Source organism: Burkholderia sp. SIMBA_062 (genome assembly GCF_046534765.1).
In the GTDB taxonomy this organism is placed as follows: Bacteria; Pseudomonadota; Gammaproteobacteria; order Burkholderiales; family Burkholderiaceae; genus Burkholderia; species Burkholderia ambifaria.
The window spans coordinates 57,198-110,343 of the sequence record NZ_JAWRYD010000023.1 but is presented as its reverse complement, the minus strand read 5'-3'; the positions used below and the strand labels follow the sequence as shown (position 1 = coordinate 110,343).

Below are 53,146 nucleotides of genomic sequence, written 5' to 3'. Positions count from 1 at the left end.
GCGAAGCTCCAGCCGTTCGGCAGATGCGCGGACGCCGCACCCAGCATGAACGGCAGCAGCACGAGCGCGGCGAGGCGCACGCGGAAACCCGCCAGCAGCGCGAGGCCGCCGGCCAGTTCGACGAACGTCGTCACGTAGGCGAGCCAGCCCGGCAGGCCGATCGACGTGAAGAACTGCGCTGTGCCGGGCAGCGTGAAGACGAACACCTTCTGCGCAACGTGCGCGAGATACAGCACGCCGAGTGCGACACGCAGCAGCGTTGCGCCGAGATCGTTCAGGCGATTGGGGTTCATGGCGAATTCCTTCGTGAGCGGCTGAGAATGGATTGCACTCTATTCGAATCGATTCGGCCGATAAACACGCACCAACGCTTTAATTGATTCCTCTAGAGAATGAATCGGGATGTAAAAAAGGGCATGACCGATCATGCCCTGACGTCCTGCCTCGGTTACGCCTGTCAGCCGCCGCTCTTGCCTTGTGCGGCATCGCCCGAGCCGGCCGGACCGCCGCCCGGTGCGTACGAGTCGCACGCGTGCGCAAGCGCCGACGCGCCCAGCAGCGCCGCGAACAGCACGCTCAACCACCATCGAGCCTTCATCGTCGCGCTCCTTCGGGCGGACCTCCGCCCACCTGAGTTGTACGCGATCCTGCGCAAAATGCCAGGCCGGCCGCGCCGTGCGTCAGCGGAACTCGGCGTACAGCGCGCGCAGGTCGAGATGCTCGGCGAACGAATCGGCCAGCCGCTCCAGCGACGCTTCGCGCAGCGCCGGATAGTCGATGCGTTCCGCGCCGTCGAGCCCGGCCCACGCGAGCAGCGCCGCGCACGCGTCAGGCGCGTCGAACAGCCCGTGCACGTAGGTCGCGAGAATCTGCCCGTCGGCCGACACCGCGCCGTCCGTGCGCACGCCGCCCGGCGCGTCGCCCGCCGCCAGCGCCAGCGCGGGTGCCGCGAGCGCCGGCCCGCGCGTGTCGCCCATGTGGATCTCGTAGCCGTGCACGGCGGCCGCGCCGGGCAGCGCGAGATGCCCGGTCACGTTCTTCAGCGTCTTGTCCGGGTGCAGCGTCGTGTCGAAGTCGAGCAGCCCGAGCCCCGGCACGCTGCCGGGCGCGCCCTCGAGGCCCAGCGGATCGTCGAGCGTGCGGCCGAGCATCTGCATCCCGCCGCAGATGCCGATCACCTTGCCGCCATAGCGCAGGTGCCGGCGGATCACCGCGTCCCAGCCCGCGTCGCGCAGCCACGCGAGATCGCGCTGCACGCTCTTGGAGCCGGGCAGGATCAGCAGGTCGGCATCCGGCACGGGGCCGCTCTTCCAGTACGTGAACTCGACCTGCGGATGCGCGCGCAGCGGATCGAAATCGGTGTGGTTGCTGATCCGCGGCAACGCGGGCACCACGACGCGCAGCACGCCGGCGTCGCCGCACGCGGCGGCGCTGCGCGCCTGCGACGGCAGCATGTCCTCGGCGTCGAGCAGCAGCCCGTGCAGGTACGGCAGCACGCCGAACACCGGCTTGCCCGTCTGCGCGCGCAGCCAGTCGAGGCCCGGTTCGAGCAGCTTGATGTCGCCGCGAAAGCGGTTGATGACGAAACCGCGCACGCGCGCACGCTCGCTGTCCGACAGGCACGCGAGCGTCCCGACCAGGTGCGCGAATACGCCGCCGCGATCGATGTCGGCCACCAGCACGACCGGGCAGTCGACGCGTTCGGCGAAACCCATGTTCGCGATGTCGCCTTCGCGCAGGTTGATCTCGGCCGGGCTGCCCGCGCCTTCGACGAGCACCGTGTCGTAGCCGGCGCGCAGCCGCGCGTACGATTCGAGCACCGCGTCGAACGCGACCGGCTTGTAGTCGTGGTACGCACGCGCATCGAGGTTCATGCGCGCCTTGCCGTGAATGATCACCTGCGCGCCGCGATCGCTCGTCGGCTTCAGCAGCACCGGGTTGAAATCGGTATGGGGCGCGACGCCCGCGGCGAGCGCCTGCAGCGCCTGCGCGCGGCCGATCTCGCCGCCGTCGGCCGTGACCGCGCTGTTCAGCGCCATGTTCTGCGGCTTGAACGGCGCGACGCGCGCGCCCGCGCGGCGCGCGAGGCGGCACAGGCCCGCGACGAGCGTGCTCTTGCCCGCGTCGGACGTCGTGCCCTGGATCATCAACGTGCCGCGCGGCGGCGCTTCGGGTGCGTTCATCGTGTGCAAGGTCGTGGCGAAGCAAAGGCCGCATTATCGCCCGCGCCGCCGCGCGCGCGCCGTTACAATCACGCGATGATTCCGCACGACCTCACCTTCGTCCTCGGCGGCGCGCGCTCGGGCAAAAGCGCGCACGCCGAGCGGCTCGCCGCCGACAGCGGCCGCTCCGTCACCTATATCGCGACCGCAACCGCGAGCGCCGCCGATGCCGAGTTCGAACGGCGCATCGCGCATCACCGCGCGCGCCGGCCGGCCGACTGGGGCTTCGCCGACGCGCCCGTCGACCTCGCCGGCACGCTCGCACGGCTCGACGATCCACGCGCGTGCCTGCTCGTCGACTGCCTGACGCTGTGGCTCACGAACCTGCTGTGCCCGCTCGACGGCGAAGCGCTCGACGACGCGCAGTATGCGGCGCAGGTCGAGCGGCTCGAACACGCGCTGCGCAATGCGCGCGCGAAGGTGATCGTCGTCAGCAATGAAATCGGGCTCGGCGTCGTGCCGCTCGGGTCGGTCACGCGCCGCTACGTCGACGCGCTCGGGCGCCTGAACCAGCGCATCGCCGCGCTCGCGACCCGCGTAACGCTGCTGGTGGCAGGGCTGCCGCTCGAGCTGAAGCCCGCAGCGCCGTCATGCTGATGCTGTCGCTGCCCGTCGTCGCGATGCTCGCGGTCGCGGCCGCGATCGTCGATCGCATCGTCGGCGAACCGGCCGGCTGGCATCCGCTCGTCGCGTTCGGCCGGCTCGCCGGCCGCATCGAAGCCGCGCTGAATACGGGCCGGCGCGGCCGCGTGGTCGGCGTCATCGCATGGGTCGCGGCCGTGGTGCCGCCGGTGGCCGTCGCCGCGTGGCTCGCGGCTGTGCTGCCCTGGCCGCTCGCGGCCGCGCTGCATGTCGCGCTGCTGTGGTTCGCGCTCGGCGCGAAGAGCCTCGCCGACCACGTCGCACCGATCGCCGCCGCGCTGCTGCGGCACGATCTCGACGCCGCACGCGCGCTGACCGCGCGCATCGTGTCGCGCGACACGAGCGAAGCCGACGAAGGCGCGCTGTCGCGCGCGGCCGTCGAATCGGCGCTCGAGAACGGCAACGACGCGATCTTCGGCGCGCTGTTCTGGTTCGTGGTCGCGGGCGGCCCCGGCGCGCTGCTGTTCCGGCTCGCGAACACGCTCGACGCGATGTGGGGATACCGCACGCCGCGCTTCCTGACCTTCGGCTGGGCCGCCGCGCGCCTCGACGACGCGCTCAACTGGATTCCCGCCCGCCTCACCGCCGCGAGCTACGCGCTGCTCGGCGACACGGCCGCCGCGTGGCGCTGCTGGCGCACGCAGGCACGCCACTGGGACAGCCCGAACGCGGGCCCCGTGATGGCCGCCGGCGCCGGCAGCCTGAACGTGCAGCTCGGCGGCCCGGCCGTCTATCACGGCGAAATCGAAGACCGTCCCGCGCTCGGCACCGGCGCGCCCGCGACGGCCGTGCACGTGGTCGCCGCGCTGTCGCTCGTCACACGCACGCTCGCGCTGTGGCTCGCGCTGCTCGTCGCGAGCGGCGCACTCATCCTCGCTACCCATCATGTCTGACGCACGCATCCCGCACGGCGGCAACCTGCACGAAGCCGCGCGCCGCCACGGCATTCCTCACGACGACTGGCTCGACCTGTCGACCGGCATCAATCCGGTCGGCTATCCGGTGCCGCCGGTCCCGGCCGACGCATGGCGCCGGCTGCCCGACGACGGCGATGCGCTCGCCCCGTGCGCGGCCGGCTACTATCATGCGCTCGATGCCGCGCACGTGCTGCCGGTCGCCGGCAGCCAGGCCGCGATCCGCGCATTGCCCGCGCTGCTGCCGACCGGCGACGCCGGCGTCGCGGCACTCGCGTATGGCGAATACGCGCCTGCCTTCGCGCGCCACGGCCATCGCGTCGTACCGCTCGACATCGACGCGAACGTGTTGCCTGCGACGGTGCGTCACGTCATCGTCGGGAATCCGAATAATCCGACCGCCGAATGCGTGCCGGTCGAACGGCTGCTCGGCTGGCATGCGCAACTGTCGGCACGCGGCGGCACGCTGATCGTCGACGAGGCCTTCGCGGATACGGGCACTACGCCCTCGCTCGCGCAGTACACCGATCGCCAGGGTCTCGTCGTGCTGCGCTCGGTCGGCAAGTTCTTCGGGCTCGCCGGCATTCGCGCGGGCTTCGTGCTCGCGCATCCCGGCCTGATTGCCGCGCTGCGCGACGTGCTCGGCGCATGGACCGTCAGCGGCCCCGCGCGTCACGCGGTCACCGCCGCGTTCGCCGATCGCGCATGGCAGGCGGCCGCGCGCGAACGGCTCGCGGCCGACGGCGAACGACTCGCCACGCTGTTGCGCACGCACGGCTTCGCGGTGCACGCGACACCGCTCTTCAGCTGGACCGAGGACCCGCGCGCCAGCGCGCTGCATGCGGCGCTCGCCGCGCGCGGCATCTGGACGCGGTACTTCGCGCAACCGTCGAGCGTGCGCGTCGGCCTGCCGGGCTGCGAAGCCGAATGGCGACGGGTCGCCGACGCGCTGGCGGAATGCGTTCCCATGCTGCAACAGGCATCCGCATGAACGCTCGCCTGTTGCGCCTGTTGCGCCGGATGCCGCCGCTCGCGACGGTGGTCGCACTCGCGCATGCGCCCATCGCTCACGCCGACGTCACGGCCCGCGACGATGCCGGCAATACCGTCACGCTGCCCGCCCCGGCGCAACGCGTGATCAGTCTCGCGCCGCATGCGACCGAACTGGTCTACGCGGCCGGCGGCGGCGCGAAGCTGGTCGGCACGGTCACGTACAGCGACTATCCGCCCGCCGCGCAGGCCGTGCCGCGCGTCGGCGACAACAAGGCGCTCGACCTCGAGCGGATCGCCGCGCTGAAGCCGGACCTGATCGTCGTCTGGCGGCACGGCAATGCCGAACGGCAGACCGATGCGCTGCGGGCGCTGCACATCCCGCTATTCTTCAGCGAACCGAAGCATCTCGACGACGTGGCGATGTCCCTGCGCCAGCTCGGTACGCTGCTCGGCACGGCGCCGGTCGCCGACGCGGCCGCGGCATCGTTCTCGCGCGACATCGCGGCACTGCGCGCACGCTACGCGGCGCGCGCCCCCGTCACGATGTTCTTCCAGGTATGGGACCGGCCGCTGACGACGCTCAACGGCGCGCACCTGTTCAACGAAGTCATTGCGCTGTGCGGCGGCCGCAACGTGTTCGCGGCGCTGAAGCCGCTCGCGCCGAGCGTCACCGACGAGGCCGTGCTCGCGGCCGATCCGGAAGCGATCGTGACGACGAGCGCCGGCGCGACGCGCTCGGACGCACCGCTGCCGAGCCTCGCGCGCTGGCGTGCATGGCCCGCGCTGACGGCCGTGGCGCGCAACAACCTGTTCGCGATCGACGGCGATCTGCTGACCCGGCCGTCACCGCGGATCGTGCAAGGCGCGGCCGCGCTGTGCGAGGATCTCGACGCCGCGCGGGCGCGGCGCCCGGCGCGCTGATTTCGGGCTTCGAAGCGCTTCCACGCTTGCTCGGTTCAGGCGAGCATACGCTTCGCCTACGCGTCCCAGTGGACGACTTCCCACGTGCGCGCGGCATCATCCATACGCAACCACACGACGCCGGCCGTCGGCACCGGCCGCGACAGCAGCGTATCGAGCGGCACGCGCAACGCGTGCGCTGCGAGTGCGCGAATCACGCCTGCATGCGTGATTACCCATTGCGGCGCGTCGGCCTGCGCGAGCGCGTACGCGGTCCGAGCGACACGCGCGGCGAACCGCGCAACGCTTTCGCCGCCATGCGCGCACGCATGCATCAGGTCGGCCGCCCACGCATCGAGCGCGGCGCGGTCGATATCGTCCCAGCGCTGCAACTCCCACGCGCCGAAGTCCATTTCCTGCCAGCCCGCATCGCGCCGCAGCGGCACGCCGAACGCGTGCGCGAGCCGTTCGGCGACCGACGCACAGCGTATCAGCGGGCTCGTCCAGACTTGCTCGGGCAACGGCGCGCCGAGCGCCGCCAGACGCTCGCGCACGGCCCGCGCGCCCGCGTCGGCCGACGCGGCGAGCGGCACGTCGCTGCGTCCGTAGCAAACGCCCGGCTCGACGTCGACGGCCGGATGGCGAATCAGGACGAGATCCATCCGAGCACCACCAGATAGATCGCCAGTTCACCCAGTTGCTGCGCGAAGCCGAGACAGTCGCCGGTATAACCGCCGATCCGCTTCACGAAATAGCGGGCCGCCCATGCACGCACGAGCATAAGCGCGACGATGGCCGCGACGCCCGCGCGCCAGTCCGGCCACAACAGCCACGGCAGCCCGAATGCGGCCGCGACCCAGGCCGCGCGCGCGCCCATGCGCTGCGCGACCGGCTTCGCCTTGCCCTCCGGCCGAACGTAGTCGAGCGACATCAGCAGACTCACGGCCGCCGCCCGGCTCGCCGCATGCGCGGCGACCATCGTCCATGCGGCGCGCAGCGGCGGCATGGCCGCGAGCGCCTGCCATTTCAGGCCGAGCGTGATCACGAGCGCGGCCGCGCCGAACGTGCCGATGCGCGAGTCGTGCATGATCCGCAGCACGTCTTCGCGCGTATAGCCGCCGCCGAACGCATCGCAGCTGTCGGCCAGGCCATCCTCATGGAACGCGCCGGTCGCGAGCAGCGTCGCGGCCATCGACAGGCCGACCGCGATCGACGCGGGCAGCACGCGCAGCGCCGCGAGATAGACGAGCGCGCCCCACGCGCCGACGCATGCGCCGACCAGCGGGAAGTAACGCGCGGCCTGGTCCAGATCGCCGGCCGCGTAGCCGATCGCGCGCGGCACCGGCACGCGCGTGAAATAGCCGAGCGCGACGAAGAAGTAGCGCAGTTCGGCGCGTACGCCGCGCGCGCGCTCAGGCGTCACGATTGTCGACGCCCGCGGATTCGAAGCTCGCCATCTCGGTGAGGAACGCGGCCGCCGCGCGCACCAGCGGCAGCGCGAGCGCGGCGCCCGTGCCTTCGCCGAGCCGCAGGTCGAGCGCGAGCAGCGGCTTCGCGCCGAAATGCTCGAGCATGCGCCGGTGGCCGGCCTCGTGTGACGTATGCGAGAACACGCAGTAATCGCGCACGTCGGGCGCGATGCGCTCGGCGACGAGCAGCGCGGCCGTCGCGATGAAGCCGTCGACGAGGATCGTCATGCGCTCGCTCGCGGCCGCGAGATACGCGCCCGTCATCATCGCGATCTCGAAGCCGCCGAACGTCGCGAGCACGTCGAGCGGCGCGATCGCGTGCGAATGCCGGACGAGCGCGCGGCCGAGCACCGCGCGCTTGTGCGCGAGCCCCTGGTCGTCGAGGCCCGTGCCGCGCCCCACGCACGCGTCGATCGGCACGTCGAGCAGGCGGCTCATCAGGCACGCGGCCGACGACGTGTTCGCGATCCCCATTTCGCCGAAGCCGATCACGTTCGTGCCGAGCGAAGCGTGCAGGCGCACGCGCGCGGCGCCGGCCGCGAGCGCCGCCGTCGCTTCGTCGCGCGTCATCGCGGGTTCGGCCGCGAAGTTGCGCGTGCCGCGCGCAACCGGCAGCGACACGAGCCGGTCGGATACCGGCAGCGGCGACGCGACGCCCGCATCGACTATCTCGAGCACGCACTGCGCGACACCCGAGAACGCATTGATCGCCGCGCCGCCGGCCAGGAAGTTCGCAACCATCTGCGCGGTGACCGCCTGCGGATACGGGCTCACGCCCTCGGCCGCGATCCCGTGGTCGCCGGCGAACACGATCGTCACGGGACGCTGCACGTGCGGCCGCTCGGTGCGCTGGATCAGGCCGATCTGCAACGCGATCGCCTCGAGCTGGCCGAGGCTGCCGGGCGGCTTGGTCTTGTGATCGATCACATGCTGCAGGCGCTTGCGCAGCGCGTCGTCGAGCGGCGCGATCGCGGGCGGGAAGTCGGTCGGATTCATCATCGGAAGGTTGCCTCGTTGGCGCGGCCGGTGCCGCGCATCGAAAGAAGGAAGTTCATCGTCGCTCGGGCCACGCGGGCAGCAGCGCGTCGCGACCGTTCTCGCGGATCAGCACGAGCGGGTAGCCGAACGCGTCGCTCGCGCGCGCCGGCGTCAGCACGTCGTGCACGGGGCCCGCCCACGCATGGCCGCGGCCGTCGAGCAACAGCGCGTGCGTCGCGAAACGCCGCGCGAGATTCAGGTCGTGACACGAGAACAGCACCGTGCGCGGGCCCGCGTCGAGCCATCTGCACAGCGCGGTGAGGCCATCGATCTGGTGATGCAGGTCGAGATGGGCGAGCGGCTCATCGAGCAGCATCAGCGGCGCGTCCTGGCACAGCGTCGCGGCCAGCGCGACGCGCTGCCGCTCGCCGCCCGACAGCGACAGCACGTCGCGCGACGCGAGCGCGCTCAGCCCGAACGTCGCGAGCGCATCGCGCGCCGCCGCGCGGTCGCCGTCGCGCTCCCAGCCCCAGCCGCCGAGATACGGAAAGCGGTTGAGCAGCACCGTGTCGAATACCGTCGCGCTGAACGCGTCGTGCAGTTGCTGCGGCATCAGCGCGCGGCGCCGTGCGAGCCGTTCGGGCGGCCACGCGGCGAGGGGCAGGCAATCGATCTCGACGTGGCCGCCGGCCGGCTGCCGCAGGCCCGCGAGCGTCGCGAGCAGCGTCGTCTTGCCTGCGCCGTTCGGCCCCGCGACGCACCAGATCTCGCCGGGCCGGAATGCCTGCGTGAAGCCGTCGAGCAGCGTCCGGTCGCCGGCCTTCAGCGTCATGTCGACCGCCGCGCAGGTCATGTCGCCGATGGTGTGCGGTACGGCGTGCGTCATCGCATCGGTCTCCTCAGCAACATCCACAGGAACACCGGCACGCCGATCAACGCGGTCATCACGCCGACCGGCAATTGCGCGGGTGCGATCGCGGTGCGCGCGAGCAGGTCGGCCGCCATCACGCCGCCGCCGCCCGCGAGCATCGCGGCGGGCAGCAGCATGCGCTGGTCGTTGCCGAATGCGAGCCGCAGCGCGTGCGGCACGACGAGGCCGACGAAACCGATCGTGCCGGCCGTCGTCACCGCGGCCGCGGCGGCCAGCGACGCGACGAGGTAGATCCGCATGCGCAGCCGCGCGACCGGCACGCCGAGCGCGATCGCGGTCGCGTCGCCGCGCAGCAGCACGTTGAGTTGCGGCGCGGCCGGCAGCGCGACGCATGCGGCCAGCAGCAGCGCGCCCCATGCGAACCAGGGCGCCGTCACGCCGTTCAGGTCGCCCGTCAGCCAGAAGATGATCCCGCGCAGCCGCGCATCGGGCGCGAGCGACAGCAGCAGCGTGACGAGCGCGCCCCACCCGGCCGCGATCACGACACCCGTGAGCAGCAGCCGCGGCGACGCATCGCGCGAATCGCCGCGCCCCAGTTCGCGGCGGGCAAGCCCGAGCACGAGCGCGACCGACACGAGCGCGCCGGCGAACGCGGACGCATCGACGAGCCACCACGCGGCGCCCGCGATCATCGCGACGAGCGCGAAACCGGCCGCCCCGCCGGATACGCCGAGCACGTACGGCTCCGCGAGCGGATTGCGCAGCAGCACCTGCAGCAGCGCACCGGCCAGCGCGAGCAGCGCGCCGCATGCGAAGCCCGCGAGTGCGCGCGGCAGCCGCAGCGTGCGCACGATGTCGGCGAACAGCGCATCGCCGCCGTGCGGCACGAGCGACGCGAGCGCCTGCCACGGCGACATCGGCACGCTGCCGATCGACAGTGACGCGACGAACAGCAGCGCGACGACGGCCGCGAGCGCGGCCCAGATCGACGCGGCACGCGCGGCGCTCATGCGGTGCACGACATCGTGCACGACGCACGACGCCTTCGCTTGTCGCCGTTGCCGGCCGTGCGCGGCGCGGGCGTCGCGCCGCGGCGTGTTGTAGGCATACGCAAGCTCGTCATCCTTGTTGAGCAGGTTGTTGATGCGGCACGGACGACCGCCGATCCGGCGATGTCATCGCGCGCGGCACGATTGACGACACCGTCGTCGCCACACTGCGTGCCGCCAGAATCATTGTGCGCACGGCCCAGGCGCCATGCGCAGCCGAACGCGCGATTCGCCGCCATCGACACACGATACCGCGTGCGGGGATCGGCCCCCTCGATTCCGCGTTTCGCCGCGCGCGACGCGCACCGGGCGCCGGGCGAACGATTGGGGTCAGCATCGAAGACAAGTCCCGTGAAGCACTGCGCGCCCCGCTTCCCCGCAGGCCGCGCGTCATGAAGCCAGCAGGCTCCTCGCCTCGGCCGGTATCCGGGGCTGGCGGCGTACCGGCTCGCCTTCCCGCGCATTTTCACGCGCAGTGGCCCGCGCCCGCGTGCGACCTGCACGCGAAACGCGCCCGAGCCGGCCTGCGTCATGCGACGCGGCCGCTTACCGTTGCGGGGGCAGCGCAGGTTGGCGATCTCCGTGCGGAGCACGCGCCCTGCTTCCCGTTTAACCGCGCGACGCACGCGCGAGCACCGAGGCGGCGCCAGTTTAGGAGCGGGCCGCACGAGCGTCAAGAAAGCGCCCGGACGCATGCAGGGAGCGCGTCGGACGCGCATATTCGCGGCAAGAAGCCGGGGTGTTACGACTGGAAACGTTACAGATGTCGGAATGCGCGTTATTCCGCGCTAAAATGCTGGGTCTTTAGAGGACGCAGCAGATGCTCAACGAACTCGAAACCTTATCTCAAAATATTGGCCGTCTGATCTCGCTGAACAAGCGCTATCACTCGGAACGGCTCGCGCTCGAGGAGCAGGTCGCGCAAATGCGCGCGGAAGCGGACGCCGTCCGCGCGGAACTCGCGCAGTTGCGCGACGAACGCAATGCACTCGCGGCCGAGCGCGACACGCTGTCGGCAAAGATCGACGACGCTCAGGTCAAACTGAACGCGATTCTCGAAAAGCTGCCGCGCACGAAGAGCGCCGAGCAAGCCGACAACCAGCTCGATCTGCTGGATGCGCAGGCGCGCCCGGATAGCGACGACGCGGCCAGCCACGGAGAACATGCATGAGCACCAAGCAGATCGAAGTCTCGATTCTCGGTCAGCCCTATCGGCTCGCCTGCTCGGCCGAGACCGAAGCGGCGCTGCTCGAGGCCGTCGCGCGCGTCGATGCCGAAATGTCGAAAATCCGCTCGAACAGCTCGGTGCGCGGCACCGATCGCATCGCGGTGATGGCGGCCCTGTCGCTCGCATCCGAATTGCTGCGACTGCAAACGAGCGTGCGGCACGGTGAAGCATTTCCGGCGGAAGAAATCCGTCGTACAATGCACCAGATGAACGAACAGCTCGGCGCGGTGCTCGCACAGCACGAGACGCAGTAACGTTTGATCGATGCGTCGATTCCCCTTGATCTCGGCGATCAACGGTGGTCAAATTGGCGCAACGAAACACAGTTCAGTCAGCTTCCCTGCCTGGTTCGCCAAGGTCATATATTCCTTGAACCAATGCCATGTGCACGGTTGCGGAAATTTGTAGCACGGGCGCGCGCGTCACTCTGTCTGATGTACCCGAAGTGCTGCTAACTGCGACCAACTCTGAACCTCAGGTTCAGGATGCCGGCCTAGCGGCCAAGGCGGGGGCCTATTCAACGGCATCGGGGCATCCCGATGCCGTTTCCTTTTCAGGGTCTGTCTGCATGCCGAACGCGTACGCAGACAGGCCGTCACGCCCTTTCTGCATCGATCACGATCCATGCAATACTGGCTGATGAAGTCCGAACCGGACGAAGCAAGCATCGACGATCTCGCCCACGCGCCGCAGCACTCGCTGCCCTGGACCGGCGTGCGCAACTATCAGGCGCGCAATTTCATGCGCGACACGATGAAGATCGGCGACGGCGTGCTGTTCTATCACTCGAGCTGCCCCGAGCCGGGCATCGCGGGCCTTGCCGAAGTCTCGTCGACGCCCTACCCCGATCCCACCCAGTTCGATCCGAAAAGCCCGTATTACGATCCGAAGTCGACGCAGGAAGCACCGCGCTGGCTGCTCGTCGACGTGCGCTTCGTGAAAAAGTCGGCGCTCGTGCCGCTCGCCGCGCTGCGCGAACACGACGAACTCGCCGACATGCGCGTGCTCGCACGCGGCAACCGGCTGTCGATCACGCCGGTCACGCGCGCCGAATGGCGCTTCATCACCGAAAAGCTGATGAAGTAGGCGCACGCAGTAGGCGCGCGCAGCAGGCACGCGCAGCAGGCGCACACAAGCCAAAGGTCAAATCCGGTCAACACGCGCCACCGCCACGGAACTCGCGGCGCGTTCGCGCGGCCTAAGCAACCGCTGTCGCCCGCTCGGGCCGACGGCCGTTTTTTCGTCGCGCGGCACGCCCGCGTCGCGCACGCGTGATCCGCGTGCGCGCCCTCGCACAAGGAGTCCAACAATGACCAAGAAAACCGCACTCGCGCTGTCGCTCGCCCTCGCCGCCGCCGTGCCCGTCGCGCTGACGCTCGCGTCGCCGGCCGCGCATGCGCAGACCGCGAACCCGCACTTTCCGGAGCCGGCGGGCGTGCTGTCGCTGTCGTCGCAGGCCAGCGCCGACGTGCCGCAGGACATCATCCACATCACGCTGTTCTACGAACAGCAGGCGAAGGACCCGGGCAGCCTCACGTCCGCGCTGAACCAGCGCGCCGATGCCGCGCTCGCGCAGGCGAAGGGCGTGTCGGGCGTGACCGCGCACACCGGTGCGTTCTCCGTGTATCCGAGCACCGATCGCGACGGCAAGATCTCCGCATGGCGCGGCCGGACCGAAGTCGTGCTCGAATCGCGCGATTTCGCAGCGGCGTCGAAGCTCGCGGGCCAGTTGTCGAACCAGATGCAGATCGCGAACGTCGAGTTCTCGCTGTCGCCCGAAGCGCAGCGCGCGGCCGAGCAGAAGCTCACGACCGAAGCGATCAAGTCGTTCCGCGCACGCGCGGACGAAGCCGCGAAGGCGTTCGGCTACGGCAGCTACTCGATCCGCGACGTGAACGTCGGCGGCGGGCGCAACGTGCAGCCGTATCCGCGCATGATGGCGATGGCCGCGGCGCCGATGGACAACGCGAAGATGAGCGCACCGATCGCGGTCGAAGGCGGCAAGGCGACCGTGTCGGTCACGGTCAACGGCTCGGTGCAGATGAAGTAACGCACATCGCGCCACACTCGGCGGATGCAAAAACGCCGGCCCTCGGGCCGGCGTTTTTCGTTTGCGCTCCTGCGATCGATGCGATGCCGATCGTGCGCATCGGCATCGCATCACGCGTCACACTGCACGCCCATCACGCAACCTCATCACGCAGCCTCATCACGCAGCCGCATTCACGGGGCGTCGGCGGTAGCCCCACACCAACAGCGCGATGCCCGCGAGGATCATCGGCAGCGACAGCCACTGCCCCATCGACAGGCCGAGCGCGAGCAGGCCGAGGAAGTCGTCCGGTTCTCGCGCGAATTCGACCGTGAAGCGCGCGAGCCCGTAGCCGATCAGGAACAGCGCGGACACCGCACCCAACGGTCGCGGCTTGCGCGAGAAGAAGAACAGCACGAAGAACAGCGCAATGCCTTCGAGCGCGATTTCGTAGAGCTGCGAAGGATGGCGCGGCAGCATCTGGTACTGCATGAACACGTCGGCAAGATGCCACTTCTCGACGAGCGCCGGATGCTTCGGCAGCCATGCCGCGTCGTCGCGCATCGCGCCCGGGAACAGCATCGCCCACGGCGAATTCGGATCGGTCACGCGGCCCCACAGCTCGCCGTTGATGAAGTTGCCGAGCCGCCCGGCCGCGAGCCCCGCCGGCACCATCGGCGCGACGAAATCGGTGACCTGCAGCCAGTGGCGCTTGCGCTGCCACGCGAACAGCACCATCGCGAGCGTCACGCCGAGGAAGCCGCCGTGGAACGACATCCCGCCCTCCCACACCTTGAACACGTCGAGCGGATGCGAGAAGTAGAAGTCGGCCTTGTAGAACAGCACGTAGCCGAGCCGGCCGCCGAGCACGGTGCCGAGCACGCCGTAGAACATCATGTCGTCGATGTCCTTCGCGGTCCAGCCCTGCGCCGCGACATGCGGCAGCTTCAGGCGGATCCGGCCGACGACGATCGCCGCGATGAACGCGACGAGATACATGAGGCCGTACCAGCGCACGGCCAGCGGCCCGAGATGGATCGCTACGGGGTCGAAATTCGGGTGAATGATCATGGGTTAGCGATGAAGTTTTCGAATGCGGTACGGCGCTCGCACCGGCGCCGCACCGCGCATTGGACGGCGCCGGCGCGCCATCGTTCGCGTCACGTGGCGAGACCGTGTGCGCGCACGACGTCGATGAAGCCGGCGAGCACGGGACTGACATCGCCCGTGCGCCACACGAGGCCCGTCTCGACGACCGGCGCGTCGCCGGCGAGCGGCCGGTAGACCACGCCGGTGCGCCGCAGGTTACGCAGCGATTGCGGCACCAGTGCGACGCCCATGCCGGCCGACACGAGGCTGACGATCGTCTGCATCTGGATCGCCTCCTGGCCGATGTGCGGGGTTTCCCCCGCCGCGCCGTAGCAGCCCGTAATGATGTCATAAAAGCCGGGCGCCAAACGACGCGGGAAGATCACGAGCGGCAGCGCGGCCAGGTCGGCCAGATGCACGGGCTCGTCCTCGGGCACGCCGGGCGCCGCGGCCGCCGGCATCGCGACCACCAGCGGCTCGCGCACGACCGGCAGGTACGACAGCCCGGCTGCGTGGCGCGGCGGCACGGGGGGAATCACGAGCCCCGCGTCGATACGTCCCGCGACGAGTTCGTCGATCTGCACGTCGCTCGTCGCCTCCGCGAGTTGCAGCCGCACCTGCGGATGGCGCGCGCCGAACGCGCGCAGCAGTGACGGCAGCAGCCCGTAATCGGCGGTCGACACGAACGCGAGCGACAGCGAGCCGGCTTCGCCGCGCGCGAGCGGCGGCAGCGCGTCGGCCGATGCGAGCAGCCGGCGCACGTCGGGCAGCAGCGCCGCGCCGACGGCCGTCAGCGCGACCGAGCGCTTGGTACGCACGAACAGCGCGACGCCAAGCGCATCCTCGAGCGCCCGGATCGCCTGCGACAGCGGCGGCTGCGTCATCGACAGGCGCTCGGCCGCGCGGCCGAAATGACGCTCGTCGGCCACGGTCACGAAATAGCGCCACTGGCGCAGGTCGGGCGTCGGATCGGCCATGCTTCACTCATTCGCAAAACGACTTAATAAGCGACAAATAATATATTGGACATCCCAAACCGGAAACTCCATTCTTGATTGATCCAAACCGGCGCGCCGTTCGCGAGCGCAGCCAACACAACGATGGAGTCACCCATGCCGTACAACCGTCGCTCGAAGCACATCACGCAAGGCGTGGCCCGTTCGCCGAACCGCTCGATGTATTACGCCCTCGGCTACCAGAAGGACGATTTCGACAAACCGATGATCGGCATCGCGAACGGCCACTCGACGATCACGCCGTGCAACTCGGGCCTGCAGCGGCTGTCGGACGCGGCCGTCGCGGCGATCAAGGCGGCCGACGCGAACCCGCAGATCTTCGGCACGCCGACGATCTCCGACGGCATGTCGATGGGCACCGAGGGGATGAAGTACTCGCTGGTGTCGCGCGAAGTGATCGCCGACTGCATCGAGACCTGCGTACAGGGCCAGTGGATGGACGGCGTGGTGGTGGTCGGCGGCTGCGACAAGAACATGCCGGGCGGGATGATCGCGCTCGCGCGCCTGAACGTGCCCGGCATCTACGTGTACGGCGGCACGATCCGCCCCGGCCACTGGAAGGGCCGCGACCTGACGATCGTGTCGTCGTTCGAGGCGGTCGGCGAGTTCACCGCCGGCCGGATGTCGCAGGAGGATTTCGAAGGGGTCGAGAAGAACGCCTGCCCCACGTCGGGGTCGTGCGGCGGGATGTATACGGCGAACACGATGAGCTCGTCGTTCGAGGCGCTCGGCATGTCGCTGATGTACTCGTCGACGATGGCGAACCCCGACCAGGAGAAGGTCGATTCGGCCGCCGAATCGGCGCGCGTGCTGGTCGAGGCCGTGAAGCGCGACCTGAAGCCGCGCGACATAATCACGAAGGCATCGATCGAGAACGCGGTGTCGCTGATCATGGCGACCGGCGGCTCGACCAACGCGGTGCTGCACTATCTCGCGATCGCGCACGCGGCCGAGATCGACTGGACGATGGACGACTTCGAGCGCATCCGCAAACGCGTGCCGGTGCTCTGCGACCTGAAGCCGTCGGGCCAGTACGTCGCGACCGATCTTCACCGGGCAGGCGGCATCCCGCAGGTGCTGCGCATCCTGCTCGATGCGGGGCTGCTGCACGGCGACTGCATGACGATCACCGGCCGCACGATCGCCGAGGAACTCAAGGATGTGCCGGGCGTGCCGCGCGCGGACCAGCAGGTGATCTTCCCGATCGATCGCGCGCTGTACAAGGAAGGGCATCTGGCGATCCTGAAGGGCAACCTCGCGGAACACGGCGCGGTCGCGAAGATCACGGGCCTGAAGAACCCGGTGATCACGGGCCCGGCGCGCGTGTTCGACGACGAGCAAAGCGCGATGGACGCGATCCTCGGCGACAGGATCCGCCCGGGCGACGTGCTGGTGCTGCGCTATCTCGGCCCGCAGGGCGGCCCCGGCATGCCGGAAATGCTCGCGCCGACATCGGCGATCATCGGCAAGGGGCTCGGCGAATCGGTCGGCTTCATCACGGACGGCCGCTTCTCGGGCGGCACCTGGGGGATGGTGGTCGGTCACGTCGCGCCGGAGGCGTTCGTCGGCGGCACGATCGCGCTCGTGCAGGAAGGCGATTCGATCACGATCGATGCGCACCGGCTGGTGTTGCAGCTGAACGTCGACGACGCGGAACTCGCGCGCCGCCGCGCCGCGTGGAAGCAGCCGGCGCCGCGCTACACGCGCGGCGTGCTCGCCAAGTATGCGGCCCTCGCGCGCCCGGCGAACCAGGGCGCCGTCACCGGCTGATGCGCCGCGCGGGGCATGCGACCCCATTTCAAGCGACCGCCCGGGAAACGCGCAAAACGCGTTTCCCCTTTGCTTTTATAATGCGCGGACCGTGAAGCCGGCCGTCCCCGCCGGCGGAGAACCGCATGAAACAGACGATATTGCGCGCGCTGCTCGCGGCGCTGCTGACCGGCAGCGCGGCGGCCGCGCACGCCGACCTGGCCGGCGACGGGCTCGCGCTCGCGCAGCGCAAGAACTGCGTGGCCTGCCATGCGGTCAGCAAGCCGTTGATGGGCCCGCCGTTCCACGACATCGCCGGCAAGTACGCGGCGCGCGCCGATGCGGTCGATTACCTCGCGCAATCGATCGTAAAGGGCAGTATCGGGGTGTGGGGCAGCGTGCCGATGCCCGCCAATACGCAGCTGACGAGCGCCGAAGCGCACACGCTCGCGCAGTGGGTGCTGTCGCTGCATTGAACCGGATGAACGGGCGCACGCGCGCTGCGCGCCGGCACCGTCCCGCTCTCATCGACATGACCGGCTCGGCGATCGTCATCGCCGATGAACGGACCCGCACTCGCGTTCCCATGCACGAAACGATCGTGCACTCAGCCTGAACGGCCGGTCCGGCGGCGGGCGATCTCTTCGTCGACCGCGTCGCGAACCCACGCCATCACTTCGGTTTCGAGCGCCAGCGCCACCTCGCGCGTGATCTGGCCGACCAGCCAGGCCGTATGGTCGTGCAGCGCGTCCCGGCAGCGGGCCTCGATGGCCTCGCGCCCTTCCCCGGTCAGATAATTCGTCAGTCGATTGCGTAGCCGCTCGGCGATATGCTGCGCGTCCTCAGGCGTCAACGCGGCGGCCGGATGCGTATCCGGCTGCGCCGCGCCGGGGAGATGATCGGTAGCCAGCCCTTCGGCACCCGGCGCGCCCGCGTGCGGCGGCATCGCTTCGTCGGCTTCCGCCAGCGCCGCGGCAAAGCCGGGCTGCTGCGCATCGTCGGCGGCCAGCGCGGATTGGAGCGGCGCCTGCATCCCGGCCGATTCCTCGGCAACGACGTGCCCGGCGGCACCGGGTTGCGCCGGTGCGTCGCTGTCGCCCGGCAGTTCGACGGTCGGGACGTGCGGCGTCGGCACCGGCTCGACCACCACGAATTCGGGGTCGGGCTCCGCGTGTCCGGAAGCACCCGGCGCAGCGGCGGCGCGGCCCGGCGCGATCACGTCGGTCAGCACCGGCACGGCGGCATCGTCGCGCGGCGGCGCGTCGGCCGCGGAAGAACGCGCCGGCACCGGCTTGCCCGGCACCAGCACGTCGGTCAGCGTCGGGATCGAAGAGGATTCGGCTTGTGTCACGGGAAGGCTCCGTCGACGGTTGCAGCTAGCTGCCCTGCTTGTAGTTGTTCAGCGCGTATCCGCGATCGCGGTAGAAGCGATAGCGGTCGCGGCCCGCGGCCAGCTCGTCCGGCGCATTGCCGACCACCTCGAGCAGGCGCTCGAAGCGGGCGAACTGCGCGGGCACGGCCGCGCCGAGGTTCAGCAGCACATGGTAATGCGGCGCCTGGTCGAGATCGGCGGCCAGCACGATCGGCGTGCCGGCCGCGTGCGCGCTGTCGACGCCGCAATGCGGGATGAAATCGAGCGGCGAGAACGTCCAGAGCCGCTCGTCGAGCGCGCGCAGGCGCGCGGGTTCCGCGAGCACGACGACCGGCTGCCCGGCCAGATAAGCCTTGCGCAGCAGCCGGCACGCATACGCGAGCGAATCGCCGACGTTCGAATGGAAATCGATTCGCGTCATTGCCCGCGCACCCGCATCGTCGTGAGACCTGCCATCACTGGCCGGCGCGGTCGATCAGGAACTGCGCGAGCAGCGGCACCGGACGGCCGGTCGCGCCCTTCGCCGCGCCGCCCTTCCAGGCGGTGCCGGCGATGTCCAGGTGCGCCCACGGATAGCTGTCGGTGAAGCGCGACAGGAAGCACGCCGCCGTCACGGCACCGGCCGGACGCCCGCCGATGTTCGCGATGTCCGCGAAGTTCGACTTCAGCTGATCCTGGTACTCGTCGTCGAGAGGCATGCGCCACGCCGGATCGTTCGCTTCGCGCGATGCGTCGAGCAGTTCGCCCGCCAGCGCGTCGTCCTTCGAGAACAGGCCGCTGTTGTGGGCGCCGAGCGCGATCACGCACGCGCCCGTCAGCGTCGCCACGTCGATCACCGCGGCCGGCTTGAAGCGCTCCGCATAGGTCAGCGCGTCGCACAGGATCAGGCGGCCCTCGGCGTCGGTGTTCAGCACCTCGATCGTCAGCCCCTTCATGCTGGTGACGATGTCGCCCGGCTTCGTCGCGTTGCCGCCCGGCATGTTCTCGCAGGTCGGCACGATCGCGACGACGTTGATCCTCAGGCCCATTTCGGCGATCGCACGCATCGTGCCGAGCACCGAACCGGCGCCGCACATGTCGTACTTCATCTCGTCCATGCCCTCGCCCGGCTTCAGCGAGATGCCGCCCGTGTCGAACGTGATGCCCTTGCCGACCAGCACGACCGGCGCGGCCTTCGCGGCGGCGCCCTGATAGTGCAGCACGATGAACTGCGGCGGCTCGACCGACGCGCGCGCGACCGACAGGAACGAGCCCATGTTGAGCGCCTGGATCTGCTTCAGGCCGAGCACCTCGGCCTTCAGACCCCAATCCTTCGCGATCTTCTTCGCGGTGTGGCCGAGATAGGTCGGCGTGCACACGTTGCCGGGCAGGTTGCCCAGGTCGCGCGTGAGATCCATCCCGTTCGCCAGCGCGACGGCCTGCTTGACCGCCAACTTCGCCGCCTTTTCATCGGCCGGATCGACGCTGAACACGACGCGCTTGAGCGTGTGCGACGCCGGTTCCGGCTTGCTCTTCATCTGCGTAAAGCGGTAGGTCTCGTTGCGCAGCGCGAGAATCGCCGCGCGCACGCCCCAGTCGGAGCTGCGCTCGTCGACCGGCAGCTGCGCGAGCGTGAACGTGACCTGGACGATCCTGGTCGCCAGCAGCGCGCGCCATGCGGCCGTCACCGCGTCGGTGTAGGCTTTCTGATTGAAAGCATCCTGCTTGCCGAGGCCGACGAGCAGCACGCGCGACGCACCGATGCCCGATACTTCGTGCAGGAACAGCGTCTTGCCGCGCTTGCCGTCCATGTCGCCGGCCTTCACCACGCGCGAGATGAGCCCCTTGGTGGCTGTGTCGATGTCGAGCGCCGCGCCCGAAAGGGTTTGCGCCTCGAAGATGCCGAGCACGATGCAATCGGACTTCCCCGTCAGGAACCCCTTGGCCTCGCCTTTGCTCCAATCACAGCCTTTTATGCTAAAGTCCATCGCGCTTGTCCTCGGATAAAATCTGGGCTAAGGATGAAAGCCGCAATTATCCGCTATTTTTCCCGTGGCGGCGCGAGCGCTCCACCACGCGTGCGCAGCCTCCCGCCCTCTTCTCATCAAGAATGATCTTCGAACGCTCCCTCCAGCGCGAGCTTGCGTATACGGCTGGCGCCGTGTTCATGGTGCTGCTCACGATCATGCTCACGACGATGATGATCCGCATCGTCGGCTATGCCGCGTCCGGCGAAATCGATCCGCGGGACGTGCTCGTGCTGATCGGCCTGACCGTGATCGGCTATCTCGCCGTGATGCTCGTCGTCACGCTGTTCGTGTCGATCCTGTTCGTGCTGACCCGGTGGTACCGGGACTCCGAAATGGTGGTCTGGCTCGCGTCCGGCGTCAGCCTCACGCGCCTGATCAAGCCGATTGGCGTGTTCGCCACGCCGATCATCCTGCTGATCGCGTTCTTCGCGTTCGTCGGCTGGCCGTGGTCGAACCAGCAGAGCAAGATGATCAAGGCGCGCTTCCAGCAGCGCGACGAGATCTCGCTGCTCGCGCCCGGCCAGTTCCGCGAATCGGCGTCGAACCATCGCGTGTTCTTCATCGAGAAGATGTCGCCGGACCAGAGCAAGGTGCAGAACGTGTTCGTCACGTCGACCGAGAACGGCAAGGTCAATATCGTCGTATCGCACACGGGCCACACGGAAACGAAGGACGGCGATCGTTTCGTCGTGCTGGAAGATGGCCGCCGCTACGACGGCACGCCCGGCCAGCCGAACTTCAAGATCATGGAGTTCCAGCGCTACGGCGTGAAGATCACGAGCACCCCGGTCACCAACGTGCCGACCACCAACAGCACGCCCACGCCCGACCTGCTGCGCAATCCGACGCGCGACAACCTCGCGGAATTCGCATGGCGCGCGGGCTTGCCGCTGATCGCGATCAACCTGATGGTGCTCGGCATCCCGCTGTCGTACCAGAACCCGCGCCGCAGCCGCACGATCAACCTCGTGATGGCCGTGCTGATCTACCTCACGTACTCGAACCTGCTGAACGTCGTGCAGGCGCAGATCGAGCAGGGCAAGATGTCGTTCGGCGTCGGCCTGGTCGGCCTGCATGTGATTGTCGCGGCGATCGTCGCGCTCATCTTCTGGTTGCGCGTGCGCAATCGTCCGCTGTTGACACGCGCGCTGTTCGGCCGCTCGGGAGCATGATCGATGCGGCTCTATGAAAAATACTTCGCGCGGCAGATCTACGTCACGTTCGTCTTCATCCTGTTCGCGTTCTCGGGCCTGTTCTTCTTCTTCGACCTGATCAGCGAACTGAACTCGGTCGGGCACGGCAACTACAAGTTCGGCTACGCGGTGCTGCGCGTCGCGCTGCAAACCCCGTCGCGCTTCTACGAGATCATCCCGGTCGCCGCGTTGATCAGCGCGATCTACGTGTTCGCGCAAATGGCCGCGAACTCGGAATTCACGATCTTCCGCGTGTCGGGCCTCGCGACCAACCAGGCGCTGCGCTCGCTGCTGAAGATCGGCGTTCCGCTCGTGATCATCACCTACCTGATCGGCGAATTCGTCGGCCCGTACGCCGACCAGCTGTCCGAACGCGTGCGGTTGCAGGCGCTCGGCGCGTCGGTGTCGTCGAACTTCCAGTCGGGCGTGTGGGTGAAGGACACGCTCGCGGCCCGCGAGAACGGCGAGCAGGTCACGCGCTTCGTCAACGTCGGCAACCTGTCGCCCGATTCGACGATCAGCAACGTGCGCATCTACGAGTTCGACTCCAAATTCCAGCTGCAGAACGTGCGGATCGCGCAGACGGGCCGCTACGAGCCGCCCGGCCACTGGCTGCTCAAGGGCGTCACGGAAACCGAACTGACGCCGATCAAGCCGATCAGCGGCGCACCGGCCGATGCGCTGAACCCCGTGTACCGGTCGCAGCAGGTGACGCTGCCGGAATACCGGCTGCGCTCGGATCTGACCCCGCAGATCCTGTCGGTGCTGCTGGTGTCGCCGGAACGGATGTCGATCATCAACCTGTTCCGCTACATCCAGCACTTGCGCGAGAATCAGCAGGACACGCAGCGCTACGACATCGCGCTGTGGCGCAAGCTGCTCTACCCGTTCGCGGTGTTCGTGATGCTCGTGCTGTCGCTGCCGTTCGCGTACCTGCATACGCGCGCCGGCGTGGTCGGCGTGAAGGTGTTCGGCGGCATCATGCTCGGCATGAGCTTCCAGCTGCTCAACACGCTGTTCTCGCACATCGGCACGCTGAACACGTGGCCCGCGCCGCTGACCGCGGCGACGCCGGGCCTGATCTATCTCGCGCTCGGCCTGTTCGCGCTCAAATGGGTCGACCGGCACTGAGCGCCGTCACGACGGAGGCTTCGACATGAGTTCGCACGGCATCGTCCTGTTCGGCCACGGCGCACGCGATCCGCGCTGGGCCGAGCCGTTCGAGCGGCTGGCCGCACGGCTGGGCGGCAGCGGCGCACCCGCGCCGCACGTGTCGCTCGCGTTCCTCGAACTGATGACGCCCTCGCTCGACACAGCCGTCGCCGCGCAGGTCGCGGCCGGCTGCACGCGCATCACCGTGGTGCCCGTGTTCTTCGGCCAGGGTGGCCATGTCCGTCGCGACCTGCCGCAGCTCGTCGACGCCTGCCGGGCCGCCCATCCGAATGTCGTGATCCAGTGCGCGACGGCGGTCGGGGAAGACGACGGCGTGCTCGATGCAATCGCACGCTACTGCATCGACCAGATCGGCCGCAACGCGTAGCCGGATCAACAGCACCAACAAAAAAGCGCCGGCTTCCGCCAGCGCTCATTTGAATCACCCACCGCGAAGCCAAGAGGCCGCCGCATGGGAACCGCTACGTCGATTCAAGCCGCATTGCGCAACGCATCGCCCGCTTTCGCGGGTCGCACGCGTTCGGCAAACGCATCGCCGATCATCAGCAGGCTCGGCTCCGCCGGATCGAGCCACGCCTGCGCGTCGCCCGCCGCCATCTGCGCGAGCGTCAGCGTCAGCATGCGTTCGCGCGCGGTGCTGCAGGCCTCGACGATCGCCACCGGCGTCGCGGGTGCGCGGCCCGCGTCGATCAGCTCCTGCGCGATTCCCGGCGCGCTGTCGCGGCCCATGTAGTAGACGATCGAATCGGCGCGCGCGGCCTCGCGAATCTCGTCGCTGCCCGGTGCGCGGCTGTGCGTCGCGAACGCGACGCTGCGCGACACGCCGCGCAACGTCAGCGAGCGCTTCAGCGTCGCCGCGCCGGCCAGCGCCGCGGTGATGCCCGGCACGACCTCGTAGTCGATGCCGGCCGCCTCGAGCGCACGCATTTCCTCTTCGGCGCGACCGAACAGCATCGGGTCGCCGCCCTTCAGCCGCACGACGCATGCATGCTCGCGCGCCGCGTCGACGATCTGCTTGTTGATGAAGTGCTGCGCGGTCGAACGCTGCCCGCAGCGCTTGCCGACCGCGATCTTGCGCGCGTTCGGCGCGTAGTCGAGCATCGCCGGCTCGACGAGCGCGTCGTGCAGCACGACGTTGGCTTGCTCGAGCAGCCGCGCGCCGCGCACCGTGATGAGGTCCGCGGCGCCCGGCCCTGCTCCGATCAGATACACCTTGCCCATGTTTGTCGCTTCGCTTGGGTTCTGCCGCGGCGGCCGCTTCGCCGCCGCGCAGATTGACGGTTACGCCGAGAACGCCCGGATCATGCCGGCGGCGACCGTGTGGTGCGTCGCCTCGTCGATGAGCACGAATGCGCCCGTGCCCGGATGTGCATCGTACGTGTCGCAGACGATCGGCTTCTGCAGCGTCAGCGCGACGCGGCCGATGTCGTTCATCTTCAGGTCCTGGCGGTCGGTCGCTTGCGACAGCGTATGCACGTCGAGCACTTCCTTGACCGCGCCGATCTTCGCGAACACCGTGCTCGTGGTCTGCTTCAGCAGATACTTGCGCTGCGGCGACAGCGGCGTCTCGTCGAACCAGCACAGGTCGGCCTCGAGCTTCTTCGCCGGCTCGACCGGCTCGGCGGTCGTGACGAACATGTCGCCGCGCGACACGTCGACATCCTGCTCGAGGCGAATCGTCACCGTCTGGCCCGCGAATGCGTGCGCGACGGATGCGGTGCCGCCCGGCACCGGCGCGACGATCTCGGCGATCGTCGCGGTGCGGTTCGACGGCAGCACGACGATTTCATCGCCGACCTTCACCTCGCCCGATTCGATCCGGCCCATGTAGCCGCGGAAATCGTCGGCCGAGCTGCCGTCCTGGCGGGCGACCCACTGCACCGGAAAGCGCAGCGCGTCATGCGCCTGCGTCTCGACCGGCAGCGACTCGAGCACGTCGAGCAGCGGCTCGCCCGCGTACCACGGCATGCGCTCGCTCGCGCCGACGATGTTGTCGCCCTTCAGCGCCGACACCGGCACGAAGCGCACGTCGGTCAGGCCGAGCTGCTTCGCGAGCGTGACGTAGGCGTCGCGGATCTCGTTGAAGCGCGCTTCGCTGTAGTCGACGAGGTCCATCTTGTTGATCGCGACGATCACGTGCTGCAGCGCGAGCAGCTTCACGATCGCGCTGTGGCGCTTCGTTTGCGGCAGCAGTTGCGCAACACCGTTCTCGAGCGTCACGCGCGTCGCGTCGACCAGGATGATCGCCGCATGCGCGGTCGATGCGCCCGTCACCATGTTGCGCGTGTACTGCTCGTGGCCCGGCGTGTCGGCGATGATGAACTTGCGCTTCGCGGTCGCGAAATAACGGTACGCGACGTCGATCGTGATGCCCTGCTCGCGCTCGGCCTCGAGCCCGTCCGTCAGCAGCGCGAGGTCGAGCTCGTCGCCGACGGTGCGCTTGTTCTTCGCGCGCGACAGCGCGGACAGCTGGTCGGACAGCACGGCCTTGCTGTCGTACAGCAGGCGGCCGATCAGCGTGCTCTTGCCGTCGTCGACGCTGCCTGCGGTGATGAAGCGCAGCACGCCGAGGTCTTCGGTGTTCTCGATGATGCTCATGATGTGAATGTCCTCGTGTGCTTCAGAAATAACCTTGCTTCTTGCGCTGTTCCATCGCGGCTTCGGAGGCCTGGTCGTCCATCCGGGTCGCGCCGCGTTCGGTGATCTCGGTCACGGCCGTCTCGGCGATGATCTTCTCGACGTCGTCCGCATCGCTCGCCACCGGGCACGTGCAGCTGATGTCGCCGACCGTGCGGAAGCGCACCTGCGCGATCTCGCTCGTCTCGCCGTCACGCATCGGCGTGAGCGGCGTGACGGGCACGAGCAGCCCGTTGCGGCGCACGATCTCGCGCTGGTGCGCGTAGTAGATCGACGGCAGTTCGAGGTTCTCGCGGGCGATGTACTGCCACACGTCGAGTTCGGTCCAGTTGGAGATCGGGAACACGCGCAGGTGCTCGCCCTTGTGCAGGCGTGCGTTGTACAGGCTCCACAGTTCCGGGCGCTGCGCCTTCGGATCCCACTGGCCGAATTCGTCGCGGAACGAGAAGATTCGCTCCTTCGCACGCGCCTTCTCTTCGTCGCGGCGCGCGCCGCCGATCAGCGCGGTGTAGCCGTGCTGCTCGATCGTCTCGAGCAGCGTGACGGCCTGCGCGGCGTTGCGCGAATCGGTTTCGCGGCGCAGCACGACCGTGCCGCGCTTGATCGAATCCTCGACGTGGCCGACCACCAGCTCGGCGCCGAGCTCTTGCGCACGACGGTCGCGGAAGTCGATCACTTCCTCGTAGTTGTGGCCCGTGTCGATGTGCACCAGCGGGAACGGCAGCGTGGTCTTGCGGTTCGCGCCGAGGCCGAATGCCTTCAGCGCGAGGTGCAGCACGACGACGGAATCCTTGCCGCCCGAGAACAACAGCGCCGGCTTGCTGCACTCGGCGACCAGCTCGCGCAGGATGTGGATCGACTCGGCTTCGAGCCAGTCGAGGTGGCCCATTCGGTTGTCGGCACCGGTGGGCGGGGCAAAGGCGGATTGCTCGAGCGTCGTGCTCATGATTTCAGTCCTTCTCTTCTGGGTTCGTGCCGCCCGCTGTCGCAGGCGGCGCAATATTCGGTTTCTTGTCGGCTGTCAGTGCGCGGCGCCGGCTTCGGCGTTCGCGGGAATCGGCGTGATCGTGATGTGCAGCCCGCATTCCTTCGTGTCGCGCGACTCCCACCACCAGCGGCCCGCCCGGCTGTCCTCGCCGGGGCGGATCGCGCGCGTACAGGGCTCGCAGCCGATGCTCGGGTAGCCGCGCGCATGCAGCGGGTTGACCGGCACGTCGAACGCCTTCAGGTACGCCCACACGTCGGCTTCCGTCCAGTCGGCGAGCGGGTTGTACTTCGCGATCCCGCGCGCTTCGTCCTGTTCTTCCTCGTGCAGCTCCGCACGCGTGACCGACTGCTCGCGACGCTGGCCCGTGACCCACGCGCCGACGTCGGCCAGCGCACGGTTCAGCGGCTCGACCTTGCGGATGTGGCAGCACGACTTGCGCAGCTCGACGCTTTCGTAGAACGCGTTCAGGCCGTGCTCGGCGACGTACTGGTCGACCGCGTCCTGCTGCGGGTGAAACTGCTCGATCTCGTAGCCGTAGCGCTCGCGCACGCGGTCGATCATGCCCAGCGTTTCCGCATGCAGGCGGCCGGTGTTCAGCGAGAAAATGCCGATCGACACGCCCTTCGACAGGATCGCGTGCGTGAGCAGCATGTCTTCCGCGGCGAGGCTGCTCGCGAACTTCACCTTCTCGTGCCGGGCGCCGATCCGCGCGAGCAGCGCGTCGAGGCGCTCGACCTTCGCGGCGAGTTCCGGCGTCAGTGCGGTGGCAGTCGCGGCGCTCATGCGCTCACCTTCGTGTCGGGCGTCGCTACGTCGGCGCGGCGGCGGAACAGCGGCGCCGGCTCGTCGAACGCGCCCTGGTAACGCTGCGTGAATTCGCCGAACGCGTTCAGCGCGTCGTGGATGTCCTTGTCGGCACGCACCGCGAACGCGTCGAAGCCGCAGCGCGACATGTACAGCAGCTGATCGCGCAGCACGTCACCGATCGCACGCAGCTCGCCGGTCCAGCCGTGGCGCTCGCGCAGCAGGCGGCCGATGCTGTAGCCGCGGCCGTCGGCGAAGCGCGGGAATTCGACCGCGATCAGCGAGATCGCGCCGAAGTCGGCCACGAGATCGGCCGGCTCGCTGTCGGGCGCGAGCCACACGCCGAGTTCGTCCTTCGTCTTCGCGGCGACGAGCGCCGCGCGCTCGGCCTGCCACAGGGTGAACGGCACCAGCACCTTGCCGGCCGGCAACGCGTCGACCGCGGGCAGTGCACCATCTTCCGCCGCGCGCACGACCTGCCATGCGTCGTCGATCACTGCGCGGTTCTTGATAATCGAAGCCATCTGCAAATTCCTTCTAGCCGGTTGGTTACGCGTTCACTGCCTGGCGCGCCGCATACACGCGCTCCTTGAACGGCGCGATGCCGATGCGATCGTACGTGTCGATGAAGCGCTCGCCGTCGGTGCGCGCCTCGACGAACGTGTCGATCAGCTTCGCGATCACGCCCGGCACTTCTTCCGCCGAGAACGACGGCCCGATCACGCGGCCGAGGCGCGCGCCGTTGCGGCCCGTGCCCTGCTCGCCGCCGAGCGACACCTGGTACCACTCGGCACCGTCCTTGTCGACGCCGAGGATGCCGATGTTACCCACGTGATGATGACCGCACGAGTTCATGCAACCGGAAATATTCAGCGACAGGTCGCCGAGGTCGTACACGTAGTCCAGATCGTCGAAACGCTGCTGGATCGCCAGCGCGATCGGGATCGACTTCGCGTTCGCGAGCGAGCAGAAGTCGCCGCCCGGGCACGCGATGATGTCGGTCAGCAGGCCGACGTTCGGCGTCGCGAAGCCGGCCGCCTTCGCCTTTTCCCACAGCGCGAACAGGTCGCGCTTCTTCACGTTCGCGAGAATCAGGTTCTGCTCGTGCGACACGCGCAGTTCGCCGGACGAGTACGCGTCGGCCCAGTCGGCCACCAGATCCATCTGCGCGTCGGTCGCGTCGCCCGGGGCCACGCGGTGGTCCTTCAGCGACAGCGTGACGGCGGCATAGCCCGGCACCTTGTGCGGCGCGACGTTGCGCTCGACCCAGCGCGCGAACGCCTTGTTCTCGAGCAGGTGCTGTTCGAACGATGCGTCGGTGTCGGCGAGCTTCTCGTAGACGGGCGGCAAGAAGGGCTGCGACACGCGGTCGAGCTCGGCCTGCGTGAGCGTCGACGGGCCGTCCTTCAGGTGCTGCCACTCTTCCTCGACCTGCTGCGCGAACTTCGCGGGCGACAGCGCCTTCACGAGGATCTTGATCCGCGCCTTGTACAGGTTGTCGCGGCGGCCGTAGCGGTTGTACACGCGCAGCACGGCTTCGCAGTAGGTGAGCAGGTGCTGCCACGGCAGGTCTTGCTTGATCACCGCGCCGACGATCGGCGTGCGGCCGAGGCCGCCGCCCGCGAGGATGCTCGCGACCACTTCGCCCTGCGCGTTCTTCTTCAGGTACACGCCGAGGTCGTGGATCTGCACGGCCGCGCGGTCGTCCTTCGAGCCGGACACCGCGATCTTGAACTTGCGCGGCAGCCATGCGAATTCGGGATGGAACGTCGACCACTGGCGCAGGATTTCGGCCCACGGACGCGGATCGATCTCCTCGTCCTGCGCGACGCCGGCGAACTGGTCGGCCGTGATGTTGCGAATACAGTTGCCCGACGTCTGGATCGCGTGCATCTGCACCGATGCGAGCTTCGCGAGAATTTCCGGCGTGTCTTCCAGCTCGACCCAGTTGAACTGGATGTTCGAGCGGGTCGAGAAGTGACCGTAGCCGCGGTCGTGTTCGCGGGCGATGCGCGCCAGCATGCGGAGCTGGTCGCTGCGCAGGTTGCCGTACGGAATCGCGATGCGGTGCATGTACGCGTGGCGTTGCATGTACAGGCCGTTCTGCAGGCGCAGCGGACGGAACTCGTCTTCGCTCAGCTCGCCCGACAGGCGGCGGCGCACCTGATCGCGGTACTGTGCGACGCGTTCGTCGACGATCGTCTGGTCGTACTGGTCGTACTGATACATTCGGGGACCCCAGGGTTTTCGTGGTGACCGCGCGACGTCCTAGCCACGTCGCGCCCGGATCTCCGTTCCGCCGCCACCGCCGGCGGCCTTCCGCTGCCCGGCTGGATTGCTAATGACGAAAACAGATATCCATATTTGAAAAACTCCGGTGAATCGTAATAAACTCGCCTTATATTTCAAACGACTAAAAAATTCTGTTGATATGCGGAAGGGTTATAAATGAACCTGCACCAATTTCGCTTCGTGCGCGAGGCCGTCCGGCAGAATTTCAACCTCACCGAGGCCGCCAAGGCGCTGTACACGTCCCAACCGGGCGTCTCGAAGGCGATCATCGAGCTCGAGGACGAGCTCGGGGTCGAGATCTTCACGCGGCACGGCAAGCGCGTGCGCTCGCTCACCGAGCCGGGCAGGATCATCCTCGCGTCGGTCGAGCGGATCCTGCAGGAAGTCGAAAGCCTGAAAAGGGTCGGAAAAGATTATGCAGCGCAGGATCAGGGCAACCTGACGATCGCCGCCACCCACACGCAGGCCCGCTACTCGCTGCCGGCCGCGATCGCCGAGTTCAAGAAGCGCTTCCCGAAGGTGCACCTGTCGATCCTGCAGGGCAGCCCGACGCAGGTCGCCGAGATGGTGATCCACGACCAGGCCGATCTCGCGATCGCGACCGAGGCGATCGCCGACTACAAGGAACTCGTGTCGCTGCCCTGCTTCCAGTGGCATCACGCGGCCGTGGTGCTGGCGGACCATCCGCTGCTCGAACGCAAGCCGGTCACGCTGGACGATCTCGCGCAGTATCCGCTGATCACCTACGACGATGCGTTCGCGGGCCGCAAGAAGATCAACCATGCGTTCGCGCTGCGCGGGCTGTCGCCGGACATCGTGCTCGAGGCGATCGACGCCGATGTGATCAAGACCTATGTCGAGCTTGGCCTCGGCGTCGGGATCATGGCCGACATCGCGTTCAACCCGGAGCGCGACCGCAACCTGCGGCTGATTCCGGTCGGCCACCTGTTCGGCAGCAACGTGACGCGCGTCGCGCTCAAGCAGGGCGCCTACCTGCGCAGCTATGTGTATACGCTCGTCGAGTTGCTGTCGCCGACGCTGAACCGAAAGTTGATCGAGCAGGCGCTCAAGGGCGAAGCCGAATCGTACGAGCTTTGACCAGCGCCTCTCGGGCAGACACCCCGCGGGATTCAGAACACCTTGGGGCGGCCGGCGTTTTCTAGAAGCGACGTGTACGTGTATAACCACAGGGGCGCATATCGCGCCCCTTTTTGTTGCCCGACGGAGATTCCCGCATGACGCTTCCCGCCCTGTTGCGCCGCGCCGCCGGCGCCGCCCTCGCGCTCGCCTGCACGGCCGCGCATGCCGACCTGAAGGTCGGCGTCGACCTGTCGTCGACCGGCCCGGCCGCCGCGATCGGCATCACCAGCAAGAACGCGATCCTGATGTGGCCGAAGACGATCGCCGGGCAGCCGGTGCAGGTGACGGTGCTCGACGACGCGTCGGACCCGGGCACCGCCGTGCGCAACATCCGCAAGCTGGTCGACGAGGATCACGTCGACGTCGTGGTCGGGCCGAACATCACGCCGGCCGCACTCGCGGCGCTCGACGCGGTGGCGGCCGCCCAGACGCCGATGATCACGCTGGTCGGCTCCGGCGCGATCGTCGAGCCGCAGGAAGGCGCGCGGACGTGGGCGTTCAAGATGGCGCAGAGCGACAGCGCGATGGCCGACGTGATGACGCGCTACATGGCCAATCACGGCGTGAAGACGGTCGGCTTCATCGGCTTCGCGGACAGCTACGGCGACAGCTGGCTGAATGAATTCACGCGCTTCGCGCAAGTGCGCAAGATTCGCGTGATCGCGACCGAGCGCTTCAACCGCACCGACGCGAGCGTCACCGGCCAGGCGCTGAAGCTGATCGCGGCGAAGCCCGATGCGATCCTGGTCGCGGGCTCCGGCACGCCGGCCGTGCTGCCGCAACGCACGCTGATCGAGCGCGGCTACAAGGGCGCGATCTATCAGACGCACGGGATCGCGACGCCGGAATTCATCAAGCTCGGCGGCAAGGACGTCGACGGGACGCTGTTCCCGACGCAGCCGGTCGTCGTCGCGCGCACGTTGCCTGCCGACCACCCGGCGCGCAAGGCCGCGCTGGCATTCGTCGACGCCTATGAAGCGAAATACGGCGCCAGCACCGTCACGCAGTTCGCGGGCGACGCGGCGGGCGTGTACCCGCGCCTGGCGGACGCGGTCGGGCGTGCGCTGAAGACCGCGCAGCCCGGCACGCCGGCCTTCCGCGTGGCGCTGCGACGCGAACTCGAACGCGCGAACGAACTCGTCGTGCCGAACGGCGTGGTCAATACGAGCGACAAGGATCACGTCGGGCTCGATCAACGCGCAAGCGTGATGGGAATCGTGAAGCAGGGTCGGTTCGTCTACCTGAGCCAGTAAACGCGCGAACGGCTCGCCGGGCGACTTGCCCGGCGCCCTGTTTTCCTCCATAATCCGCAGTTCGCCGCGCACAAGCACAGCGCGGCCAAGGTCAAAAAGCCCAGGTGGTGAAATTGGTAGACGCAGGGGACTCAAAATCCCCCGCCGCAAGGCGTGCCGGTTCGATTCCGGCCCTGGGCACCATCAAATTCCTTCAAAGCCTTATCCAGCAAGGCATCCCGGCAATTTAGGGCGTGTTTCTGTGGTAACTTCCGCGGTTACCACCCTATGAAACTACGCCTAGGCGCGCTCACCTTCACCTTGAAGAACAGCTATCTGCGCGGGGACATCTGCTATTTCCAGCGCCCTATCCCTCGCGACCTCCAGCATCACTACGGCAAGAAGACCGTGAAGATCAACCTCAAGACCTCCAACGTTGGTCAAGCGGCGCACATGATTGACGCCCTCAACAGGCAGTACGAGGACGAATGGCGAATGCTGCGGGCTGACCGAGTCATCCTTAAAGGCGACTAGGAAGCACGTAGAGGCTTTCCTCGCCTCTTGGGGCATCGTTCCCAGCGCCGAGCAGCTCCACCTCGGCCGCAACGTCGACACGATGGCAAGGTAGCCGTGGCGCGCAGTAACCAGCGATGGTGCTCGGACGGCTTCGAGTTCCGTTGCGACAACGGCGAACCGCTGCGAGTGACGTTCGCGCTGGACTGCTGTGACCGCGAAGCGATGAGCTGGGCGGCTACGACGGCAGGCACAGCGGCGACATCGTGCGCGACGTGATGCTGGCTGCAGTGGAAAATCGGTTTGGCAACGAGTTGCATACACCGTCCGAATTCGAGTGGCTGAGCGACAACGGTTCGGGCTACACGGCCGACGACACCCGCCGGTTCGCAGTGGCCATCGGCATGAAGCCATTGACCACGCTGGTGTGCAGCCCGCAAAGTAACGGCATGGCCGAGAGCTTCGTGAAGACCATGAAACGCGACTACGTCGCCTTCATGCCGAAGCCGGACGCAGCGACTGCGGCACGCAACTTGGCCATCGCGTTCGAGCATTACAACGAGAAGCATCCCCATAGCGCGTTGAAATACCGCTCGCCTCGCGAGTTCCGGCGCTCGATGGATTCAGCAACCTTAGTGTGACGCTGTGTCCGGTATTACAGGGGCAACTCCACGCATGCAGCGGCCGCTCGGGCCCGGGCACGGTGGGCCGCGCGGGTATCGACGGGGCGATTTCGTGATGCAGTTTTATGCGCCTTGGTTATGCAGTCTCGAAACTGCGACGCTGATATGGCGCCCTCTTTGCCTGCGGTTTCGCTTGATAGGCGAGTTTTAAGCGCGCTTGACAGCCCAGCTCTCCGGCCCTTTGAGGCAAGATCAAAAGTGTTTTGTAGCGCGCGGGAATCTATTCCGCAATGGCACGGGCTAACCGCAATGCGGTGTCCGGTATTGGGCTACGCGCTCAATTGCGTCCGTCTCCCATCGACCAAGGCGCATAGCCTCTTCCAACATCCCGAGCGTAAGAGGGACCAATTCCGGATCGCGATACCTGGAAGAGAACAACCCGAGGATCGACCGAACCACGTCAAGGGTGTCGGGGCCGAAGTAGCGCTTGTACGGGAAGTTCGTCACGTCGACGCCGAACGTCTCGGCCCACTTGTCGATGAACTCGATTGCGTCGATTCCGGTAATGCGAAGGTCCTCTTCCATCCGGCTATCGGGCGTCAGCTTCAGCGGGCCACCAAACATCGGCCGTCCTAGCTCTTCACGCGCGAACGCCTCAAGCCGCTCCCACATCGAGTCTGTCATATCACAGCACCCTGTCTTCCGGCTTCACGATACCGTTATAGACCTGCACCGTGTTCCACATAACGATTGCCGCGTCCGTAGCCAGCATGACAGTTCCGACCACCGGCACGGCACGCCCCACAAACGCCCCGAGATTGCGTGTCATTGCGATCCGCAGTCCACCCACGCCAGCCTTTGTGATGGTCGGTAGCCGCATACCGATATTGAACGGCAACAGTTTGCGAGCGGCCATCGACACGACAGACGTGCCGGCAACCGCACCGCGCAGCTTGCCCGGCACGGGGACGTCGTTTTGCCCTAGCAGGATGCCAGCAGCGGCAGCGAGGTCACTGAAACCAAATCGCTTGCAAAGTTGATCGGCCGCGACCCAGAAAAACAGATCGGCCGGTTGAAGATTCGTATGCCCGTTGTACGAATAGCGATTGTCCGCCATACGGCCCTCAAGATTGTTCGAATGAGCGCCGAGACTACCAGAATCGCGATGCCCTCCTTGTATCATCTAACCTAACCCCTGATGACCGTCGGATGGAGAGCACGAATCACGCTCCCGGTAGCACGACACCGGAACGCTGATTGGTGAAATATTCATCGTCGCTGCACAGAACTGGCAAAACACAATCGAGCCACTGGTCGATGACAAGGCAATCGAGAAATGGCACCGTTCCACGATGTTCACATCGTGATCGCCGACAAGCTCGCTGCTTCGCGGGTTTTTGTTTTTCGGCCGTGTGCCGCAACGCGTGCCGCCCTCCGGCGGTCCAAGCGTCATGATGAATGCGCGGCACGGAGGCAGGCCATGTCGATGGGCACGGGGTCGTCCGCGCTCTGCCGCGGCGCGCTCGCGGCGGTGCTCGCCCTCGCGCTGGGCGGATGCGACGTGCTGACCGCACCGCCCGTGCCCGACTGGCCGGGGCCGCATGCGCCCTATCCCTTCCCTGACAACATCCCGCATCGCACCGAATGAACGGCCGCCTTGCGCCGTACACGCTCACCCCGTCAGCTCCCGCACGAAGTCGAGAAACACGCGCACCTTCGCCGAAACGAGATTCGACGCATGGTGATACGCGTAGAGCGGGAATGTCTCGTCCGCCCATTCCGGCAGCAGCTGCACCAGCCGCCCGTCGGCAACGATATCCCTCGCATAGAGTTCCAATAACTGCGCGACACCCTCACCGCCGACGCATGCGCCGAGCAGCGCTCCCGTATCGTTGACCGTCAGCCGCCCGGTGGCGTCGAACGGCACCACCTCGTCGCCGCGATGGAATTCCCATCCGTACGGACGGCCCGTCACCGGATCGCGAATCAGCACGCAGCGGTGGCCGTCCGCGAGATCCCGCGGGTGCCGCGGCTCGCCGTGACGCGCGACATAGGCCGCCGACGCGCAGGTGAGCACGTGCGTCTCCAGTAGCAGCCGCGCACGGTATGACGACGGCTCCGGAACGCCGAAACGCACCGCCACGTCGAACCCGTCGGCGACGAGGTCGCCCATCCGGTCGCGCACGCTGATCTCGACGGACAGCTCGGGGAAGCGGTCGAGGAATTCGGCCATCCTCGGCGCCAGCACGTAGTGGCCGAAGGTGCCGTCCACGTTGACCCGCAGCCGCCCCCGGACGCGCGCCCGGGAACGGCCGGCGTCGACCGCCGCCTCCTCGATGCCGGCCAGCAGCGGCGCGACCGCCTCGTAGAAGCGCCGCCCTTCGTCGGTCAACGTGATCGCGCGCGCGGTGCGGTTGAAGATCCGGATGCCCACGCGCTCTTCCAGCCGCGCGACCGCGCGGCTCACCGCCGGCTGCGTCAGCCCCATCGCCTCGCCCGCGCGCGCGAAGGTACCGGCCTCGATCACCGCCGAGAGCACACCGATACCGCTGAGGAGCCTGCTGTCGAACGCCATGAGACATACTTTCCGTCATTCTTGATCTGATCATTATTCATTATTTTTATTGATTGCGGAAGCCTACATTAGTCCTGTCGCCGGATCGCACGGCATTCACGAACCAAGGAGCAGGACATGAACGCATCGAAACAGGTCGCCCTCGTCACGGGCTCGTCGCGCGGCATCGGCGCGGAAATCGCCCGCCGGCTCGCCCGGGACGGCTTCCGGGTCGTCGTGAACTACGCCGGCGGCGCCGGCCCGGCCCGGGAAGTGGTCGACGCGATCGCCGCCGACGGCGGCGAGGCCATCGCGGTACAGGCGGACATCGCCGACCCGGCGGCCGTGGCCGCACTGTTCGATGCGGCCGAGCAGGCGTTCGGGCGCATCGACGTGGTCGTCAACAGCGCGGGCGTCATGAAGCTCGGGGCGATCGCCGACTACGACGACACCACGTTCGACCAGACTGTCGCGATCAACCTCAAAGGCACCTTCAACGTCAGCCGCGAGGCGGCAAAGCGCGTGCGCAGCGGCGGCCGCATCGTCAACCTGTCGTCGACGATGGTCGGCGTGCGTCTGCCCACTTACGGCGTGTACGTCGCGACCAAGGCCGCCGTCGAGGGACTCACGCAGGTCCTCGCACAGGAAATGCGCGGCCGCGGCATCAGCGTGAACGCCGTCGCGCCGGGGCCGGTCGCGACCGAGCTGTTCCTGCAGGGCAAGAGCCCCGAGCAGGTCGATCGCCTGGCGAAGATGAACCCGCTCGAGCGGCTGGGCCAGCCCGCGGACATCGCCGGCGTCGTCGCGTTCCTCGCCGGCCCCGACGGCGCGTGGGTCAACGGCCAGATCCTGCGCGCCAACGGCGGCATGTGCTGACCGACGCAGCAACCGCGCACACCACACAAGGGCCGCCCGCCGTGGCCCGCCCCCACCCGCTTGCAGGAGATCGATCATGAAGGAAGTCATCCTCGTCACGGGCGCGTCCAGCGGTTTCGGCCTGCTGACGGCCCAGGCACTCGCCCGCGCCGGCCATACGGTCTACGCGTCGATGCGCGAGAGCGCCAGCCGCAATGCGCCGCGCGTCGCCGCCATCGCCGACTACGCACGCGAGCACGGCGTCGACTTGCGCACCGTCGAACTCGACGTCGGCGACGACGCATCCGTCGCCGCCGCGATCGAGCGCGTGATCGCGGACAACGGCCGCCTCGACGTCGTCGTCCACAATGCCGGCCACATGGTGTTCGGCCCGGCGGAAGCGTTCACGCCCGATCAGCTGGCGCAGCTCTACGACATCAACGTCGTATCGACCCAGCGCGTGAACCGGGCCGTGCTGCCGCACCTGCGCAGCCGGGGCCGCGGCCTGCTCGTGTGGGTGTCGTCCTCGTCGGCGCGCGGCGGCACCCCGCCGTTCCTCGCACCGTACTTCGCCGCGAAGGCCGCGATGGATTCGCTCGCGGTGTCCTATGCGGCCGAACTCGCGCGCTGGGGTATCGAAACATCGATCGTCGTGCCGGGCGCGTTCACCCACGGCACGAATCACTTCGCGCACGCGGGCAAGCCTGCCGACGCAGCGGTGCAGGCCGCGTACGACGACGGCCCCTACGCGAGGGTCGCCGAGCAGGCGTTGCAAGGCCTCGCCGCACTCGAGCCCGCGGACGCCGATGCCGCCACCGTCGCGACGGCGATCGTCGACATCGTCGCCGCGCCTTCGGGCAAGCGTCCGTACCGCGTGTTCGTCGATCCGTCGCAGGACGGCGCGGAGGAAGTGTTCCGTGTCGGCGATCGCATTCGCCGCGAGATGTTCCGCAACATCGGACTCGCCGATCTGCTCGCGCCGCGCGTCGGCAGTTGATTGCGCGCTTTCATGCGTTCGCGTCGAAACCCGACGGTGCGGCAGCCGCGCTGATCGACGCGGTGCGGGCCACCGGGCGCAGCCGGGAGTTCGCCGCGCGGCCCGGCTGAACCCGCACGCCGCGACCGCGACGCACGCCGACACCCGTCGAAAGCCTGCCCCGTACCGCTCCCGACCGGCGCAGGCACGCGCGGGCGCCCTTTTCAGTCGCCGCGCGCGGCCACACCCGTGTCGTTCAGCGCATTCGCCATCAACTCCCCGAACCACTCGATGAACGCGTTGAGCCGCCGCGACCGGTGCCGGCGATGCGGATACACCGCCGACACGTCCATCGGCGCGGCGCGATGGCCCGGCATCACCTCGACCAGCGCGCCGCTGTCGAGCAGGTGCACGACGTCGAAGCGCGGAATCTGGATCAGCCCCATCCCGGCGATGCAGCTCGCGATATACGTTTCGGCGTTGTTGACGATCACGCGGCTCGGCAGCGCCAGCGTGTGCTGCCCGCCGTCCGCGCAGTATTCCCAGCCCAGTTCGCGCCCGGTCGTCGGCGACGCATAGCCGATCGCCCAGTGTCCGTGCACGAGCGCATCCGGATGCTCGGGCACGCCGCATTCGCGCAGGTAGTCGGGGCTCGCGCAGTTGATCAGCGCGAACTGCCCGAGCGGCCGCACGACGAGGCTGCTGTCGGCGAGCCGTCCGACCCGAATCGCGCAGTCGACGCCCTCCTGCACGAGATCGATGGTGCGGTCCGTCGAGCCGAGCGACAGTTGCAGCTTCGGGTAGCGGCGAAACAGCGACGGCAGTGCCGGCGCGATCACGCGGCACGCGATCCGGCTCGGCGCATCGACGTTCAGGCGCCCGATCACGTCGCGATCGCGACGCCGGAACAGCCGGTCGAGTTCGTCGGCTTCCGCGAGCAGGCGCCGGCCGCGCTCGAGCAGCAGCGCGCCGTCGGCGGTCAACTGGACCTGCCGCGTCGTGCGGTGCAACAGGCGCGTACCGAGCGCCGTCTCGAGCTGCTGGACCGCGGCCGACACGGTCGCGCGCGGCACGTCGAGCGCATGCGCGGCCTTGATGAAGCTGCCCATCTCGGCAACCTGAAGGAAGATTCTGACCTGGTCCAGCTTGTCCATCGGAGCAACACATAGGTTTGGACGACCGTCGCCGGCACCCGTCGCATGGCGCGGCGGAGCCCGGCGGCACAGGAAAGGCGGGCGCGCGGCTTCGTGCCCGCGCGCCCGTCCATTGTCCATGCAAACGGTCCATTGCGGGTCGCCGCGCGCACGCGACGACCGCCGGCGCGGCCCGTTACTTGGTCGTATAGCCGCCGTTGATCAGGATCGTCTGGCCGGTGATCCACCAGCCGTCGGTCACGAGATGACGGATGAACGGCACGACGTCCTCGATGTCGGTGAGGCCCGTCTTGCTGAACGGCGACAGCGCGGCCGCCGTCTTGTGATACGCGACCGCGTCGGCGCCTTCGGCCGGATAGAAGAACGGCGTGTCCATCGGCCCCGGCCCGACCGCCGTCACCGAGATGCCGCGCGCGCCGTACTCCTTCGACGCGGCGCGCGTGAAGTGCTCGACCGGCGCCTTCGACCCTTCGTAGGCCGCATAGAACGGCGTGAACGCGCCGAGCAGCGACGTCACGAGCGTGACGAGCTTGCCGTGATCCTCGAGGTGCCGCCCCGCTTCCTTGATGAAGAAGAACGCCGACTTGCTGTTCACCGCGAACATCTCGTCGTATTCGGCCTCGGAGATGTCGGTGAACGGCTTCTTCAGCACCTTGCCGACGGTATTGATCGCGATGTCGATCTTGCCGAAGCGCTGCTTCGCGTCGTCGAACAGCTTCTCGACCGCGGCGGCGGTCGTCAGGTCGGCCTGGAACGTCGCGGCTTGCGCGCCGGCCGCGCGCACCGCGGCAGCCGTCTCTTCGGCCTGCGCCTGCGACGCCGCGCTGTTGTAGTGAATCGCCACCGCCTTCGCGCCGTGGCCGGCCAGGTCCCGGGCGATCAGGCCACCGAGGTTCTTGGCGCCGCCTGCGATCAGGACGACCTTGTCTGCGAGCGTGTGAATTGCCACGGTTGACTCCCTTCAGCGTTGAATGAAGCTAGGAGTGTAGGCACGCGGGACGCGACGGTCAGCCGGGCACGGCTGGATGAATTATCCAGAAAAACGATCCAATCATTCGGCCGGAATGGTGGGCTGCCGCACCGACAACGGCCGCTCCATCTGCTCGACGCGACACGAAGCCCGGCCACCGGGCCGCACGCGTCAGCGTGCGTGCAGCACCGCGTCGATCTTGCCGAGCAGCCACTGCATGCCGGCCAGATGCTGCTGGTCGTGGCTGCACAGGTAGTGCAGGAGGCCGCGCACGGTCAGCGCGCCGTAGCCTTCGAACTCGCCGGTGCGGGCGAACTGCGCGGGCGTGAGGCGCGCCACGAGGTCGAGCGTCTCGCGCCTCGCGTCGCGAATCGCCGCGAGCACATCGGATGCATAGGCGGCGTCGTAGCGGCGTTCGATCGCAAGCGCGTCGCCGTCCACCGACACGAGCAGCGGATGATCTTCTTCGAGCATCCGCCGCAGCCGCACGTGATAGCCGTCGATCTCGATGTCGCGCACGTGGCAGAGCTGCCCCAGCGGCGAGAAGTGCTCGCTCGGGATTCCGCTCCAGTCGTCGGGGGTCCAGCGCGCGTAACCGTCGGGCACGGCGGCGAAATGGGCTTCGAGCTGGCGGGGAAAATCGGCGAGTGCATCGAGCGTCGTTGGATTCATGCGGCAACCTCCGGGTCGGATGAAGACGACGGCAGCCCTGGCACGGGCCTGCCGCCACAGTGGCACTACTTCACGCTGAAGCGGTACATCCCTTGCGTGCGATGCCCGTCGGTCGCGACGGCCACCCATTTCACCGTATAGGCGCCCGCGCCGAGCGCGGTGAGCGGCACCGTCATGCGCGTGCGGTTCGCGGCGTCGACCTTCGCGTGGCCGTCGGACACCGGCTTGCCCGCGCCGTCGACGACGACGATCGCGCTGAATGCCGGCTCCAGCGGCTCGGTGAACGCGATCGTGACCGCGGCCGGCGCGGCGGCCAGCGCCGCGTTCGCCGCCGGGTCGCTGCTCGCGACGTGCGCATGCGCGAATGCGGCCGACGAAACCGTTGCGGCCAGCACGATGGCGGCGGCCTTCCGGCCGAACAGCAGCGAATCGAATGGCATGGATTTTCCGTGAAGGATGAACGCGCGCAGCGCTCCGGGAGCTTACCAGCGCGAGCGCGTTCGTGCCGGTGCCGGCACGCCGCTTGATAGAATGCGCGCGCTATGGATCTCGAAAGCATTCTCTACACACAGGGCTTCGGCTCGCGCCGCCAGTGCCGCGGCCTGATCGAAACGGGCCGCGTCACCGTCGCGGGCGCGAGCGTGACCGACCCCGACGTGTCGTTCGACACCGACGGCCTCGTATTCACGGTCGACGACACCGCGTGGCCGTTCCACGCCCACGCGTATCTGGCGCTCAACAAGCCGGCGGGCTACGAGTGTTCGCGGGACCCGCAACACCACGCGAGCGTGTTCAGCCTGCTGCCCGCGCCGCTCGTCACACGCGGCGTGCAGTGCGTCGGCCGCCTGGACCAGGACACGACGGGCCTGCTGCTGCTGTCCGACGACGGTCAGTTCGTGCACGCGTACACGTCGCCGAAGCGCAAGGTGCCGAAGACCTACGTCGCGACCGTGCGCCACCCGCTCGACGACACCCAGCTGAACGCGCTGCGCGCCGGCGTGCAGCTCCACGGCGAGCCGAAGCCGATCGCGGCGGTCGCCGCCCACGCGCGCGACACGCACGCGCTCGCGCTGACCGTCCTCGAAGGCAAATATCATCAGGTGAAACGCATGGTCGCGGCGGCCAGCAACCGTGTCGAGGCGCTGCACCGTGAAAGCATCGGCGGCTTCACGCTGCCGGACGACCTGGCGCCCGGCGCGTGGCGCTGGCTCGGGGAAAGCGAGCTTTCAGCGCTGCGCGTTTCCGTCAAAACCCTGTAAGGGAAAATCCGCACGACCGTTCGATGCCCGGCCGCATCGCGGCCGCATGATCCCCCGCTATACTGAAATCACAAGCTGTACGAGCAGCGATGCAGGGGGAGACATCATGAACATCAATCATTCGTTGGAACTGTCGTACGTGATGATCGCGTTCGCGGTCGTGGGCGTCATCGTGATCGGCGCACTGCTGGCCATGATGCACATGAAGCACAAATATCATCCGAACCTGATCGGCGCGCTGATCGGCGCATTGCTGTGCTTCCTGCTGATCGAGGCGTTACCGGCGCTGACCTGACGCGTCGCGCGGCGCGAGCGTTTGAAGGAATTCGTCTACGGTCGGGTAGCGCAACGTCACGCACAATTCGGTCTTGAGCCGGGCATTGGACAGGCGCCGCGACTCGCGCATGAACGACAGCAGCGTCGGCTCGAGCTGATGCTCGGCGTTCGCGCGGCTGATGCGCGGCGGCGGCGGCAGGCCGAACACCCGCGCGACCCGGTCGAAATACTCTCCCATCCGCAGTTCGCTGTCGTCCGACGCGTGCACGGCGCGCGCCGGCTTGCCGCGCACGGCCGCGCGGCGCAGGATCGTCGCGAGATCGTCCGCGTGGATGTGATTCGTGTAGACGTCGTCGGCCGCGTCGAGCGCCGGCGTGCCGCGCTCGAGCCGCGCGAGCGGCAGCCGGTTCGCCGCGTAGATGCCGGGAATGCGCACGATGCGTGCCGACAGTGCGCCGCGCACCGTCGCCGCCCGCAACTGACGCTCGGCCGACACGCGCCGGAACGCGCGCGGATTCGCCGGGCGCAGCGGCCGCGTTTCGTCGATTCGCGCCCCGCCGCAATCGCCGTAGACGCCCGTCGTGCTGGCGTAGACGAGCGTCGGCGCGCGAAGGGTGTCGGGTACAATACGCGCTGCCCGACCGGGCGCGCCGGCCTGTCGGGTCGCCGCGCGCAGCGTGCGAAGCCGGCCAACCGGGGACACCGACGGTGCGGCCGGTCGCCGCGCAGGCACGGACAATGCGGCGATCAGCGCACGGGTGCGGCGATCGTCGCTGCCGTCGGATTGCGGCGGCGCGAGATGCAGGATCGTGCGGGCGAGCCCGGCGATCCGTCCGAGCGTCGCGCGGCGATCGAGGTTGCCGACGATCGGCGTCGCGCCTGCCGCGCGCAATTCGTCGCAGCGGCCCGGATGGCTCGTCAGCGCGACGATGCGCAAGTCGCGGCGCGCGGCGCGCCATTGCGCGACGCAGCGCAGGCCGACGTCGCCGCAGCCGACGATCAGTGCGCGCGGGCGGCGCAGGATTCGAGTCGCGATCATGTTGGTTGCGAAATCAGTAGCCACCGTTGCGCGGCGCGCAACGGGTTTGCATTGTAGCTGCCGTGCGCGACATGCACGGTTCCCCCATTTTGTTCTATTTGGTTCTATGGCATTCAACGTTACTCTCAAGCAAAGCGGCCGGCAGTTCCAGGTCGAGTCGGACGAAACCGTGCTGGCGGCGGCGCTGCGCCAGAACGTCCATCTGCCGTACGGGTGCAAGAACGGCGCGTGCGGCTCCTGCAAGGGCCAGATCGTGTCGGGCCAGATCGAACAGGGCCCGCACGCCGCGTCCGCGCTGTCCAACGACGAGCGCACGCGCGGCCTCGCGCTGCTGTGCTGCTCGAAGGCGCAATGCGACCTCGAGATCGACGTGCGTGAAATCGCCGGCGTCGACGGCGTGCAGGTGAAGAAGCTGCCGTGCCGGATCGCCGCGCTCGAGCGTCGTGCCGACGACGTGATGGTCGTGAAGCTGCAGCTGCCCGCCAACGAACGCCTGCAATACCTCGCGGGCCAGTACGTCGAGTTCATCCTGAAGGACGGCTCGCGCCGCAGCTACTCGATGGCGAACGCGCCGCACGAGGAAGGCCCGGTCGAGCTGCACATCCGCCACATGCCGGGCGGGAAGTTCACCGATCACGTGTTCGGCGCAATGAAGGAGCGCGACATCCTGCGTTTCGAAGGCCCGCTCGGCACGTTCTTCCTGCGCGAGGATTCCGACAAGCCGATCGTGCTGCTCGCGTCGGGCACCGGCTTCGCGCCGATCAAGGCGATCATCGAGCACGTGAAGCACACGGGCATCACGCGCCCGATGACGCTCTACTGGGGCGCTCGCCGCAAGAAGGACATCTACCTCGGCGAACTCGCCGAGCAATGGGCGCGCGAGATCCCGAACTTCAAGTACGTGCCGGTGCTGTCCGAGCCGGACGACGCCGACCAGTGGACCGGCCGCACCGGCTTCGTCCACCGCGCGGTGATCGAGGATCTGCCGGATCTGTCAGGCCATCAGGTGTACGCATGCGGCGCGCCGGTGATGGTCGAATCCGCGCAGCGCGATTTCACGCAACACCACGCGCTGCCGGCCGACGAGTTCTACGCGGACTCGTTCACGAGCGCCGCCGATCTCGCGCATCCGGTCTGAGCACCGGGCGCGCCCGCGCCTGCGCTGCACTTCGCCGTGTCACATCCGTGGCATCGCGGCGGTTTACAGTGGGGCGCGGGATGCCTTATGCTTGCGCACATGAACCGCTTCCTGTCCGCTCTCCGACGTCGCCGCTCGCCGCTCCGCCCGGATGCCGCCGGCTCGTCACGGACTCGCGCGTAACCCTCCTCCGCTTCACCGGTTACGCACAAGCTGTTCGATCCACCAGCCACGGCCTTCCGTGGCTTTTTTATTGCCCGTTTCCCTTTCAACGCCCGCTGGAGTCTGCTGCCATGCCCCTGAACGATTACCCGATCGACTCGCTGATGTACATCACGAACCGCCCCGACATCGTGTTTACGCACGGCAAGGGTTCGTGGCTCTACGATCACACGGGCAAGCGCTATCTGGACTTCATTCAGGGTTGGGCCGTCAACAGCCTCGGGCACTGCAACGATGGGGTGGTCGACGCGCTGAAGAGCCAGGCGGAAAAGCTGCTGAACCCGTCGCCGGCGTTCTACAACGAGCCGATGGCGAAGCTCGCGGGGCTACTCACGCAGCACAGCGTATTCGACAAGGTGTTCTTCACGAACAGCGGCGCCGAGGCCAACGAAGGCGCGATCAAGCTCGCCCGCAAGTGGGGCCGCAAGTTCAGGAACGGCGCGTACGAGATCATCACGTTCGACCACAGCTTCCACGGCCGCACGCTCGCGACGATGTCGGCCAGCGGCAAGCCGGGCTGGGACACGATCTACGCACCGCAGGTGCCGGGCTTCCCGAAGGCGGAACTGAACAACATCAACTCGGTCGAGAAGCTGATCACCGACAAGACCGTCGCGGTGATGCTCGAGCCGATCCAGGGCGAAGGCGGCGTGATTCCGGCGAGGCCCGAGTTCATGCGCGAGCTGCGCGCGCTGACGAAGCAGCACAACCTGCTGCTGATCGTCGACGAAGTGCAGAGCGGCTGCGGCCGCGCGGGCACGCTGTTCGCATACGAGCTGTCCGACATCGAGCCGGACATCATGACGCTCGGCAAGGGCATCGGCAGCGGCGTGCCGCTCGCGGCGCTGCTGTCGAAGGCCGACGTCGCGGTATTCGAGGCCGGCGACCAGGGCGGCACGTACAACGGCAACCCGCTGATGACGGCGGCCGGCTATTCGGTGATCTCGCAACTCGTCGCACCCGGCTTCCTCGAAGGCGTGCGGGCGCGCGGCGAATACCTGAAGCGCAAGCTGCTCGAACTGTCGGAGGAGCGCGGCTTCGAGGGCGAACGCGGCGAAGGCCTGCTGCGCGCGCTGCTGCTCGGCAAGGACATCGGCCCGCAGATCGTCGAGAAGGCGCGCGACATGCAGCCCGACGGCCTGCTGCTGAACGCGGCGCGCCCGAACCTGCTGCGCTTCATGCCCGCGCTGACCGTGACGACCGGGGAAATCGACCAGATGATGGCGATGCTGCGGTCGATCCTCGACACGCTCTAAGGAGACCGCCGCGATGGATGTCGCCGCCGATGCTGTCGCCATCCGCCCGTTCGAACGCGCCGACACCGATGCCGTGCTTGCAGTCTGGCGCGACGCATTCCCGCAGTACGACGAAGCCGGCGCGCCGCCGCACCGCGATCCGCTGCGATCGATCGAGCTGAAGCTCGCGACGCAGCCGGAGCTGTTCTTCGTCGCGACCTGCGGCGCACGCGTCGTCGGCACACTGATGGCGGGTTTCGACGGACATCGCGGCTGGCTCTACTCGTTCGGTGTATCGAACGACGCGCGGCGACTCGGCATCGGCCGCGCGCTGATCGCGCATGCGGAACGCGCGCTCGCCGCGCGCGGCTGCCTGAAGATCAATCTGCAGGTGCTGCCCGGCAACGACGATGCGTGCCGCTTCTATGCGGCGCTCGGCTATCGCGTCGAGGAACGCATCTCGTTCGGCAAGACGCTGCCGGCCGCCTGACGACGCCGGCGGCCGCCCGCCTCAGCGCGTGATCGGCCCCGCGTCCGGCAGCGGATTGCCGAGCGCGCCGAACACGACAACACGACGACGTCAAGCCGCTGCGACTGCACGCCGTCGACGAGCCGCAGCAGTGACGGAATCGGCTCCGCGCGCAGAATTCGCCGTCGGGCGCGCCACACGAAAAAAGGCTGTCACGGGACCCCGTGACAGCCTTTCGAAAGCCCTGGCGCGACACGCCGGCATCCGCCGCCGCGCCGCCCCGGGGCCCGCTCATTCACCCAGATACGCGGCCCGGACCTTCGGATCGTCGAGCATCTGCTTCGCATCGCCTTCCATCGTGACCGTGCCCGAGTCCATCACGTAGCCGCGGTCGGCCGCCTGCAGCGCGAGACGCGCGTTCTGCTCGACCAGCAGCACCGTGATGCCCTCCTTCGAGATCTCGCGCACCACTTCGAAGATCTTCTCGACCATGATCGGCGACAGGCCCATCGACGGCTCGTCGAGCAGCAGCAGCTTCGGCTTGGACAGAATCGCGCGCGACATCGCCAGCATCTGCTGCTCGCCGCCCGACAGCGTGCCGGCCAGCTGCGTCGCACGCTCCTTCAGGCGCGGAAAGAAGCCGAACATCCGGTCGACGTCCTTCTTGATCTGCTCGTTGTCGTTGCGCAGGTACGCGCCCATCTGCATGTTCTCGATGATCGACATCCGCGCGAAGATCCCGCGGCCTTCCGGCACCATCGCGAGGCCGCGCTTGAGCAGCTCGTGCGACGGCACGCCCTTGATCGACTTGCCGTCGTACTCGATGTCGCCCGCCGAATACGGCTTCAGACCGGTGATCGCCTTCATCGTCGTGGTCTTGCCTGCGCCGTTCGCGCCGATCAGCGTCACGAGCTCGCCCTGACGGACTTCCATGTCAACGCCCTTGACGGCCTGGATGCCGCCGTAGTTGACCTGCAAGCCCTTGATTTTCAACATTGCCGCTGCCATCAGTGCACCCCTGCGCCGAGATATGCCTCAATCACCTTCGGATTCTTCTGCACGTCCTGCGGCAGACCCTCGGCGATCACCTTGCCGTAATCGAGCACCGTCATCCGGTTGCACAGCCCCATCACGAGCTTCACGTCGTGCTCGATCAACAGGATCGTGCGGCCGTCGGAGCGGATCTTGTCGAGCAGGCGCGTGAGTTCGACCTTCTCGGTCGCGTTCATCCCGGCCGCCGGCTCGTCGAGCGCGAGCAGCTTCGGGTCGGTGGCAAGGGCCCGCGCGATCTCGAGACGGCGCTGGTGGCCGTACGACAGGTTGCGCGACGTGTAGTCCGCGTACTGCAGCACGCCGACGTATTCGAGCAGCTCGATCGCACGCTCCTTGATCTCGCGCTCTTCCTTGCGCTCGGCCGGCGTCTGGAACACCGCGCCCAGCAGCCCGTGCTTGGTGCGCACGTGGCGGCCCACCATCACGTTCTCGAGTGCGGTCATCCCGCCGAACAGGCGGATGTTCTGGAACGTGCGCGCGATGCCCGTCTTCGCGACCTGGTGTACCGCGGTCGGCTTGTATTCCGTGCCATCCAGCTTGAACTCGCCGGAGTCCGGCGTGTAGAGGCCCGTGATCACGTTGAAGAAGGTCGTCTTGCCGGCGCCGTTCGGGCCGATCAGCCCGTAGATCTCGCCTTCCTTGATCTCCAGGCCGACGTCGGACAGTGCCTGCAGCCCGCCGAAGCGTTTGTTCACGCCCTGCACGGACAGTCGGATTTGCTTGTCGCTCATGTGTGTATCCCCTGTGTCCGTCGATTAAGCGCGCACCGGCTTCTTGCTGGCGCGCTTCGCCAGTTTCGCGATCTTGTCCTCATGCTTCGGCGCGGGCCACAGGCCTTCCGAGCGGTACAGCATGATGATCACCATCGCGAGGCCGTACAGCGCCTGACGGATCACTTCCGTATCGACGATGTCATGACCGAACAGCGCATGCTGCAGCGGGCTCATCGTCGAGCGCAGGAATTCCGGGAAGATCGCGAGCAGCACCGCGCCCAGGATCACGCCCGGGATGTGGCCCATGCCGCCGAGCACCACGCAGGCGAGCACGACGATCGATTCCCAGAACGTGAACGATTCCGGCGACACGAAGCCCTGGAACGAACCGAACATCGCGCCCGACAGGCCGCCGAACGATGCGCCCATCGCGAATGCGAGCAGCTTCACGTTACGCGTGTTGATGCCCATCGCCTTCGCCGCGATCTCGTCTTCGCGGATTGCCGCCCATGCGCGGCCGATACGCGAGTGCTGCAGGCGCGTACAGACCCAGATCACCAGCAGCGAGCACAGCACGAACAGGTAGTAGTACATGTACACCGACGGCAGCTGGAAGCCGAACAGCGTGTGCGTCTGCGACAGGTTGAAGCCGCCGACGTGCACCGGATCGATGCCCGTGATCCCCTTCGGGCCGTTGGTGATGTTCACCGGACGGTCGAGGTTGTTCATGAAGATTCGGACGATTTCACCGAAGCCGAGCGTCACGATCGCCAGGTAGTCGCCGCGCAGGCGCAGCGTCGGCGCACCGAGCAGGATCCCGAAGGTGGCCGCCAGCGCCATCGCGACCGGCACGATGAGCAGGAACGGGATGTGCAGCCCGTTCGGCGCGAGCGCCGCTATCCACTCGAACTGCGAGGTGAGGTGCGGCGAGCTCAAGAGCGCCGCCGTGTACGCGCCCACCGCGTAGAACGCGATGTAGCCCAGGTCCAGCAGGCCGGCGAAGCCGACCACCACGTTCAGGCCCAGCGCGAGCATCACGTACAGCATCGCGAAGTCGAGCACGCGGACCCAGTAGTTGCCGCCGGCCGAGCCGATGATGATCGGCGCCGCGATCACGAAGGCCGCGGTCAGGATGCCGATGATGACGGTCTTGGTGATGTTGCGCTCTTCGACGAGCGACGTCGAGGATTCGATCGGTTGAATGGATGTCATGTTGTTTGCTCCCTTCCGTTACGCGCGATCCGCGACACGTTCGCCCAGCAGGCCCGACGGACGGAACACCAGCACGATGATCAGCACGATGAAGGCGAACACGTCCTGGTAGTTACTGCCGAACACGCCGCCCGTGAGGTTGCCGATGTAGCCGGCACCGAGCTGCTCGATCAGGCCGAGCAGCACACCGCCCACCATCGCGCCGCCAAGGTTGCCGATACCGCCGAGCACCGCCGCCGTGAACGCCTTCATGCCGGGGATGAAGCCCATGTAGAAGTGCACGTTGCCGTATTCGGACGCGATCATCACGCCGGCCAGCGCGGCGAGCGCGGAGCCGATCATGAACGTCGCGGAAATCACGAAGTTCGGGTTCACGCCCATCAGGCTGGCCGTATTCGGGCTTTCGGCGATCGCGCGCATCGCGCGGCCGAGCTTGGTCTTGTGCACGAGCAGCAGGAGGCCGCCCATCACGATGAACGCCACCGCGATGATCACGATTTCAGTGACCGAGATCACGGCGCCGGGCGTCGTGTCGGTCGCCTTGATCACGTTGATCGGATCGGTCGGCAGCAATTGCGGGAACGGCAGCGGGTTGCGCGACCAGATGATCATCGCGGCCGTCTGCAGCAGGATCGACACGCCGATCGCGGTGATCAGCGGGGCGAGGCGCGGCGCGCGGCGCAGCGGCCGGTACGCGACGCGCTCGATCGCGAAACCGACGAACGCACACACGACCGCCGCAATGCCGAGGCCGATCGTCAGCGTCGCGACGTTGCCGAGTCCGGGGAAGTGGTTCTGCAGCACGGTGATGGCCGACAGCGCAACCATCGCGCCGATCATCAGCACGTCGCCGTGCGCGAAGTTGATGATGCCGAGAATGCCGTACACCATCGTGTAGCCCAACGCGATGATGGCGTACACACTGCCGAGCACCAGCCCGTTGAGAACCTGCTGGACGAAAATATCCATTTAAAGCTCCTTGGCCCATGCTGCCGGAGGACGTTGCGCCCCGCGGGTAAGCGAGGAATCGCGCCTTCTCGGCGACACTGCGGGTACTAGTCGATACCGGTAAGGGTGGATCGTCCCGGCGCGCGCCGCCCGGCCTGTACGGCCGGACCTGCCGCCGGAGCGGATACAAAAACGGCACCGCACTGTTCCGGTGCCATCAAGAGTCCTGTCGCTAAATCGTCACGACATCGAGGACGGTGTACTTGGCCTCCTTGAAGTCGTAGGGCAGCGTGCCAAAACGGCCGGCCTCCGGTTTCCCGAAGTCCACGCCTTTTTCCGTCCGGGCCGGGGCGAACCCCGCGTCCGGGCAGATCAGGTCCAGCGCCGCGTCGCCCGCGTGCTCGACCACCTTGACGGCGCACATGCCATTGTCGCCAAGGATTTGCGCTCCGATGGCGGACGCCGTCGCCTGTTCGGCAAGCCGGCCGGCCGCTGCCGCCCGCGCGGCGCCCGAACGGGCATCGCGAAGGTGGCGTCCGACTTTCATCAGGACTGCATCGGAATTCGTGAAACGAAGCAGGCCGCCCGCCGCGCCGCGGATCGCGGCGACATGCCGTTTCGTCGAATCGAAATGAAAGGGGATCACTGACATCTGCACGCTGCCTGTGTTGCCCCGAAACCCGGGCGTCCGTCGTATGACGCGCCCTGCTCCTGCCGCATCACCATCGGCGGCTCGTTGTCGGGCGAACCACGTGCCCGTCGCCCGGTTGGCCGCAGCGCTGCCGGCGAGTGCTGCCCGCCGTGCTGAATGCATGCCGATCCCCGGGCCCTGGGCGTTGAATTCCTCGATCGCCAAACGTGCCCCGTTATCCTTGTCACCGTCCGATTGCGCAATGCGGCACGCCGCCGGCGTCGCACGACCGATTCCGGCAGCGTGCACGTCGCTGCTCGCCGGGTCTGCGTATGCCGCAGCCTCACCACCCGCCCCGTCGTCGCTCTTTTTGCTGCGACCGGCAAGCATTGCAACCGGTGCGGCGACGAACCTGGCGTAAGCCAACCTCACATGCATCGAATAGGTCTCCCGCGCCTTCCCAAAACCCGATTTCAAAGCCATTCCGGCCTGAAAACGGGCGCATTGTAACTCCATTTACAGGACGCCAATATTCCTGATTCGATGGGGTTTTCCTGCATTGCAACCAATTTTGAGACACGGTTGAGCACGGGGATAGCAACCGGGTTGCACTATTGATGTGAATAATGGTTGCGATGTCGTTTTTCACGACGAAAAAAAAGCGCGCCTGGAGGCGCGCTTTTGGAGTACCGCGGGTGCGATGCGGCAATCAGACGGCGGGCGGCAGATTCAGGCCGCGCGGCAGCGGAAACGACACGTTTTCCTCGATGCCGTCGAGCGCGCGGACGTTGCGCACGCCGAGCTCGCGCAGCCGCGCGATCACGGCCTGGGCGAGCACTTCGGGCGCCGATGCGCCGGCCGTCACGCCGATGCGGCGCTTGCCTGCGACCCACGCGGGATCGATCTGGTCGGGTGCGTCGACCATGTACGCGGCCACGCCGCGCTTCTCGGCCACTTCGCGCAGGCGGCTCGAATTCGAGCTGTTCGGGCTGCCGACGACGATCACGACGTCGCACTGCGGCGCCATGAACTTCACCGCGTCCTGGCGATTCTGCGTCGCGTAGCAGATGTCCTGCTTCTTCGGCTCGCGGATTTTCGGGTACTTCGACTTCAGCGCGCCGATGATCTCGGCCGCGTCGTCGACGGACAGCGTCGTCTGCGTGACGAGCGCGATGCGCTCGGGATCGGCAAGCTTGAGCTTCTGGACGTCCTCGACGCTTTCGACGAGATGCATGCCGCGCTCGACCTGCCCCATCGTGCCCTCGACTTCCGGATGGCCCTTGTGGCCGATCATCACGATGTCGACGCCGTCCTGGCGCATCTTCGCCACTTCGACGTGCACCTTCGTGACGAGCGGGCAGGTTGCGTCGTAAATGCGCAGCCCGCGCACGTCCGCCTCGTCGCGCACGGCTTTCGACACGCCATGCGCGCTGAAGATCACGGTGTTGCCGGCCGGCACTTCCTCGAGTTCCTCGACGAAGATCGCGCCCTTCTTCTTCAGATCCTCGACCACGTACTTGTTGTGGACGATCTCGTGACGGACGTAGATGGGCGCACCGTGCATCGCGATCGCGCGCTCGACGATCTCGATGGCGCGGTCGACCCCCGCGCAGAAGCCGCGCGGCTGGGCCAGCAGGATTTCGGCATCGGCGGCGACGGTCTGCCCGGACAGCGTATCGGTGGTACTCATGATTACAGGATTCCGATGATTTTCACTTCGAACGTGAGCGCCTGGCCCGCGAGCGGATGATTGAAGTCGAACAGCGCCGAAGTTTCGCTGACTTCCTTCAGCACCCCTGCATAGCGGCCGCCGTCCGGTGCGTTGAACTCGATCAGCTCGCCCGGCGTGAAATCGTCGCCGACCATCCCGTTCTCGCGCAGCGTCGACAGCGTCACGCGCTGGAGCATGTCGGGATTGCGGGGACCGAACGCCTGCTCGGGCGTTAGCTGAAAAGTCGAATGGTCGCCGACCCTGAGCCCGAGCAGAATCTGTTCCAGCGAGGGCGCCAGTTGCCCCGCGCCGAGCAGCAGCGTGGCGGGCTTGTCGGAGAAGGTGTTGACGATGTCGGCGCCGTCGGCCAGTGCAAGCCGGTAATGCAGCGTGACATGGGAACCGGGCTTCACTTCGGATAGATCGATGAGGCTCATGAATGACTCGTGTTCGTCGGCGCCCGAACTGGCCGAAAGGCCCGGCGCAAAGCCAATATTGTAAGTCACCTGAGCGCGCAAGGCTGAAAGTGCGACGACGTCGCATCTACGCCCGCCGCCAATGGAGTTTCGATCATGTTGTCACCCTGTCTCGCCGCCCCGGCGACCGAATGTCGCGACACCGCCGATGCGCCGGCCGCTCCGGCCTGCCACACCGGCGCGGCCCCGCCGCGCAAGCGCCGCCCGCGAAACTGGAAGCCGCATCTGCCGCGCGAGCGGTTGCTGGAACGCGGGCCGGCCGCGCTGACCGACGCGGAGCTGATCGCGCTGCTGCTCGGCACCGGCGGCGGCGGCCGCGATGTATTCGCCAGCGCCCGCGCGCTGCTCGCCCGGTTCGGCGACTCGCTGCGCGACATGCTCGATGCGGAGCCGGATGTGTTCGCCACGCACCCGGGCATCGGCACGGCGCGCTCGGCGGTGCTGATCGCCGTGACCGA

59 protein-coding genes, 1 tRNA gene, 1 other RNA gene, 2 pseudogenes and 1 riboswitch (2 of these 64 only partly in view) are annotated in these 53,146 nt (G+C 67.7%); of the genes and pseudogenes, 29 read left to right on the top strand and 34 right to left on the bottom strand.

Annotation, left to right across the window (positions count from 1 at the left end; translation table 11 throughout):
• The 3 genes from SB786_RS24040 to SB786_RS24030 all read right to left on the bottom strand — a co-directional run.
• Positions 1–293, bottom strand: the 5' portion of a protein-coding gene (locus SB786_RS24040; RefSeq protein WP_410729659.1) for a DoxX family protein. Its footprint begins 121 nt before the window's first position; only the first 293 of its 414 coding nucleotides appear in the window; it begins with the start codon at positions 291–293; its stop codon lies off the left edge, out of view.
• Positions 294–457: 164 nt separating this feature from the next.
• The gene (locus SB786_RS24035) at positions 458–598 is read right to left on the bottom strand and encodes a hypothetical protein (protein ID WP_006761258.1); all 141 of its coding nucleotides are present in this window, start codon (positions 596–598) and stop codon (positions 458–460) included.
• Positions 599–680: 82 nt separating this feature from the next.
• A complete protein-coding gene (locus tag SB786_RS24030) occupies positions 681–2,183 on the bottom strand; it encodes a cobyric acid synthase (protein WP_410729658.1) in 1,503 nt (500 codons plus the stop codon).
• 75 nt (positions 2,184–2,258) lie between these two features.
• Between SB786_RS24030 and cobU the strand changes: the two genes are divergently transcribed.
• Genes cobU through SB786_RS24010 form a run of 4 tightly spaced genes read left to right on the top strand, consistent with a single transcriptional unit; the run spans position 2,259 to position 5,692 of the window.
• A complete protein-coding gene (gene cobU, locus SB786_RS24025; RefSeq protein WP_410729657.1) occupies positions 2,259–2,819 on the top strand; it encodes a bifunctional adenosylcobinamide kinase/adenosylcobinamide-phosphate guanylyltransferase in 561 nt (186 codons plus the stop codon).
• Positions 2,813–3,757: an adenosylcobinamide-phosphate synthase CbiB gene (gene cbiB / locus SB786_RS24020; protein WP_410729656.1), complete on the top strand. Its 945-nt coding sequence runs from the start codon at positions 2,813–2,815 to the stop codon at positions 3,755–3,757. Before cobU ends, cbiB begins: the two co-directional genes overlap by 7 nt.
• Positions 3,750–4,769: a threonine-phosphate decarboxylase CobD gene (gene cobD, locus SB786_RS24015; protein WP_410729655.1), complete on the top strand. Its 1,020-nt coding sequence runs from the start codon at positions 3,750–3,752 to the stop codon at positions 4,767–4,769. The genes cbiB and cobD overlap by 8 nt, the downstream gene beginning before the upstream one ends.
• Positions 4,766–5,692: a cobalamin-binding protein gene (locus tag SB786_RS24010; RefSeq protein ID WP_410729654.1), complete on the top strand. Its 927-nt coding sequence runs from the start codon at positions 4,766–4,768 to the stop codon at positions 5,690–5,692. Before cobD ends, SB786_RS24010 begins: the two co-directional genes overlap by 4 nt.
• Before the next feature lie 56 nt (positions 5,693–5,748).
• Here SB786_RS24010 and cobC read toward each other — a convergent pair whose 3' ends face one another.
• The 5 genes from cobC to SB786_RS23985 are packed head-to-tail and all read right to left on the bottom strand — an operon-like array spanning position 5,749 to position 9,999.
• Positions 5,749–6,333 carry an alpha-ribazole phosphatase gene (gene cobC / locus SB786_RS24005; protein WP_410729653.1) on the bottom strand — a complete coding sequence of 195 codons (585 nt, stop codon included), beginning with the start codon at positions 6,331–6,333 and terminating at the stop codon, positions 5,749–5,751.
• On the bottom strand, positions 6,318–7,094 hold the full coding sequence (locus SB786_RS24000; RefSeq protein WP_410729652.1) for an adenosylcobinamide-GDP ribazoletransferase: 777 nt from the start codon (positions 7,092–7,094) through the stop codon (positions 6,318–6,320). The genes cobC and SB786_RS24000 overlap by 16 nt, the downstream gene beginning before the upstream one ends.
• A complete protein-coding gene (cobT, locus tag SB786_RS23995) occupies positions 7,084–8,139 on the bottom strand; it encodes a nicotinate-nucleotide--dimethylbenzimidazole phosphoribosyltransferase (protein WP_410729651.1) in 1,056 nt (351 codons plus the stop codon). The genes SB786_RS24000 and cobT overlap by 11 nt, the downstream gene beginning before the upstream one ends.
• 52 nt (positions 8,140–8,191) lie before the next feature.
• Positions 8,192–9,004: an ABC transporter ATP-binding protein gene (locus tag SB786_RS23990; RefSeq protein ID WP_410729650.1), complete on the bottom strand. Its 813-nt coding sequence runs from the start codon at positions 9,002–9,004 to the stop codon at positions 8,192–8,194.
• Positions 9,001–9,999, bottom strand: coding sequence for a FecCD family ABC transporter permease (locus tag SB786_RS23985; protein WP_410729649.1), 999 nt, complete (start codon positions 9,997–9,999; stop codon positions 9,001–9,003). The genes SB786_RS23990 and SB786_RS23985 overlap by 4 nt, the downstream gene beginning before the upstream one ends.
• Positions 10,000–10,437: 438 nt before the next feature.
• Positions 10,438–10,693: riboswitch (cobalamin riboswitch) on the bottom strand.
• A 165-nt stretch (positions 10,694–10,858) separates the two neighbouring features.
• Here SB786_RS23985 and SB786_RS23980 point away from each other — a divergent pair.
• The 5 genes from SB786_RS23980 (at position 10,859) to SB786_RS23960 (ending at position 13,316) form a co-directional block, all read left to right on the top strand.
• The gene (locus tag SB786_RS23980) at positions 10,859–11,209 is read left to right on the top strand and encodes an ATPase (protein WP_410729648.1); all 351 of its coding nucleotides are present in this window, start codon (positions 10,859–10,861) and stop codon (positions 11,207–11,209) included.
• A complete protein-coding gene (locus SB786_RS23975; RefSeq protein ID WP_006478091.1) occupies positions 11,206–11,520 on the top strand; it encodes a cell division protein ZapA in 315 nt (104 codons plus the stop codon). The genes SB786_RS23980 and SB786_RS23975 overlap by 4 nt, the downstream gene beginning before the upstream one ends.
• 80 nt (positions 11,521–11,600) lie before the next feature.
• Positions 11,601–11,782, top strand: a non-coding RNA gene (gene ssrS / locus SB786_RS23970) — 6S RNA.
• Between the two features lie 108 nt (positions 11,783–11,890).
• A complete protein-coding gene (locus tag SB786_RS23965) occupies positions 11,891–12,352 on the top strand; it encodes an EVE domain-containing protein (protein WP_124663018.1) in 462 nt (153 codons plus the stop codon).
• 223 nt (positions 12,353–12,575) lie between these two features.
• Positions 12,576–13,316 carry an SIMPL domain-containing protein gene (locus tag SB786_RS23960; protein WP_175714651.1) on the top strand — a complete coding sequence of 247 codons (741 nt, stop codon included), beginning with the start codon at positions 12,576–12,578 and terminating at the stop codon, positions 13,314–13,316.
• A 159-nt stretch (positions 13,317–13,475) separates the two neighbouring features.
• Here SB786_RS23960 and lgt read toward each other — a convergent pair whose 3' ends face one another.
• Both lgt and SB786_RS23950 read right to left on the bottom strand, forming a co-directional pair.
• On the bottom strand, positions 13,476–14,366 hold the full coding sequence (gene lgt, locus SB786_RS23955) for a prolipoprotein diacylglyceryl transferase (protein WP_410729647.1): 891 nt from the start codon (positions 14,364–14,366) through the stop codon (positions 13,476–13,478).
• 89 nt (positions 14,367–14,455) lie between these two features.
• Positions 14,456–15,361, bottom strand: a complete 906-nt coding sequence (locus SB786_RS23950; RefSeq protein ID WP_410729646.1) for a LysR substrate-binding domain-containing protein — start codon at positions 15,359–15,361, stop codon at positions 14,456–14,458.
• 135 nt (positions 15,362–15,496) lie between these two features.
• Here SB786_RS23950 and ilvD point away from each other — a divergent pair, with 135 nt between their 5' ends.
• Both ilvD and SB786_RS23940 read left to right on the top strand, forming a co-directional pair.
• Positions 15,497–17,170, top strand: coding sequence for a dihydroxy-acid dehydratase (ilvD, locus tag SB786_RS23945; RefSeq protein WP_410729645.1), 1,674 nt, complete (start codon positions 15,497–15,499; stop codon positions 17,168–17,170).
• A gap of 125 nt (positions 17,171–17,295) precedes the next feature.
• Positions 17,296–17,625: a c-type cytochrome gene (locus tag SB786_RS23940; protein ID WP_006750014.1), complete on the top strand. Its 330-nt coding sequence runs from the start codon at positions 17,296–17,298 to the stop codon at positions 17,623–17,625.
• A gap of 131 nt (positions 17,626–17,756) precedes the next feature.
• On the opposite strand, the gene SB786_RS23935 is transcribed toward SB786_RS23940, so the two are convergent.
• From SB786_RS23935 to SB786_RS23925, 3 genes are read right to left on the bottom strand one after another with little or no spacing between them, the layout of a single operon-like run.
• Positions 17,757–18,500: a DUF2486 family protein gene (locus SB786_RS23935; protein ID WP_410729644.1), complete on the bottom strand. Its 744-nt coding sequence runs from the start codon at positions 18,498–18,500 to the stop codon at positions 17,757–17,759.
• A gap of 25 nt (positions 18,501–18,525) precedes the next feature.
• The gene (locus tag SB786_RS23930) at positions 18,526–18,942 is read right to left on the bottom strand and encodes a DNA polymerase III subunit chi (protein ID WP_410729643.1); all 417 of its coding nucleotides are present in this window, start codon (positions 18,940–18,942) and stop codon (positions 18,526–18,528) included.
• 34 nt (positions 18,943–18,976) lie between these two features.
• On the bottom strand, positions 18,977–20,488 hold the full coding sequence (locus tag SB786_RS23925; protein ID WP_410729642.1) for a leucyl aminopeptidase: 1,512 nt from the start codon (positions 20,486–20,488) through the stop codon (positions 18,977–18,979).
• A gap of 122 nt (positions 20,489–20,610) precedes the next feature.
• On the opposite strand from SB786_RS23925, the gene lptF reads away from it, so the two are divergent.
• Genes lptF through SB786_RS23910 form a run of 3 tightly spaced genes read left to right on the top strand, consistent with a single transcriptional unit; the run spans position 20,611 to position 23,263 of the window.
• Complete coding sequence (gene lptF, locus SB786_RS23920; RefSeq protein ID WP_006757289.1) at positions 20,611–21,702, top strand: LPS export ABC transporter permease LptF; 1,092 nt, start codon at positions 20,611–20,613, stop codon at positions 21,700–21,702.
• A 3-nt stretch (positions 21,703–21,705) separates the two neighbouring features.
• Positions 21,706–22,854 (top strand): LPS export ABC transporter permease LptG, encoded by a 1,149-nt coding sequence (gene lptG, locus SB786_RS23915; protein ID WP_410729641.1) that lies wholly within the window; start codon positions 21,706–21,708, stop codon positions 22,852–22,854.
• 25 nt (positions 22,855–22,879) lie between these two features.
• Positions 22,880–23,263 (top strand): sirohydrochlorin chelatase, encoded by a 384-nt coding sequence (locus SB786_RS23910; RefSeq protein ID WP_410729640.1) that lies wholly within the window; start codon positions 22,880–22,882, stop codon positions 23,261–23,263.
• A 104-nt stretch (positions 23,264–23,367) separates the two neighbouring features.
• On the opposite strand, the gene cobA is transcribed toward SB786_RS23910, so the two are convergent.
• The 6 genes from cobA to SB786_RS23880 form a co-directional block, all read right to left on the bottom strand.
• The gene (gene cobA, locus SB786_RS23905) at positions 23,368–24,117 is read right to left on the bottom strand and encodes a uroporphyrinogen-III C-methyltransferase (protein WP_410729639.1); all 750 of its coding nucleotides are present in this window, start codon (positions 24,115–24,117) and stop codon (positions 23,368–23,370) included.
• A gap of 60 nt (positions 24,118–24,177) precedes the next feature.
• On the bottom strand, positions 24,178–25,494 hold the full coding sequence (locus tag SB786_RS23900) for a sulfate adenylyltransferase subunit 1 (protein WP_410729638.1): 1,317 nt from the start codon (positions 25,492–25,494) through the stop codon (positions 24,178–24,180).
• Between the two features lie 22 nt (positions 25,495–25,516).
• Positions 25,517–26,479 carry a sulfate adenylyltransferase subunit CysD gene (gene cysD / locus SB786_RS23895; RefSeq protein WP_006750023.1) on the bottom strand — a complete coding sequence of 321 codons (963 nt, stop codon included), beginning with the start codon at positions 26,477–26,479 and terminating at the stop codon, positions 25,517–25,519.
• A 75-nt stretch (positions 26,480–26,554) separates the two neighbouring features.
• A complete protein-coding gene (locus SB786_RS23890; RefSeq protein ID WP_410729637.1) occupies positions 26,555–27,304 on the bottom strand; it encodes a phosphoadenylyl-sulfate reductase in 750 nt (249 codons plus the stop codon).
• Positions 27,301–27,849: a DUF934 domain-containing protein gene (locus SB786_RS23885; protein WP_410729635.1), complete on the bottom strand. Its 549-nt coding sequence runs from the start codon at positions 27,847–27,849 to the stop codon at positions 27,301–27,303. The genes SB786_RS23890 and SB786_RS23885 overlap by 4 nt, the downstream gene beginning before the upstream one ends.
• 25 nt (positions 27,850–27,874) lie before the next feature.
• Positions 27,875–29,554, bottom strand: coding sequence for a nitrite/sulfite reductase (locus tag SB786_RS23880; protein WP_410729634.1), 1,680 nt, complete (start codon positions 29,552–29,554; stop codon positions 27,875–27,877).
• Between the two features lie 219 nt (positions 29,555–29,773).
• Here SB786_RS23880 and SB786_RS23875 point away from each other — a divergent pair, with 219 nt between their 5' ends.
• The 5 genes and pseudogenes from SB786_RS23875 to SB786_RS23855 all read left to right on the top strand — a co-directional run.
• Entirely contained in the window at positions 29,774–30,715 is a 942-nt protein-coding gene (locus tag SB786_RS23875; protein ID WP_410729633.1) for a CysB family HTH-type transcriptional regulator, read from the top strand.
• 137 nt (positions 30,716–30,852) lie between these two features.
• Positions 30,853–32,010 carry an ABC transporter substrate-binding protein gene (locus SB786_RS23870; protein ID WP_410729632.1) on the top strand — a complete coding sequence of 386 codons (1,158 nt, stop codon included), beginning with the start codon at positions 30,853–30,855 and terminating at the stop codon, positions 32,008–32,010.
• A 98-nt stretch (positions 32,011–32,108) separates the two neighbouring features.
• Positions 32,109–32,193: transfer RNA gene (locus SB786_RS23865), tRNA-Leu, on the top strand.
• 84 nt (positions 32,194–32,277) lie between these two features.
• Complete coding sequence (locus SB786_RS23860) at positions 32,278–32,523, top strand: DUF6538 domain-containing protein (RefSeq protein WP_410729631.1); 246 nt, start codon at positions 32,278–32,280, stop codon at positions 32,521–32,523.
• Positions 32,524–32,559: 36 nt separating this feature from the next.
• A pseudogene (locus tag SB786_RS23855) lies at positions 32,560–33,143 on the top strand (DDE-type integrase/transposase/recombinase); the annotation flags it as partial.
• Between the two features lie 282 nt (positions 33,144–33,425).
• On the opposite strand, the gene SB786_RS23850 reads toward SB786_RS23855, so the two are convergent.
• Positions 33,426–33,809, bottom strand: a complete 384-nt coding sequence (locus SB786_RS23850; protein ID WP_410729630.1) for a DUF1493 family protein — start codon at positions 33,807–33,809, stop codon at positions 33,426–33,428.
• A 1-nt stretch (position 33,810) separates the two neighbouring features.
• Complete coding sequence (locus SB786_RS23845; protein WP_119565965.1) at positions 33,811–34,242, bottom strand: STM2901 family protein; 432 nt, start codon at positions 34,240–34,242, stop codon at positions 33,811–33,813.
• A 219-nt stretch (positions 34,243–34,461) separates the two neighbouring features.
• Here SB786_RS23845 and SB786_RS23840 point away from each other — a divergent pair, with 219 nt between their 5' ends.
• The gene (locus SB786_RS23840; RefSeq protein ID WP_410729629.1) at positions 34,462–34,773 is read left to right on the top strand and encodes a hypothetical protein; all 312 of its coding nucleotides are present in this window, start codon (positions 34,462–34,464) and stop codon (positions 34,771–34,773) included.
• Between the two features lie 24 nt (positions 34,774–34,797).
• On the opposite strand, the gene SB786_RS23835 is transcribed toward SB786_RS23840, so the two are convergent.
• Positions 34,798–35,700 carry a LysR family transcriptional regulator gene (locus SB786_RS23835; protein WP_410729628.1) on the bottom strand — a complete coding sequence of 301 codons (903 nt, stop codon included), beginning with the start codon at positions 35,698–35,700 and terminating at the stop codon, positions 34,798–34,800.
• A 117-nt stretch (positions 35,701–35,817) separates the two neighbouring features.
• Here SB786_RS23835 and SB786_RS23830 point away from each other — a divergent pair, with 117 nt between their 5' ends.
• The 3 genes and pseudogenes from SB786_RS23830 to SB786_RS23820 all read left to right on the top strand — a co-directional run.
• Complete coding sequence (locus tag SB786_RS23830; protein ID WP_410729627.1) at positions 35,818–36,555, top strand: SDR family oxidoreductase; 738 nt, start codon at positions 35,818–35,820, stop codon at positions 36,553–36,555.
• A 76-nt stretch (positions 36,556–36,631) separates the two neighbouring features.
• Positions 36,632–37,531 carry an SDR family oxidoreductase gene (locus SB786_RS23825; protein WP_410729626.1) on the top strand — a complete coding sequence of 300 codons (900 nt, stop codon included), beginning with the start codon at positions 36,632–36,634 and terminating at the stop codon, positions 37,529–37,531.
• A gap of 2 nt (positions 37,532–37,533) precedes the next feature.
• Positions 37,534–37,641 (top strand): annotated as a pseudogene (locus tag SB786_RS23820) (LysR family transcriptional regulator); the annotation flags it as partial.
• A 93-nt stretch (positions 37,642–37,734) separates the two neighbouring features.
• On the opposite strand, the gene SB786_RS23815 reads toward SB786_RS23820, so the two are convergent.
• The 4 genes from SB786_RS23815 to copC form a co-directional block, all read right to left on the bottom strand.
• Entirely contained in the window at positions 37,735–38,664 is a 930-nt protein-coding gene (locus SB786_RS23815) for a LysR family transcriptional regulator (RefSeq protein ID WP_410729625.1), read from the bottom strand.
• Between the two features lie 175 nt (positions 38,665–38,839).
• A complete protein-coding gene (locus SB786_RS23810; protein WP_410729623.1) occupies positions 38,840–39,613 on the bottom strand; it encodes an SDR family oxidoreductase in 774 nt (257 codons plus the stop codon).
• 192 nt (positions 39,614–39,805) lie between these two features.
• The gene (locus SB786_RS23805; protein WP_410729622.1) at positions 39,806–40,306 is read right to left on the bottom strand and encodes a DinB family protein; all 501 of its coding nucleotides are present in this window, start codon (positions 40,304–40,306) and stop codon (positions 39,806–39,808) included.
• Positions 40,307–40,371: 65 nt separating this feature from the next.
• A complete protein-coding gene (gene copC / locus SB786_RS23800) occupies positions 40,372–40,746 on the bottom strand; it encodes a copper homeostasis periplasmic binding protein CopC (RefSeq protein ID WP_410729621.1) in 375 nt (124 codons plus the stop codon).
• Between the two features lie 102 nt (positions 40,747–40,848).
• Here copC and SB786_RS23795 point away from each other — a divergent pair, with 102 nt between their 5' ends.
• Together SB786_RS23795 and SB786_RS23790 are read left to right on the top strand one after the other, a co-directional pair.
• Positions 40,849–41,565, top strand: coding sequence for a pseudouridine synthase (locus SB786_RS23795; protein WP_410729620.1), 717 nt, complete (start codon positions 40,849–40,851; stop codon positions 41,563–41,565).
• Positions 41,566–41,671: 106 nt separating this feature from the next.
• Positions 41,672–41,860 (top strand): hypothetical protein, encoded by a 189-nt coding sequence (locus tag SB786_RS23790; RefSeq protein ID WP_410729619.1) that lies wholly within the window; start codon positions 41,672–41,674, stop codon positions 41,858–41,860.
• Here the strand turns inward: SB786_RS23790 and SB786_RS23785 are convergent.
• The gene (locus tag SB786_RS23785) at positions 41,843–42,880 is read right to left on the bottom strand and encodes an NAD-dependent epimerase/dehydratase family protein (RefSeq protein WP_410729662.1); all 1,038 of its coding nucleotides are present in this window, start codon (positions 42,878–42,880) and stop codon (positions 41,843–41,845) included. The two genes, SB786_RS23790 and SB786_RS23785, sit on opposite strands and share 18 nt — an antisense overlap.
• 106 nt (positions 42,881–42,986) lie before the next feature.
• Between SB786_RS23785 and SB786_RS23780 the strand changes: the two genes are divergently transcribed.
• From SB786_RS23780 to SB786_RS23770, 3 genes are all read left to right on the top strand, one after another.
• Entirely contained in the window at positions 42,987–44,018 is a 1,032-nt protein-coding gene (locus SB786_RS23780; RefSeq protein WP_006757313.1) for a CDP-6-deoxy-delta-3,4-glucoseen reductase, read from the top strand.
• 293 nt (positions 44,019–44,311) lie between these two features.
• Entirely contained in the window at positions 44,312–45,496 is a 1,185-nt protein-coding gene (locus tag SB786_RS23775; RefSeq protein WP_410729618.1) for an acetylornithine transaminase, read from the top strand.
• A 13-nt stretch (positions 45,497–45,509) separates the two neighbouring features.
• Positions 45,510–45,965, top strand: coding sequence for a GNAT family acetyltransferase (locus SB786_RS23770; protein ID WP_410729617.1), 456 nt, complete (start codon positions 45,510–45,512; stop codon positions 45,963–45,965).
• A gap of 270 nt (positions 45,966–46,235) precedes the next feature.
• Here the strand turns inward: SB786_RS23770 and SB786_RS23765 are convergent, their stop codons facing one another.
• The 7 genes from SB786_RS23765 to SB786_RS23735 form a co-directional block, all read right to left on the bottom strand.
• Positions 46,236–46,952 carry an ABC transporter ATP-binding protein gene (locus tag SB786_RS23765; RefSeq protein WP_006750046.1) on the bottom strand — a complete coding sequence of 239 codons (717 nt, stop codon included), beginning with the start codon at positions 46,950–46,952 and terminating at the stop codon, positions 46,236–46,238.
• The gene (locus SB786_RS23760) at positions 46,952–47,728 is read right to left on the bottom strand and encodes an ABC transporter ATP-binding protein (RefSeq protein WP_006750047.1); all 777 of its coding nucleotides are present in this window, start codon (positions 47,726–47,728) and stop codon (positions 46,952–46,954) included. The genes SB786_RS23765 and SB786_RS23760 overlap by 1 nt, the downstream gene beginning before the upstream one ends.
• Positions 47,729–47,752: 24 nt before the next feature.
• Positions 47,753–48,922 (bottom strand): ABC transporter permease subunit, encoded by a 1,170-nt coding sequence (locus tag SB786_RS23755; RefSeq protein ID WP_410729616.1) that lies wholly within the window; start codon positions 48,920–48,922, stop codon positions 47,753–47,755.
• Between the two features lie 18 nt (positions 48,923–48,940).
• Positions 48,941–49,891: a branched-chain amino acid ABC transporter permease gene (locus SB786_RS23750; protein ID WP_006757318.1), complete on the bottom strand. Its 951-nt coding sequence runs from the start codon at positions 49,889–49,891 to the stop codon at positions 48,941–48,943.
• Positions 49,892–50,102: 211 nt separating this feature from the next.
• On the bottom strand, positions 50,103–50,939 hold the full coding sequence (locus SB786_RS23745; RefSeq protein ID WP_410729661.1) for a branched-chain amino acid ABC transporter: 837 nt from the start codon (positions 50,937–50,939) through the stop codon (positions 50,103–50,105).
• A gap of 271 nt (positions 50,940–51,210) precedes the next feature.
• Complete coding sequence (gene ispH, locus SB786_RS23740; protein ID WP_175794851.1) at positions 51,211–52,191, bottom strand: 4-hydroxy-3-methylbut-2-enyl diphosphate reductase; 981 nt, start codon at positions 52,189–52,191, stop codon at positions 51,211–51,213.
• Positions 52,192–52,193: 2 nt separating this feature from the next.
• Positions 52,194–52,649, bottom strand: a complete 456-nt coding sequence (locus SB786_RS23735; RefSeq protein WP_166722885.1) for a peptidylprolyl isomerase — start codon at positions 52,647–52,649, stop codon at positions 52,194–52,196.
• A 135-nt stretch (positions 52,650–52,784) separates the two neighbouring features.
• On the opposite strand from SB786_RS23735, the gene radC reads away from it, so the two are divergent.
• Positions 52,785–53,146: the beginning of a RadC family protein gene (gene radC / locus SB786_RS23730; protein WP_410729615.1), read on the top strand. The gene runs 415 nt beyond the window's last position; only the first 362 of its 777 coding nucleotides appear in the window; it begins with the start codon at positions 52,785–52,787; its stop codon lies off the right edge, out of view.

Excerpts from the sequence above, each read along its gene's own strand:
- SB786_RS24035 (WP_006761258.1), bottom strand. The coding sequence starts at position 598 with ATGAAGGCTCGATGGTGGTTGAGCGTGCTGTTCGCGGCGCTGCTGGGC.
- SB786_RS24030 (WP_410729658.1), bottom strand. The coding sequence starts at position 2,183 with ATGAACGCACCCGAAGCGCCGCCGCGCGGCACGTTGATGATCCAGGGC.
- cobU (WP_410729657.1), top strand. The coding sequence starts at position 2,259 with ATGATTCCGCACGACCTCACCTTCGTCCTCGGCGGCGCGCGCTCGGGC.
- cbiB (WP_410729656.1), top strand. The coding sequence starts at position 2,813 with ATGCTGATGCTGTCGCTGCCCGTCGTCGCGATGCTCGCGGTCGCGGCC.
- cobD (WP_410729655.1), top strand. The coding sequence starts at position 3,750 with ATGTCTGACGCACGCATCCCGCACGGCGGCAACCTGCACGAAGCCGCG.
- SB786_RS24010 (WP_410729654.1), top strand. The coding sequence starts at position 4,766 with ATGAACGCTCGCCTGTTGCGCCTGTTGCGCCGGATGCCGCCGCTCGCG.
- cobC (WP_410729653.1), bottom strand. The coding sequence starts at position 6,333 with ATGGATCTCGTCCTGATTCGCCATCCGGCCGTCGACGTCGAGCCGGGC.
- cobT (WP_410729651.1), bottom strand. The coding sequence starts at position 8,139 with ATGATGAATCCGACCGACTTCCCGCCCGCGATCGCGCCGCTCGACGAC.
- SB786_RS23990 (WP_410729650.1), bottom strand. The coding sequence starts at position 9,004 with ATGACGCACGCCGTACCGCACACCATCGGCGACATGACCTGCGCGGCG.
- SB786_RS23985 (WP_410729649.1), bottom strand. The coding sequence starts at position 9,999 with ATGAGCGCCGCGCGTGCCGCGTCGATCTGGGCCGCGCTCGCGGCCGTC.
- SB786_RS23980 (WP_410729648.1), top strand. The coding sequence starts at position 10,859 with ATGCTCAACGAACTCGAAACCTTATCTCAAAATATTGGCCGTCTGATC.
- SB786_RS23975 (WP_006478091.1), top strand. The coding sequence starts at position 11,206 with ATGAGCACCAAGCAGATCGAAGTCTCGATTCTCGGTCAGCCCTATCGG.
- SB786_RS23965 (WP_124663018.1), top strand. The coding sequence starts at position 11,891 with ATGCAATACTGGCTGATGAAGTCCGAACCGGACGAAGCAAGCATCGAC.
- SB786_RS23960 (WP_175714651.1), top strand. The coding sequence starts at position 12,576 with ATGACCAAGAAAACCGCACTCGCGCTGTCGCTCGCCCTCGCCGCCGCC.
- lgt (WP_410729647.1), bottom strand. The coding sequence starts at position 14,366 with ATGATCATTCACCCGAATTTCGACCCCGTAGCGATCCATCTCGGGCCG.
- SB786_RS23950 (WP_410729646.1), bottom strand. The coding sequence starts at position 15,361 with ATGGCCGATCCGACGCCCGACCTGCGCCAGTGGCGCTATTTCGTGACC.
- ilvD (WP_410729645.1), top strand. The coding sequence starts at position 15,497 with ATGCCGTACAACCGTCGCTCGAAGCACATCACGCAAGGCGTGGCCCGT.
- SB786_RS23940 (WP_006750014.1), top strand. The coding sequence starts at position 17,296 with ATGAAACAGACGATATTGCGCGCGCTGCTCGCGGCGCTGCTGACCGGC.
- SB786_RS23930 (WP_410729643.1), bottom strand. The coding sequence starts at position 18,942 with ATGACGCGAATCGATTTCCATTCGAACGTCGGCGATTCGCTCGCGTAT.
- SB786_RS23925 (WP_410729642.1), bottom strand. The coding sequence starts at position 20,488 with ATGGACTTTAGCATAAAAGGCTGTGATTGGAGCAAAGGCGAGGCCAAG.
- lptF (WP_006757289.1), top strand. The coding sequence starts at position 20,611 with ATGATCTTCGAACGCTCCCTCCAGCGCGAGCTTGCGTATACGGCTGGC.
- lptG (WP_410729641.1), top strand. The coding sequence starts at position 21,706 with ATGCGGCTCTATGAAAAATACTTCGCGCGGCAGATCTACGTCACGTTC.
- SB786_RS23910 (WP_410729640.1), top strand. The coding sequence starts at position 22,880 with ATGAGTTCGCACGGCATCGTCCTGTTCGGCCACGGCGCACGCGATCCG.
- cobA (WP_410729639.1), bottom strand. The coding sequence starts at position 24,117 with ATGGGCAAGGTGTATCTGATCGGAGCAGGGCCGGGCGCCGCGGACCTC.
- SB786_RS23900 (WP_410729638.1), bottom strand. The coding sequence starts at position 25,494 with ATGAGCATCATCGAGAACACCGAAGACCTCGGCGTGCTGCGCTTCATC.
- cysD (WP_006750023.1), bottom strand. The coding sequence starts at position 26,479 with ATGAGCACGACGCTCGAGCAATCCGCCTTTGCCCCGCCCACCGGTGCC.
- SB786_RS23890 (WP_410729637.1), bottom strand. The coding sequence starts at position 27,304 with ATGAGCGCCGCGACTGCCACCGCACTGACGCCGGAACTCGCCGCGAAG.
- SB786_RS23885 (WP_410729635.1), bottom strand. The coding sequence starts at position 27,849 with ATGGCTTCGATTATCAAGAACCGCGCAGTGATCGACGACGCATGGCAG.
- SB786_RS23880 (WP_410729634.1), bottom strand. The coding sequence starts at position 29,554 with ATGTATCAGTACGACCAGTACGACCAGACGATCGTCGACGAACGCGTC.
- SB786_RS23875 (WP_410729633.1), top strand. The coding sequence starts at position 29,774 with ATGAACCTGCACCAATTTCGCTTCGTGCGCGAGGCCGTCCGGCAGAAT.
- SB786_RS23870 (WP_410729632.1), top strand. The coding sequence starts at position 30,853 with ATGACGCTTCCCGCCCTGTTGCGCCGCGCCGCCGGCGCCGCCCTCGCG.
- SB786_RS23860 (WP_410729631.1), top strand. The coding sequence starts at position 32,278 with ATGAAACTACGCCTAGGCGCGCTCACCTTCACCTTGAAGAACAGCTAT.
- SB786_RS23850 (WP_410729630.1), bottom strand. The coding sequence starts at position 33,809 with ATGACAGACTCGATGTGGGAGCGGCTTGAGGCGTTCGCGCGTGAAGAG.
- SB786_RS23845 (WP_119565965.1), bottom strand. The coding sequence starts at position 34,242 with ATGGCGGACAATCGCTATTCGTACAACGGGCATACGAATCTTCAACCG.
- SB786_RS23840 (WP_410729629.1), top strand. The coding sequence starts at position 34,462 with ATGGCACCGTTCCACGATGTTCACATCGTGATCGCCGACAAGCTCGCT.
- SB786_RS23835 (WP_410729628.1), bottom strand. The coding sequence starts at position 35,700 with ATGGCGTTCGACAGCAGGCTCCTCAGCGGTATCGGTGTGCTCTCGGCG.
- SB786_RS23830 (WP_410729627.1), top strand. The coding sequence starts at position 35,818 with ATGAACGCATCGAAACAGGTCGCCCTCGTCACGGGCTCGTCGCGCGGC.
- SB786_RS23825 (WP_410729626.1), top strand. The coding sequence starts at position 36,632 with ATGAAGGAAGTCATCCTCGTCACGGGCGCGTCCAGCGGTTTCGGCCTG.
- SB786_RS23815 (WP_410729625.1), bottom strand. The coding sequence starts at position 38,664 with ATGGACAAGCTGGACCAGGTCAGAATCTTCCTTCAGGTTGCCGAGATG.
- SB786_RS23805 (WP_410729622.1), bottom strand. The coding sequence starts at position 40,306 with ATGAATCCAACGACGCTCGATGCACTCGCCGATTTTCCCCGCCAGCTC.
- copC (WP_410729621.1), bottom strand. The coding sequence starts at position 40,746 with ATGCCATTCGATTCGCTGCTGTTCGGCCGGAAGGCCGCCGCCATCGTG.
- SB786_RS23795 (WP_410729620.1), top strand. The coding sequence starts at position 40,849 with ATGGATCTCGAAAGCATTCTCTACACACAGGGCTTCGGCTCGCGCCGC.
- SB786_RS23790 (WP_410729619.1), top strand. The coding sequence starts at position 41,672 with ATGAACATCAATCATTCGTTGGAACTGTCGTACGTGATGATCGCGTTC.
- SB786_RS23785 (WP_410729662.1), bottom strand. The coding sequence starts at position 42,880 with ATGATCGCGACTCGAATCCTGCGCCGCCCGCGCGCACTGATCGTCGGC.
- SB786_RS23780 (WP_006757313.1), top strand. The coding sequence starts at position 42,987 with ATGGCATTCAACGTTACTCTCAAGCAAAGCGGCCGGCAGTTCCAGGTC.
- SB786_RS23775 (WP_410729618.1), top strand. The coding sequence starts at position 44,312 with ATGCCCCTGAACGATTACCCGATCGACTCGCTGATGTACATCACGAAC.
- SB786_RS23770 (WP_410729617.1), top strand. The coding sequence starts at position 45,510 with ATGGATGTCGCCGCCGATGCTGTCGCCATCCGCCCGTTCGAACGCGCC.
- SB786_RS23765 (WP_006750046.1), bottom strand. The coding sequence starts at position 46,952 with ATGGCAGCGGCAATGTTGAAAATCAAGGGCTTGCAGGTCAACTACGGC.
- SB786_RS23760 (WP_006750047.1), bottom strand. The coding sequence starts at position 47,728 with ATGAGCGACAAGCAAATCCGACTGTCCGTGCAGGGCGTGAACAAACGC.
- SB786_RS23755 (WP_410729616.1), bottom strand. The coding sequence starts at position 48,922 with ATGACATCCATTCAACCGATCGAATCCTCGACGTCGCTCGTCGAAGAG.
- SB786_RS23750 (WP_006757318.1), bottom strand. The coding sequence starts at position 49,891 with ATGGATATTTTCGTCCAGCAGGTTCTCAACGGGCTGGTGCTCGGCAGT.
- SB786_RS23745 (WP_410729661.1), bottom strand. The coding sequence starts at position 50,939 with ATGCATGTGAGGTTGGCTTACGCCAGGTTCGTCGCCGCACCGGTTGCA.
- ispH (WP_175794851.1), bottom strand. The coding sequence starts at position 52,191 with ATGAGTACCACCGATACGCTGTCCGGGCAGACCGTCGCCGCCGATGCC.
- SB786_RS23735 (WP_166722885.1), bottom strand. The coding sequence starts at position 52,649 with ATGAGCCTCATCGATCTATCCGAAGTGAAGCCCGGTTCCCATGTCACG.